This window comes from Bacteroides sp. Marseille-P3684 (assembly GCF_900291465.1).
In the GTDB taxonomy this organism is placed as follows: domain Bacteria; phylum Bacteroidota; class Bacteroidia; order Bacteroidales; family Bacteroidaceae; genus Phocaeicola_A.
The window spans coordinates 2200181-2257851 of the sequence record NZ_LT985808.1; the positions used below are offsets into that span (position 1 = coordinate 2200181).

Genomic DNA, 57671 nt, shown 5'->3' on the forward strand with positions numbered 1-57671 from the left:
ACAAGGCGTGCAGTTTGATGGCACGCTCAATGCCGGATATGACCTGGCCTATACCTATCAGGATTCCTTGGGGCACAAGTTCCAGCTCTCCAAGATAGAGGACTTGAACTACCGCACCGAGGGAACACCCAAGGAGAAGATCGACAACGGACACAGATACCTCTACGATGCCAACGGCAATTTAGTCTACATCAATACAAGCCGTGTCAAGAAAGACGGCAAGGAAGATGAGCAGGCTATCGAGAAGAAGTTCCGTTGGGATGAAGAGAACCGCCTCTTGGCAAGTGATGAAAATGGCTTTGTCGCCAGCTATTGGTATGATGCCGATGATGAACGTACCGTGAAATCAAGTGGCGAAGGTGAACAAATCTATGTGAACTCCGAGTTCTCCGGAGGCGTGACCAATACCGCCAAGTTCTCCCTCTATGTCAGCCCATACCTTGTGGCAAGCCAGGGTGGTAAGTACACCAAGCACATCTACATCGGAAGCCAACGTATCGTCAGCAAATTAGGCGACCTTGCCAGCTATGGTGCCGACCCAAGGCGCATCCCATACGCAGGAACGGAAGCTGATGGTGTCAGCGTAGACTACCAGACGAAGTATAACCGTCAGCAACAAGCCATTAAGGACAGCTATGCCGACTTCGGTGTGCCTTACAATGGTGAGGACAACAACGACTATGTGAACGGTGAAGGCTTCTGTTGCAATGATGGCACACCAACCGTGGCACGCGCCAAGGCTGCACGCTCCATCGAGGGTAACTTCAAACCCAACGATGACTATGAGAAGATGCAGTTCTACTACCATCCCGACCACTTGGGCAGCTCAAGCTATATCACCAATCTTGACGGTGAGGTGGTACAGCACATCGAGTATGTACCCTTCGGTGAAGTGTTCATAGAAGAACGCAACAATACGTGGAACACGCCCTATCTCTTCAATGCCAAGGAGTATGACGAGGAAACAGGTATGTACTACTATGGTGCAAGATACTATGAACCCAGGATTAGTCTGTGGATGAGCGTAGATCCGTTAGCAGAAAAATATCACGATTTATCGCCATACAATTATACCGCAAATAATCCAATCAGGTATATAGATCCAGATGGTAAATATATTCTGTTTATTAATGGTTTAAGACTTTGGCATGCAAGCATGGATCAGAAGAGCTTTTATGGTGGTTTTAAAATTCACCCTACAGATGTTTATCATTATTGGTCTACAGATAAGAATTCATTTGGTCGAAAAGTAGATTTGGTAGCCTTTTACAAAAAGGCTTATAAAGATGATAATGTGGGATTTACAAGTGGTTCTTCATATTGGAACTCAAGTGCACAAGATAGGGTGAATGAAGGTTATAAAAAGGCAGAGTTGTTCCATAAGATGGTTACGGAAGGAAAAATAAAACTTTCAAAAAATGAAACGATTAAAGTGATTTCTCATAGTCAAGGTGGAGCACATGCTGCTGGATTTGCAGAAAAGTTAATGTCCTATAAGGACAAAGAAGGAAACCCTCTATATCATATTGAAATCATGGAATATATAACCCCACATCAACCTATGGATTTCTCTCATCCTAAAGGACCTTGTGGAATTCAATATAGCCATCCAAATGACGCAGTAGCATCAGATTCACCTTGGTGGATGCCAAATGGCGGAACTGCCTATGGAAAGATAAATAATATAAACTACTTCTATGGAGGTGATATTATCGGGGGCGAAGGACAAATAGAAAATACAGGTGCAACTGGTAATATGGGTGGACATAAGGTTACTGATAATGATGAGTTTATACGGTAATGAGTAACAATATATCCTTCTTGTTCAGAATAATGAACAAGAAGGATATATCTAAAATGAACGCAATGAAACTATATATAAAGATTTTTGTTTATATTGTAATTATTAACTTTATTCTATTTATCCTCTTAATATTTTTTTCTATGAGCGATGAGGGTGGAAATTTAGTTGCTACTTTATGCTATAAAATTTTAAGATATATATGCAGTTTCCCTCTGATAATGTTCAATAGAGATTGGCCCTACTATTTAGATGATAAATCGCTTCCGAACGATTTTGCATTCTTAGTTATATTTAATATAATGTTACAGGAGATTTGTATTATTTTATTTCTTTATATGATAAATAAAATAAGAAATAGATGATCTCTATACATATGATTAGTCAGCGGGTGAGGTACAGCTACGGTATGGCATTGGAACGTCGTGATTTGAATAACTTCTACTATGAAACCGACATTGACAACCTTGGTCGTATCAAGGCGGTAAGAGGTCCGAACGAACTGGCAGCAGGCATACCTTATGTGATTTCTTTCGACTATCATCCTATTGCCGAATTTACCGACAAAGGTATCAGCGCACCGGCCTATGCCGTAACCAAGCACTATGACGTGCAGCATCCGAGTGACGATATGGAAACCGTGACCTTTGTAGACGGATTCGGCAGACCTGTTCAGGTGAAGAAAGACGGTGTCGTGACCACCGCATCCAAAGGCGGCTCATCAAGGAATGAGAATGTGATGATTGTCAGCGGACGTAATGTCTATGACGCTTTCGGTCGTGTGGCAAAAGCCTACTATTCGACCACAGAAGCCGTGGGCAGCAGGTCCGTATTCAACCGCACCTTTGATAATGTATCGCCCACCGTTACCGTCTATGACGTGCTCGACCGTGCGATGAAAGTTACCCTGCCCGATGGCAGCGAGACCCAAACCGAGTACAGCACAGATGGAAGTACGAACGCACTCGTATCGACCGTTACCGACGCGCTCGGCAACAAGCAAGCCACCTATACGGATGGCAGCGGTAAGACCGTCAAGACCGAACAGCTCAGCGGACCCGACGGCACCATCACAACGACCTTTGAGTATGACGGCATCGACCGCTTGGTAAAAGTGACCGACACCGAGGGCAACACCACGACCTCCGTCTATGATATGGGCGACCGCCGCATAGAGGTCAATCACCCTGCCAGCGGCATCACCTCGTTCACTTATGACGCACTTGGCAATGTGGTGAGCAAGCAGACTGCCAATTTGAAGAAGGATGGCAAGTCCATCACGTATGACTACGATTATACCCGTCTGACCGGTATCAACTATCCCGACCATCCGGAGAATAACGTGCGCTACTATTATGGCGGACGCAATGCCTCACAGAACCGTATCGGACGCCTGATGCTGCGTGAGGACGGAACCGGAGCCATCGAGTATTACTATGGCAAGATGGGTGAAATCACCAAGACGACCCGTACCCTCATTGTACCTAACCAAGCGATTGCTACCTATGTGACCGAGTGGAAGTACGACAGCCACAACCGTCTCTTGGAAATGACCTATCCCGATGGTGAGAAGATCAGCTACGGCTATAACCTCGGCGGACAGCTCGACCATGTACGCGGTTACAAGAGCTATGGTTATGACTATGTTACCAAGATTGGTTACGACAAATTCGAGCAGCGTACCTACTTGAAGTACTGCAATGGAGCGGAAACGTTCTATACCTACGACCCACAGCGTCGCAGATTGCAGAACCTCGCCGTAACCTCTTCTGCCGGCACGATTATGGATAACGCTTACAGCTATGATGCCGTGAGCAATGTCCTCTCCATCGCCAATACAGCACCGCTGCCACAGAGTGGCAAGGCAGGTGGTCAGATGAGCCATACCTATGGTTATGATGCCCTTTATCGCCTGACAAGCGCAAGCGGCACCTATCGTGGTGCAGACAATAAGAGCGCATCCTATACCCTTGCGATGAGCTATGACAATATGCACCGCATCAAGTCAAAGAGCCAGCACCTTACCCAACAAGGTGTACAGTTTGATGGCACGCTCAATGCCGGATATGACCTGGCCTATACCTATCAGGATTCCTTGGGGCACAAGTTCCAGCTCTCCAAGATAGAGGACTTGAACTACCGCACCGAGGGAACACCCAAGGAGAAGATCGACAACGGACACAGATACCTCTACGATGCCAACGGCAATTTAGTCTACATCAATACCAGCCGTGTAAAGAAAGACGGTAAGGAAGATGAGCAGGCTGTCGAGAAGAAGTATCGTTGGGATGAAGAGAACCGCCTTTTGGCAAGTGATGAAAACGGTTTTGTCGCCAACTATTGGTATGATGCCGATGGTGAGCGTACCGTGAAATCAAGTGGCGAAGGTGAACAAATCTATGTAAACTCCGAGTTCTCCGGAGGCGTGACCAATACCGCCAAGTTCTCCCTCTATGTCAGCCCATACCTTGTGGCAAGCCAGGGTGGTAAGTACACCAAGCACATCTACATCGGAAGCCAACGTATCGTCAGCAAATTAGGCGACCTTGCCAGCTATGGTGCCGACCCAAGACGCATCCCGTATGCAGGAACAGAGGCGGACGGTGTCAGTGTGGATTATCAGACGAAGTACAACCGCCAGCAACAAGCCATCAAGGACAACTATGCCGACTTCGGTGTACCTTACAATGGTGAGGACAACAACGACTATGTGAACGGTGAAGGCTTCTGTTGTAATGATAATTCACCGGAAGCAGCAAGAGCGAAGATGTTGAAGGCACGAGCTGTTTCCAACAACTTCCACGATACCGAAGAATATGAGCGGATGCAGTTCTACTACCATCCTGATCACTTGGGTAGTTCCAGCTATATTACGAATCTTGACGGTGAGGTGGTACAGCACATTGAGTATGTTCCATTTGGAGAAGTGTTCATCGAGGAGCGCAACAATACGTGGAACACGCCCTATCTCTTCAATGCCAAGGAGTATGACGAGGAAACAGGTATGTACTACTATGGTGCGAGATACTATGAGCCAAGGATTAGCTTGTGGATGAGTACGGATCCGATGCAAGAAAAAAAACCTACAAATTCAAGTTATATGTATGGTCAGAATAATCCTATTAAATATATTGATCCGACTGGTTTAGATGATATATTTGATGAAAAGGGAAACTTTATAAGGGATACTGGCAAAGGTTCAGCTGTTTTAATTCAAAATAATAATCAGGAGTTAGTAAAATTATCGTCATTTGACTACTCAGATAACAAAACTGGATATAGACAAATGTTAGTAAACGTGGCTTCTCATTATTTAGGGATGAGCGACAAACAATCATTTAATATTAACGTAGAAGAAAAGGATGCCAGCATCCCATCAGGAGCCACTTTCTATAATGTAGCAGGAACTAGGGATTATGGCATAATTTTGGAAAATGGTAAAATAAACAACATTTTAGATGACAAATATGTTTTTGAGAACATGACTTTTCATGAGAGTTTGCATAGATACAACTCTAATACGCACGGAGGAACAATCGGAGAAGTCGAAGCTATTATAGCACAAGCAAACCACAAGTCATGGGATAATGTGCCAGAAAGTTTTAGGCAATCACAGGCTTCTTATGCTTCATATAGCTTTACAAAGGCTATTCCAACTTTATCTCAAGGTCAAATTGATAATTATATAAATAAATTGAATGATGCTTTTGTTGGAACTGCTATCTTTAGCGTTATTAACAATAAAGTGGATTTTTCTTTAAGTTTATCAGGTTTTACAGTTTTTGGAAATAGCACCCCCGAAGAATGAAAAAGTTATTATGGATCTGTTTGTTAGTGAGCACAATACATAGTACTATGTCTTGTCGTTCTACCTATGACTTAGAAAAAAAACAGAATATGCAACCAAGTAATTCGCAAATCATAGAATTGCTTACAGATGATAGTGTTAAATGTTGGAAACAAATAAAATCTCTGCATAGCTTGAAATTTATAAAACAAGGTATGAGAATGAAATTTTATGATGAAAAAGGCAACGAGGTGTTTGGTTCTCAACAAGATATCATGTTCACTAAAGTGTTTAACATTGATAGCATGAGAATCAATGTTTATTGGAAATTACCTAATTCAGAATTGTATCCAGATATTAGTTATAAAATCCGGAGAATTTCAAAAGATACCTTAGTTATTGGAGAATATAAAGATTATATTTATATCAACAGTAATTTGTGTCAAGAAATGAAGTAAGAATATGATTCATCAACCCCGTTCCGCCATCGGCAGAACCAATATGCTCAAGGAAGTGACTAACTCACTCGGCGGTCGCTTCACGCTCGACTACGAACATACCGCTCCTACCTACGGACTACCCGGTGGTAAGTGGGTGATGTCTTCCGTGACCGTGGATGACGGAATCCACGATGACGGCCCGCTGATGATGACACGCTTTGCCTACTCAGACGGTATGAAAGACCGCCACGAACGCGAGTTCCTCGGCTTCGGTAAAGTCATCAGCAAGAGCATTGATACCGAAAAAGGCGACTCTGTCGTTTATCGTCAGGCAGTACAACCCTATGACGTGTCTTCTTACTATGCACAAGGCAACGAACTTGGCTCGTCAATGGAAGATGCTGAGGGCAACAAGTACACCGAAACACGCAATGAATACGATGGTTACGACTATGTTAACAAGATTGGTTACGACAAATTCGAGCAGCGCAGCTACTTGAAGTATTGCAATGGAGCGGAAACGTTCTATACCTACGACCCACAGCGTCGCAGATTGCAGAACCTCGCCGTAACCTCTTCTGCCGGCACGATTATGGATAACGCTTACAGCTATGATGCCGTGAGCAACGTCCTCTCTATCGCCAATGCAGCCCCGCTGCCACAGAGTGGCAAGGCAGGTGGCCGGATGAGCCATACCTACGGCTATGACGCCCTCTATCGCCTGACAAGCGCAAGCGGCACGTACCGTGGTGCGGACAGCAAGAGCGCATCCTACAGCCTTGCGATGAGCTATGACAATATGCACCGCATCAAGTCAAAGAGCCAGCACCTTACCCAACAAGGCGTACAGTTTGATGGCACGCTCAATGCCGGATATGACCTGGCCTATACCTATCAGGATTCCTTGGGGCACAAGTTCCAGCTCTCTAAGATAGAGGACTTGAACTATCGCACCGAGGGAACACCCAAAGAGAAAATCGACAACGGACACAGATACCTCTACGATGCCAACGGCAACCTTGTCTACATCAATACCAGCCGTGTCAAGAAAGACGGTAAGGAGGATGAGCAGCTTGCCTTATGTCTGTCCAATCACATATGTGGACGGAGTACTGATGCTGGATGGGGGAATTATAGACTCGATTCCTGTCGTACGTTCGTTCTGTCAGTCAGGGATATTGGAAGAATGTGGTAGTACTTACGCGTAACAAAGGGTATCGAAAAACAGCCAAAGACATGAGGATTCCTTCCTTTATCTATAAGAAATATCCTAAATTGCGTGAGATACTCAGTCACCGTAATGCCATTTACAATCGTCAGCTGGAAATGGTGGAGCGGATGGAGGAAGAAGGACGTATTTTGGTTATACGTCCGATGAAACCCATGGCTGCCGGGCGCATCGAGAAAGATGTGAAGAAACTGGCAGCTCTGTACGACGAAGGATATGCCTGTGCAAAAGCGGTGATGGAAAGTGAAGAAGCCGCATCATTTATGAAATCCGTATCCATTCTGTCGGATAAGGTTTTATAAGCATGCATTTTTATAGGGTAGTATTCATTTTGCAGTTGGCTTTCTCTTCCGCTTATAACACTGTTCATACGAACAAAGTCCACAGGAATATTCCAATTTGCGCACATCAGGACCCAGACCAATGATTCCGCTTACAGATTTGATGGGAACCATTAAACAGGAATTAGTTAGGTGGATGCCACAGGGATAGGGAGTAGGAAAGAAATGAAATAAACTCGGTTGTTCACTTACGTGCCATCCGCAATATCCGGGACTGAAACGGTTGGTATGCTTCCAGCCATAGTCATTGATAACTTCTTGTAACGCAAGTTCCATGCAATCAGCCGTCTTTTCTGCTATAATGCTGCCTATACAGTCTGCCATATAGCATTTTACCAAGTCCCCTTCATCTTTCAGAGAGTGTTGCAAGCTTTCGAATTCCGTGCCGGCTGTAGCCGTGAAGAAAGCATATTGTACGGCTCCTTGCAACTGGTTTGCAATGATTCGTCCAAGATGAAAAACTGTTTGCCCAACTTGCAGGCTGTTGTCCTCCCTGTTCAGTAAACCCTCGATAAGTATAAATTCGAAACGGGGTACAACCATCTTTGCTACCTGACGGAGCATGTCATGCATTTCTGCATACACGTTCTCGTCAGGGAGTGAAGTGCCATAGCCCATGGTTTCGTTCAGTTCGCTATCAGTGATATTGAGCTGCTCGAACGTAAGCTTAGATTCTAGATGTGTTATATTCATTTAGGGCAGAATAGAAGGCGTCTATGTTTGCAAAAGGAGTGTGAGGCGGAGTATCGCAGCCACTCGAAAGGACAAAATTGGGATAGGCTTGTGTGGCATCCAACAGAGCTTGTACACTTTGTTTCATCGTGTCTACGCTACCCATTTTAAAGATGCTGACAGGGTCGATGTTTCCCATTGCGAGAGCATCTGAAGGAACTTCCTTGAGAGCCTCTACCATATCGATTTTATTGCCGAAATGGTATCCCATAGCGCCCGTATAAACCATAGCCTTTGTACAGTTGCCCATATTCCCGCAATTATGGAGAATGACAGCAAAATGCTCGTCCTGAACTTTGGCAATGATGTCTTTTACAAATTCTGAGGAAAATTGTTGGCAGTCTTCATTGGAAAGCAGACCGGCCGCAGGTTCGGCCATGATAACGCCGTTTGCTCCTGCTTCTTTTAATGCAAGGCAGTAGTTCGTGAGGAATTCACTGCATTTGGCAAGTAACATGCGGGCTGCATCCGGATTAATATATATGAGCATCATAATCTCTGACATGTCATAAAGGCGTCCTGCCAGTGAATAAGGCCCAATACATCCAGCAAGAACCGGACGTTCTGTAAGGTGTTCGGCTGCCAATCGATTTGCTTTAAGATATTCAGGTATACGACCTTTTGTCAAGTCTGGAACTTGGAGAGCCTCAATTGCGCTTTCATCATTGAGCAGGCGTCCAATGACACTAGGGACTTCATTTTCAGGAAAAAGAATTTCAGCACCGAAGGCTTCTGCTTCTACTGTCAGATCCATAATCACGCATGAAGCTGCCGAAGGATATTTCTCATACAAGGCTTTTATCGCTTCATAATGTACCTGTCCGTCTGTGACTGCATCGCGTACGGTTTTTCCGATTAGCTCAATCCCGGGATGAGTCATGATAGGAATTGCTGTTACGTCCTTTCGTGCAATGAGTTGGTCTACCCATTGCTTCATATTGATTGTGTTCATCGTAGTAAATATTGTTTTTAGGCTAATAAAGGTCTCTGAATGTATAATTTTTAGGAAAAGGATGCAGGCCATGTCTTATAGAATGACTCTGACAAGGCATCACCTGCATCCCTTTATGACAGATTAGTAGGCAAAGATCGGGTAGTCTGCCATAATCTTATTGACACGTTCGCGAACAGAAGAAATTACCTTTTCATTGTCAACGTTGGAAAGAACGGTTTCAATCATATCGGCAATTTCGAGCATCAGATCCTCTTTTGCACCGCGCGTGGTAATCGCAGGAGTACCCAAGCGAATGCCTGAAGTCTGGAATGCTGAACGGGAATCAAACGGAACCATGTTCTTGTTTACTGTGATGTCTGCAGATACCAATGCCTTTTCTGCCACTTTTCCAGTCAAATCGGGGTATTTTGAACGCAGGTCAACCAGCATGGAGTGGTTGTCTGTTCCGCCGGAAATGATATCAAAGCCTCTATCCATCAGGGCTTGGGCCAATACCTTGGCATTTTTCTGTACTTGAATCTGGTATTCTTTGTATTCAGGTTGCAGACATTCGTGGAAAGCTACTGCCTTGGCTGCAATGACATGTTCCAACGGACCGCCTTGTATACCGGGGAATACGGCAGAATCGAGTAACTGCGACATTTTCTTGATTTCTCCCTTCGGCGTCTTTTTGCCCCATGGATTTTCGAAGTCTTTTCCCATCATGATGACTCCACCACGCGGGCCGCGCAGGGTCTTGTGGGTTGTAGAAGTAACAATGTGGGCATATTTTACAGGGTTATCGAGCAGACCGGCTGCTATCAGACCTGCAGGATGGGCCATATCGACCATGAAGATGGCACCGACCTTGTCGGCAATTTCACGCATGCGTTTATAGTCCCATTCACGTGAATAAGCCGAACCGCCACCTATAATCATTTTGGGGTGTTCGCGCAAAGCGATTTCTTCCATTTCATCATAATCTACCCGTCCTGTTTCCTTATTTACATTATATTCACAGGGAGTATAGATGATACCTGAAGTATTGACTAAAGAACCATGAGAGAGGTGGCCGCCGTGTGCCAGATTCAAGCCCATAAATTTATCACCAGGGTTCAGCACGGCTAAAAAGACAGCAGCATTCGCTTGTGCTCCTGAGTGGGGCTGTACGTTTGCCCATTCAGCTCCGAAGATCTTTTTCAAGCGGTCAATGGCCAGTTGTTCGCTCTGATCTACTACCTCGCAGCCTCCGTAGTAGCGCTTGCCGGGATAGCCTTCGGCATACTTGTTGGTCAAGCAAGAACCCATAGCTTTCATTACTTCTTCACTTACAAAGTTTTCTGAAGCTATCAATTCGATTCCCTTCAACTGACGTTGATGTTCTTTTTCGATGATGTCGAAAATCTGATCGTCTCTTTTCATGTTCTTTTCAGTATAAAGATTAATATGTGTTTTCTATGTGATTGCAAATCTAATGCTTTTTCTCTACGGACCATCCAAATTTACCAATCTTTTTCCCCAGCCCATAGTACGCCCCATGAAGGTAGACCAATGGACAACTTTCGGACAGTTCAAATTTGCCGGTTTCAGGATTCAGGAAACGCTCATCTGCACGTATGTTGACTACATCGGCAATGAACATGTCGTGTGAACCTAACGATACAATTTCTTTCACCCGGCATTCGATGCAAAGCGGGGACTCTTCTACAAGGGGTGCATTGACAATGGAAGCTTTTCCCGGAGTCAGTTTCATTTCGTCGAATTTATTGTAGTCTCGCCCGGAACGTACACCGCACCAATCGGTTGCAAAGGCCATATCTTCCGTAGTCAGGTTAATGACAAACTCCATGTTACGTTTCAAAATTTCGTAAGAATGTCGTTCCGGACGTACGGAGATATAGCACATCGGCGGATTGGTGCAAAGGGTTCCTGTCCATGCTACCGTAATAAGGTTATATTCTTCCTGCTGGCTCCCGCAACTGACAAGAACTGCAGGCAGGGGATAAATCATGGTTCCCGGTTTCCAGTCTAGTTTCATGAGTCAAATAGAGAAATTACAGAAGTTTGAGATTGTCCTTGCGTTGTTCCTTCTCGCAGTAATGGCATTTTAGGATTCCTTCTTCCTTGTTGATTACATGGAACCATGTTTGCATGGGTTCGTTGTTGGTGATACATTTGGGATTTGGACATTTGACAATACCTTTGAGTTCATCCGGCATATGTACCTCTTTTTTTTCAACGACCTCGTAATCGTGGATAATGTTTAATTTCACATTAGGAGCTACTACCGATAAGCGGCTGATTTCTTCATCGCTGAAAAATTTATTGGCAACTTTGATAATACCTTTCTTGCCCAGTTTCTTGCTGTCAAGGTTAAAGCCGATGGTTACATTGGAATCCATATGTTCAATACCGAGTAGGGATACTACTTGGAATAGTTTACCAGAAGGTATGTGGTCAATGACCGTTCCGTCTTTGAGGGCTGCTACTTGGAGCGCCTGTTTATTTTCGTTCATAATAATCGATGGTTATCCTTTGTTGTTTTTGACTTCGTCTAATGTGATTCCCAGCACATCGCAAATGATAGCTTCCCGTGCGAATAATCCGTTGCGTGCCTGTTGGATATAGTAAGCATGCGGGTCGGCATCTACATCATAAGCAATTTCGTTTACTCTGGGAAGCGGGTGAAGGATTTTCATATTGCTTTTGGCTTTCTTCAGCATGTTTGCTCTAAGGATGTACACGTCTTTAACACGTTCGTATTCCATTAGATCCGTGAATCGTTCGCGTTGCACACGTGTCATGTAGAGAATGTCTGCATCAGCAATTACATCTTCATTGAAATCTACATGTTCTACGTATTTGATGTTATGCTCACGACAATAGAGTTTGTATTCCTCGGGCATGGCAAGTTCCTTGGGTGCAATGAAGTGAAATGTAGGATTGAAGTGGCGCATTGCCATGAGCAAAGAGTGGACGGTACGTCCATATTTCAAATCTCCAACCAAATAGATTGATAGGTTGTCAAGTGTACCTTGAGTTTTATAGATGGAGTATAAATCAAGCATCGTCTGTGATGGATGCTGATTAGCACCGTCACCGGCATTCACGATAGGGATGGGAGCCACTTCGCTGGCATATCGGGCTGCCCCTTCAAGGTAGTGACGCATAACGATCAAATCTGCATAGTTGCTGACCATCAGAATGGTGTCTTTCAGAGTCTCTCCTTTTGATGAACTGGTGGTAGATGCATCCGTGAAGCCGATTACACGTCCACCCAAACGGTTGACTGCAGTCTCGAAACTTAGGCGTGTGCGGGTGGAAGGCTCGAAAAACAACGTCGCAACAACTTTCCCGTCAAGGATTTTGCGATTCGGGCATTTCTCAAACTCTTTAGCCATTTCGAGCAGGTAGAGAATTTTCTCTTTGGAATGTTCCGCAATGGTTACTAAACTTCTATTTTCCATATATTATAAAGGTATTATCATATCAAGTTGTAAAGTTAGAGAAAAAATGACAGAAAGATATCATTTCAACTCAAGAACTTTGAACCCCTTGATAAACTTTTTAAAATAGCGGGCATTATCAAGCATTTATTGTATTTTTGCGACTTCAATCAGAGTTTATAGAAGACATATTTTGAGACAAGATTTACACATTTAGTAAATATGAGAAAGAAACTTTTGATCATTTTATGGTCAGGACTTGTGGGAGTCACTTTATTGGTCGCATTGGTCTTTCTGGCAATTGCAAAAGGATGGATAGGCTATATGCCTCCGGTGGAAGAACTTGAAAATCCTATTAATAAGTTTGCTTCTGAGGTCATAACGGCCGATGGCAAAATGTTAGGGACATACTCTTACAGCAAGGATAATCGTGTTTTTGTGGGCTATGATGAACTGTCGCCTAATCTTATCCATGCGCTTATTGATACGGAAGATTTCCGTTTTGAGCAGCATTCAGGTATTGACGCGAGAGCTTTGTTTCGTGCTATTGTGAAACGTGGTATATTGATGCAAGCAAGTGCGGGAGGTGGTAGTACAATTACTCAGCAATTAGCGAAGCAGCTCTATTCAGACGTAGCAGAAAACACTTTGCAACGTTTGTTTCAGAAACCGATTGAGTGGGTGATTGCGGTCAACCTGGAACGTTTTTATACGAAAGAAGAGATTCTTACGCTCTATCTTAATTATTTTGATTTTCTGAATAATGCTGTCGGTATAAAGACGGCTTCCAATACTTATTTTTCTAAAGAACCGAAAGATTTGAAGGTAGAAGAGGCGGCCACATTGGTAGGCATGTGTAAGAACCCATCCTACTATAATCCGGTGCGCCATAATGAGCGTGCCCGTGGGCGGCGTAATGTTGTGATAGACCAAATGTGTAAAGCGGGGCATCTGACCGAGGCACAGGCTGATTCATTAAAAGCGCTTCCTTTGAAACTGCGTTATCGGAGGGTGGATCATAAAGAGGGGGCCGGGACTTATTTCCGGGAATATCTTCGTCGCATGATGATTGCCAAAAAACCGGTACGTAGTGAATACAGAGGCTGGCAAATGCAACAATATTATGAAGATTCGCTTGCTTGGGAGAATAATCCCTTGTACGGCTGGTGCAACAAAAACACTAAGAAAGATGGTACGAATTACAATCTTTATACGGATGGTCTAAAGATTTATACTACGATAGATTCACGAATGCAACGTTATGCGGAAGAAGCGGTACATGAACATGTGGCTCTTTTCCTGCAACCTCAATTCTTTAAGGAAAAGAAAGGGCGGAAAACGGCTCCTTATACGAATCAAATCAGTGCAGAAGAGGTAAATAAGATTCTTGATCGCGCGATGCGTCAAAGCGATCGTTATCGTATCATGACGAAAGCTGGGTATAGTGAAGATGAAATACGCCAGGCATTCAATCAGAAGCAGGAAATGACGGTATTTTCTTATCAGGGTGATATTGATACGATTATGACTCCAATGGATTCTATTCGATATTATAAGTATTTTCTGCGGGCAGGCTTTATGTCAATGGATCCACATACCGGTTATGTGAAAGCTTATGTAGGAGGTCCTGATTATACCCATTTCCAGTATGATATGGCCATGGTGGGACGACGTCAGATTGGTTCGACCATCAAGCCTTATCTCTATACTCTTGCCATGGAGAACGGATTCTCTCCTTGTGATGAAACTCGTAATGTGGAGCAGACTTTGGTGACAGAAACTGGAGAAACATGGACCCCTCGCAATTCATCTAATAAGCGTTATGGCGAAATGGTCACGTTGAAGTGGGGACTGGCCAATTCAAATAACTGGATATCGGCTTATTTAATGAGTAAGCTCAATCCGTATGCATTGGTACGGCTGATTCATAATTTTGGGGTGTTGAACCGTGATATTCAGCCGACTCCGTCGTTATGTCTGGGACCGTGTGAAATCTCGGTCGGTGAGATGGTGAGTGCTTATACCGCTTTTGCCAATAAGGGCATCCGTACGGCTCCTTTGTTTGTTACCCGTATTGAAGATAGTGATGGCAATGTGTTGGCGGAATTTTCTCCAGTCATGCAAGAAGTGATTAGTGAGACTAGTGCTTACAAGATGCTGATCATGCTCCGCGCCGTCATCAATGAAGGTACGGGAGGCAGGGTGCGTTTCCGTTATGGAATACAAGCCGATATGGGCGGAAAAACAGGTACGACCAATAATAATTCCGATGGATGGTTCATGGGTTTTACTCCATCGTTGGTGTCGGGTGTATGGGTCGGCGGTGAAGATCGTGATATTCATTTTGATACGATGCTTTATGGTCAGGGTGCTTCTATGGCATTGCCTGTATGGGCTATCTATATGAATAAGGTATATGCTGATAAAAGTTTGGGATATTCTCAAGATGAACGCTTTGAAATTCCGGAAGGCTTTGACCCGTGTGCTGGTATGAATGAAAGCACGGATAGCGATTCGGTGGTGACTGACGGAGGTATTGATGATTTGTTTGAAGAGTGAAACTTGATAAGATAAGGATAATGCAGGCGGGCAATGAAGAAGTCGTGGATGACTTTTTCGTTGCCCGTCTCTTTTTGTTTTGGAGCTCATATGGAATGGTTGAGTATTTTAGTGCAATTCCGTGACCTCCATTCGTCTTTTTGTACTAACTTTGCGAATGTTATACGATAAAGCAATATCTATGTTTCATAAAAAGATGCATCGGTGGTATGTTCCTAAAGGACAGGAACTCACTGAAATGGATAAGAAAATCCTTTATTATCAAAATAAGGGCAGTCTGGTGCCGACCCGTAAACTTATCAAGACCCCGGAACAGATTGAAGGAATTCGCCGGAGTGGAGTAGTGAATACCGGAGTACTTGATCTCGTGGAACGAGAGATTCATGCAGGCATGAGTACAGCCGAGGTGGACAAGCTGGTTTATGATTATACACTCGATCATCATGCTGTGCCTGCCACATTGGGATATGAAGGTTTCCCGAAAAGTTGTTGTGTGTCGATTAATGAAGTTGTATGTCATGGTATTCCGAATGAAGAGGAGATCCTGGAAGAAGGTGACATCGTCAATGTGGATTGTACTACTATTCTTGATGGCTATTATGCAGACGCATCCCGCATGTTTATTATAGGTAAAACGACGCCGGAAAAAGAAAAATTAGTTCGTGTGGCAAAAGAGTGCCTGGAGATAGGCATGCAGGTGGCTAAGCCTTATTGCTTTGTTGGTGATATAGGCAATGCCATTGATAAACACGCTCGTAAGAATGGTTTTTCTATTGTGCGTGATTTGTGTGGTCATGGTGTAGGATTGGAGTTTCATGAAGAGCCGGATGTAGAGCATTATGGTCGGAAAGGAACAGGAATGCTTTTGGTCCCAGGCATGGTGTTCACAATCGAGCCAATGGTGAACATGGGGACTTGGGAGGTCTTCATCGATGAAGAAGATGGATGGACTGTGGTGACAGAGGACGAATTGCCTTCAGCACAGTGGGAACATACTTTCGTGATGACTGAAGAAGGTTTGGAAATTTTGACATACTAGATATTCGTAAGTCAATCAAAAACATTACTTTTGCAAGCAATAATGAATTTATGGATACAATAATATTAGGTATAGAATCATCATGTGATGACACTTCGGCGGCGGTTATTCGTAACGGTGTCTTGCTGTCGAATGTTATTGCAAGTCAAGCTGTACATGAGGCTTATGGGGGCGTTGTGCCAGAATTGGCATCACGGGCTCATCAGCAAAATGTTGTTCCTGTTGTGCATGAAGCGTTGAAACGGGCTGGCGTAACAAAAGAGCAGCTGAGTGCTATAGCCTTTACCCGTGGTCCCGGTTTGATGGGGTCGTTATTGGTCGGCGTGTCGTTTGCTAAGGGTTTTGCCCGTTCATTGGGAATTCCGATGATTGATGTGAACCATTTGCAAGGCCACGTGCTGGCTCACTTTATTAAAGAGTCGGAAGAAGATACTGACAAACCGCGTTTTCCCTTCCTTTGTCTGTTAGTTTCTGGAGGTAATTCCCAAATTATCTTGGTGAAGTCTTACAAAGATATGGAAGTTCTGGGGCAGACTATTGATGATGCTGCTGGAGAGGCTATCGATAAATGCTCGAAAGTTATGGGGCTGGGTTATCCCGGTGGGCCTATTATTGATCGTTTGGCACGACAGGGAAATCCAAAAGCTTTTACTTTTAGCAAGCCGCATATTCCGGGCTATGACTACAGCTTTAGCGGTTTGAAGACCTCCTTCCTTTATTCTTTACGGGAATGGTTGAAAGATGATCCTGATTTCATTGAACATCATAAAGAAGATTTGGCAGCTTCGCTGGAAGCCACTATTGTGGATATACTGATGACGAAACTTCGTAAAGTAGCAAAGGATTTGAATATCCGTGAAGTGGCCGTCGCAGGGGGAGTCTCTGCGAATAATGGTTTGCGGAATGCGTTCCGTGAACATGCTGAACGCTATGGATGGAAGATTTATATACCTAAATTCAGTTATACGACTGATAATGCTGCCATGATAGCCATGACAGGTTATTTTAAGTTCTTAGATAAAGATTTTTGTTCCATTGATAAGCCGGCTTATTCACGGGTCGGTTTGTAAAAACTACAAGATATGTCACTAGAAACAAAGTTTATAAGTAGAGAAATTAATGAGCTGATGTGGAAAAACGGTTCCACTCTCTCTACAGCCGAGAGCTGTACCGCAGGAAATGTTGCAGCCGCTATCACTTCTGTTCCCGGTAGTTCGCAGTTTTATAAAGGTGGTGTAGTAGGTTACTCCAATGAAGTCAAGGAAAACATGTTGCATGTCAGCCATGAAACACTTGAAACGTATGGGGCTGTCAGTGAAGAAACCATTACAGAGATGATTAAAGGTGCCATGAATACATTGAAGACTGATTTTGCCGTAGCAACCTCAGGCATTGCAGGTCCAGGTGGAGGTTCGGCTGAAAAGCCCGTAGGACTGATTTGGGTGGCAGCCGGAAATAAAGATAAGGTGCTGACACAGAAATTGGAAGGTGATTATGGACGTGAAATCAATATTGCTCGTGCCACACAGGCTGCTTTAGCTCTGCTTCTGACCTTGATTCGTGAAAGTGAGAGCAGTGAATCTTGAAAAAGTGCACATTTTTAGGCAAATTGCTTGTTTATAAGGAATAAATCCTTTAATTTTGCACGCTGTTTGAGATAAACAAGAAAAAGAAACTATAAAACTAAGATAGCAATGTCGAAAATTTGTCAAATTACCGGAAAGAAAGCCATGATTGGCAACAATGTTTCACACTCAAAGAGAAGAACTAAGAGAGTTTTTGATGTGAACTTGTTTACGAAGAAATTCTACTATGTAGAACAAGACTGCTGGATCAGCCTGAATATTTGCGCAGCAGGTCTTCGCGTGATTAATAAGAAAGGCTTGGATGCTGCGCTCAACGATGCTGTAGCTAAAGGCTATTGTGATTGGAAAACTATTAAAGTAATCGGCTAAAATAAGGGAGAATAAGACTTATGGCAAAGAAGGCAAAAGGTAACAGAGTGCAAGTAATCCTTGAATGCACTGAGCACAAAGCTAGTGGTATGCCGGGTACTTCCCGCTATATCACAACGAAGAATAGAAAGAATTCGCCTGAAAGATTGGAGCTGAAGAAATATAACCCCATCTTGAAACGAGTAACTGTACATAAAGAAATCAAATAATAATAGAACCCCATGGCAAAGAAAACTGTAGCAACCCTGCAAACGGGTAAGGAAGGACGTTCTTATACCAAGGTCATTAAGATGGTTAAGTCTCCTAAAACAGGTGCTTACGTATTTGATGAACAAATGGTTCCGAACGACAAAGTGCAAGACTTCTTCAAGAAGTAAGAAGTACATAAAGGACATATTCCATTTTGTAAATATCAGGAAGTCGGAAGTAGCTGAATAAGTTTCTTCCGACTTTTTTTCGCTTAAAACAAACAAGTAACTGCCGTAAATCTGCTTCTTGATTTGGATTAAGCAGGAATAGGGATGTGATATGGAGCTGATTAATTCCTGATGACTTATAGAGCCGGTTGACTAGTTGGAGTCGGTCGGCTTTTCTTTATGTCCGGAATCGGATAGGAATTTGGGATAGAGCAGCCGGCTTAACTGAAAAGTATGAGAGTTATTGAGAACAAGCAGGAGGAAAAGCGATGGATGTCATTTGTGCAATCCACGAATCGTGTAGGGACATTTAAAAAGGCTTAGCAACGATTATCAACGATACTTGAACAACAAAAAAGGCGCCCGTAAAGAGCGCCAGAATAATCGATTGTAATCAATTTAACTAATTTACAATCAAGTATTTATTTCCCGATGCAGCATGCATACATCATTGAATGTCAGCGATAAGGCTCTTTAATCGGTACAAACGCTCTTCTGACAATTGGAAGAAGTCAAAAAGAAAGTGCAATTCGTTCGCACTCAATCGTTTGGCATCATGGCGTTGTGCCGTCTTTTTACAGCTGTTTGCGAAATGTCCTCAGTCATGCACAAGGCGTTGATTGACAAAGGGTTTCTCCGCAGATGTTACAGAACGCTTGTATGCGTGCAAAGATATGATTTTTCTTTGTAAATTCGTGATTATTACTCGAATATATTTGTTACCTTTGCATTGAGCAAAAATACTTAGTCCACTGAGTAAAATGTAATGGTATGTATAAACGAGCGGAATATCAGGTAATTACAGACAGGATGAAAGAGCCACGTAGGTTCATCCAAGTGGTGATGGGTGCCCGTCAGATAGGTAAATCTACCGTGGTCAAGCAAGTGTTGCAAGACTTGGATATGCCTTACCAGTTCTTTTCTGCCGACAATGTTCCGGCTACGAATAGTGCTTGGATATCCGATTGCTGGGCGGCTGTGCGCAGTTTGAAGGAAAGCCGAGGATGGGAGAGTGTCATCCTTGTGATTGATGAGATACAGAAAATAGCCAACTGGAGCGAGGTGGTAAAAAAGGAATGGGACGATGATACGTTTCACGACCGAAATATCAAAGTTCTGCTTTTGGGAAGTAGCCGTGTGTTGTTGGAGAAAGGCTTGTCCGAATCCTTGGCTGGGCGGTTTGAAGAAATACGCATGAGCCATTGGAGTTATCGTGAGATGCAGGAGTGCTTCGGTTTCTCGCTTGACCAATACTTGTTTTATGGAGGCTATCCCGGTGCGGCAACCTTGATTGGCGATGAAGACCGTTTCAGTCAATACATTCAGTCTTCCATTATCGAAGCCACCATTAACAAAGACATTCTGATGGACACGCCAATAAGCAAACCAGCCTTGCTCCGCCAAACCTTTGAGTTGGGTGCAGCCTATTCAGGCGAATTGCTTTCACTGAACAAAATGTTAGGTTCGCTTCAAGATGCCGGAAACACAGTTACCTTGGCAGGATATATCAACCTGTTGGATGAAAGCGGATTGCTGTGCGGTCTCCAGAAGTTCAGTGTGGATATGGCTCGAAGGCGTGCCAGTATCCCCAAGTTGCAGGTATATAACAATGCGTTGAAGATGGTGTATAGTCCGTTGACCTTTGAGCAGGCGATATTCAATCGCAAGGCATGGGGACGCATCTTTGAATCGGGTATCGGTGCCTATCTGGTAAGCCAATCCTTTGTGCATCGCTTTGAAGTATTCTATTGGCGTGAGCGGGATGATGAAGTGGATTTTGTTCTGCGTAAGAAAGGTTCGGTAGTTGCCATTGAGGTGAAAAGTAATGCAGAAAAGCGGACTGATGGATTGGATAAGTTCCGCAAGCTGTTCAATCCGCAATCAGCGTTTATTGTCGGAGACGGAGGAATTAGTGCAGAGGATTTTCTTTCGACGGATTTGAGGAAGTTGTTTTGAAGTTGGAATAATAAAAAGGAATAGCTATGGATACGTTAAGTCTCACAAAAGTAAAATCATTGTTCATCCTAACTTTAATACAAAGAGACGATGGACAAAAGAAACAAACTTTGGAGACGCCAACAAATGGCACGTATGTTTAAGGCTCGTATGATTCTTTATGCCGCTTACGGACATCCTATTATCCATGATGATGGAAGTGTGGTTGAGCATCCACATTGGTTTGAACTGGCAAAAGACAAATGGGCAAAGGTTTATCAATCTACGGGAACTCCATGCAGCTGCTGGATTTGCAGAGGGGAAAGATACAATCGTAGAGAGTATAAGAAGGAAACTTTGCGCATTATTCGAGAATCTACTGAAGACTAAAGTTCGGGTCACTTCTTTCCGCCTTATGGGGTAGGAAGTGACCTTATTTTATAAGTTTCTCCACCAGCGGTACATAATACTCCCGCACTTCTTCCACCGTAGGCGTATGAGCACCGGGAAAGTGATAAGCATGGGTGTAGTGTTGCAGGAACAATGGTTCAAAGTGTGCCAAACGGTCATTCTCTCCGAAGAGTCCCCAGATGTGGTCGGTCATTTCCGGTCGCCAATCATCCCATTGATGCGCTTGTATGTCGGCAAATTCATCTATCAGCGGTTTGTCTATCATGAAATGTTGCCGTCCGTCCACTCGTGGTGATTTGTACTCATGTACTCCGATACGTTCAGAAAGAAAATGGGCCATCTCAAAATGGGGATTACCCAATAGGGCAGGTATTCCCAAATGCGATGCTACTATCTGTGCCAAGAAAGAGCCATTGCTATTACCCACCAATACGCTGGGGCGTTCACGCTCGCAAAGGGCCGTAATGAATGCCAGCGCTTTGCGAGGATGAAGTGGAAGGTCAGGCGTGAGAACTTCCGCTTTGTCTGCGAATGCCTGCTTCAATGCTTGGGCAGGTATGCAACTGCCCGAAGCGAAGAAACCATGTAGGAAAAGGATTTTTGTAGTCATCATCATTGCTCGTTTATAAAACATCGTCAATTACTATATTGTTCAATTTCACTATAATTCCACTTTTATGAATGAATAATTATCATCCATGTCAGAAGCCATGTCATTCAAACATTTCAGATTAGTATTATCACTTGACGCCATATATTCTTCTACGGGGACCTGTTTATGAAAACCATCTGAACACAATAAGAATACATCGTTCTTTTGGGCAGATACTATTTTAATAGGAATTTCATCTTTAAGCTCATCACCCATGACAGCGCGAGTTACTATTGCTCCATATTTCTCATAAATCGAGGGTGGTATATTCACTTTAGCTGCTAGCTGCTGCACGATGGAATGATCAGTTGTACAGGTCATCATCTCGCCATCGCTGTATTTATATACTCGACTATCACCCAGCCAAGCAATATATGCCTGATCGTTGAGTATCAAAAGGATAGCAATAACAGCTCCCATCTTTTTTCCACCCAATTCCATCCGTTTAACCATAAGGGCATCGTTGGCAAAAGCAATTGACTCCCTTATTAAATCTTTCGGAGAGTAATTCGTCCTATTTTTCTCTATAAAACTCACAATTTTTGTAGCTACGATCTGAGCGGCTATCTCACTATGTGAGTAGCCACCCATACCATCAGCTAAAACAAATATTGCAGAGTCAGCAGACAGTGACCGATGGATTACATAATCCTGATTCACTGTTCTGCTACCTTTATTTGAATATTCTGTTATGTTCATTCTTTTACAGCTTGTATCGTATCACCACCATGTTTTGTTACACGTGGGCGAATACTGATTTTTATAGGACGCTGGGTTATCGCCTTATCGGTAGCTTTGTTTGCCCACAGGTATGCTTCACCAGAGCCTAATGCAGCCATTTCTGTGGCTGTTAAGGTCTGCAGTGGAGTTATCGCTTTCTGAACATGCTTAACCCAGGCCGGTGAACTAAATCGGTGCATCACAACCATAGAACTTAATTCTATAATTTCCGTAGGCAAGCTCATCGGATCTTGGCTTGCAATCATGATGGAAACACCTTTATGACGCATCTCTCGGATTGCGGTCGTAATAGAATCCACCAATTCCTTGTTGTTCATATATTTATGAGCTTCATCAAAGACGATAAACTTATTGAAAGCCTTGCCGTCCACAGTCATTACACTTGAGAAGATATTAAGCATGACAACAAACAGGCCAAGAGCTTCCTCTTTTTCAATAAACTCATCGCGTAAATCGACTATAATCAATCTTCCCGGACGAAGATATTGCTGTAGCTTACATCCGTCAGAAATATACTCCTCTGCAAAATCCAATTTTGTATTGGCTAATGCCCTCTGAGAAGTAGAAAGATGATCGCTGTTTGCAACACCCTGGCGAATATTTGCCAACGACATATTGTAGCGACATGCTTTCATTATCTGTTTGAGCTCTTTGATATAAGCAGAATCATTACCTAAAGCAGCCAAAAGGAACAACCAATCTCGTACAGCCAACTCAGAAGAATCAAAACCAATAGCATGTACTTCCAAGTCCGGATATTGAGCCTTGCGTAATTCCACTTGTGCTTCAGGAGCTAAGAGGATAACATCTTTAACAGAGTGAGCTTCTGCACCGTATTCAGTTTTTAACTTAGCCAGCTGATCTGCTTCATCATTAGGATATACCATCGACGTAAACTCGGGAGCATAATCCATGCTTTCACTGTAGTGGAAAATAACCCCAGCCATAGGAGCAGGCAGTTTGTTTACCTTGGAATACTGCTTCAGAACCATCTCTGTGACAGAACCGATGGTATAACTCTTACCAGCACCTTGTACGCCAAACAAACTAATTGTATTACACTCGTTCAAGTCCATACCAATCACGCGCCCATTTGAAACCATTTTCCCTAATACTCCGAATTGAGGAGAATCATTGTTTTTCCCAACAATGACATCTACCAAAGGCTCCTGATAATTCGGATCGATTTCAGGCTGGTGACCCCGTTCTTTTATAGGGTCTGCCGGTAATGAATCATCACTTCCAGTATCATTTTCTTTATTATCCGCATTGGTATCAGGAACTTCGGGTTCAGTATGTATGGAATCAGCTACAGGGACTTGCTCTTTCGATTTAGGACTGGTTTCTACTGCTGCTGTTTGTGAATTGTCAGACTCTTCTTCTGGATGATCAAGGATTACAGAAAGATTTTCTGCTTTAGCCTTAGCTGAATTTTCAGTCTTCGACATAACTGGATCAGCTTCTGGTTTCTTCAGAACAATTACTTCATAATCCGTATCAATATGCGGTGATATCTCAACTGGCTGAACAGGTTTTGGTTGACCTTCCATGTCCGTTGTAGCAAGGCTGAATGTCGGCTCGAAGAAATTGATAAAGTCATTATCTTGAGCTTCCAGAATTTGAGTATTCAAGTCACTATTGTCATCGAGAATCTGTTCAATGACAGGATTTCCCATTGTGTAGATTAACGTGTCACCATAGAAATCCTTCTTTTGACGTTCAGTTTGCATGAAATCAAAAATCACGCCAAGTCGTTTGAAACGAACGGAATAACCATCAGAGAGTTTGCTTAAAAATACTTTGTATTCATGAGCCTTATCCGGATTAAGTTGTCCATATCGTAATGAACGATTGATATAAAATTCCAGAAGCGACTTTAATTCCAACACTTTTAGTTCACGGTCAAGTCTGTCATGACCATCGACTGCAATTTCAAAATGGGAGCGAAGTGCTAAGATGGTATTTTCAATCTGGTTGACAATTTTCATGTGTAGCTCATCAGCTTGATAATAAGCATTTCTGCATTTTATCTCAACCACATTAAATAAGATCTCCTTACGCTTAACATCTATCTTGACAACAAGATTATCTGCACGTTCTTGGCTTTCGCTATCCAAGTCAACGAATAAATCTTTATGCAGATCAATCGGAATCATGATTGATTCTGTCGTGATGCCCTTCTTTTCCAGGAAACGTTTGGTTAAGGTCGTACCTATTACTTCAAATCCTTTCCGGGATGTTGTATTGACTTGCATAATCAACGAGCTGCTCACAGAACGGACATCCTCTAGAATTTGCTTGAAGTTCTTCTTGTCTTCAATATCAATTCCATACTGTTTGAAAAGCGGAACCATCAAGGATGCAATTTCGCTGGTCGGTTTCGTGGTCAGATAAGAAGACACACCTGTCGCTTCGTCATTCGGGACATAATCCAACAGATACGGAACATCGGAATCTCCAAGACAGGGAAGGTCATAGAATTCAGGACCCATATTTTTATCAAATGTAATCACCCAATCGCTGCTGTCATGAATAAACGACAGCAACATCATATCACTCTCCTTCAAACGGAGTGTAGTTGCCGGTACAGATTCTTCGATGGTAGAAGAAAGCATTTTACCAATCACTTCTTGCAAACGGGCAAACAGGCTAACTTCCAAATTAGCCGATTCTGAAACCGGGTTCGGCAAACTCTTATTGGAATAATAGCGATTCCAAACGAATGTTTTACCAATCGGCTTCGCTTCTACAATATCCCTGCAAATTGTACCATTCAAGAAGAAAGAACGACTTAGTTCACTTGGACGAGAGGGCTCTGTATTTACAATAAACGGATTCACCAGAAAAGACAGATGAGCTTGATAGTCATCATGTTTGTTGATAAAGTCACTCGTCTTATTTAAAGAAAAGCGAAGTTTTGGGAACAAGCGGTTTGCAGAAGCTTGTGAAAACACTTCCGCATCGTTGGCAACTACAGATTCTGGATCGAGCAAATCCTTGAAAGCTTCACCCGACTGCAACATATTCTCATCGGTAAACAACCTGATTTCATAGGTCAGTTCATGCCCAATTCCTATCTTCTCCAAGCATACCAATGCCTCTGCGAATGTAGCTGCATCGCCTGCATTGAATAAATTGATAATCAGTTTATCTGTATAAGGATGAGATACACTGTAGTTAAAAAGATGACGTACTACCAACTCAAGGTTTACATCGCTATCAATACGTTTCTCTCTTGCCACATTCAGCAGCATGGAAACATAGGATTTCAACTGACGATTACCCGAAGAAAAAGCCTCTTCCGATTGGGTCGGTTGCGCATAAGCACCCCAACCAAACGTCAGTTCACCGATATATTGATAGGCTTCCTTTAGCGGGTCATCACTCAATACAATAGGTGCTACATTCATCGGTATTTGACCCTGGAAAAGTTTGTCCAATTTTCGATACCAAGCTTTTTTATACTTTGGATTCTCAATGGTACGCTCTTCCCAGTCTTGATACAGCTCATAGAGATTTACAATCCAAGCCAGTCGCAACGGATGCAAAGGACTGATCATTTTAATCTTAGTCTTACTGCCATCAGGCATTTCTACCGATAACAGTACTGTATCAATATTTTGCAGTTTGACGACAGTATCCGTGCTAAGATCTTTCTCCAGTTCTTCCCTGAGCCAAGCATCATACTCAGACAGATAAGCTTTAATCAAGCCCAAATTGCTGGTGAAATCCAACGTGCTGGTCAAACCGGTTTCGTCTTCTGCTGACTCTCTGATGATAGCAAAGAGGTCTTCTCTTAATGCTCCCAATTCATTCGGAATATGAATGTCAGAAACAGGAACGAACAGCGGTTCACGATCGGCTGTATCATTCGGATTCATCAAGTAAGCATCTGTCGGATTACCGCCGAGTAAAGCTTCGATGTAACCAAAATCATTTGCATTTTTCAAGAAGGTAGATTCCAGTTGAATCAACTTCTTCGACATTTGAATTTGGTAAGCATAAGCAGATCCAAAATCAAAATGATAGGTATTGTTCAGATTACCATCTACCCACCGATTACGATCTATGCCATCGGTAGGAATGTCCAACTCTTCATTTTTAGCTAAATGAGCCGAACGATAGAGTATGATGGCTTGTGTGTAGCTGTTGACTTTGGCACGTTTGTCTATCTGACCTTCGGGAGCTTCTCCATCGTTCACAATGGTAAATACAGCAGATTCGTTACAGTAAGCAACATGGTGTTCCAAGCGATACTGTTCCATTTGAAGGTTGGGATTTTCTTTCTTGGCTTCTTCCCACGCTGCTTGTACCTGGTCTTCCTTGAATATTTTCTTTTGCTCAAGTACAATGCCATTCTCGTCTAAAGCTCGGACACGAAGCATATAATCACCTTCGTCAAACATTCCGTCTGCAATGTTCACTGACATCTTGCGTGTAGCACGCTTGTTGGTTCCTACTTTAGCTTTTTTAATTATACCCACTTCTGAAAAGTCATCGATGTCAACCAAGGCTATTTCGAAAGAAACAATAGCGGGGTTATCTTTAGGCGCAGGATCAGTTGTAATGGTAAAGGAAACTTTTGATTTCTTCTCCGGTAAGATGTTCAGGACAAAATTCCCTTCTTCATCCTTGACCAATTCTTTCTTTGAATCCTTACCTGTATTCAAGTCCACCATTACCTTCACAGGTCCGGAAGAACCTATTTCAAGCCAAGGCACCTTCGCGTAATTAAATTCCGGATGTTTACAAAGAATACACTCAAACAGCGAGTTGGCATCATTCAAAGAATCATCAGAAGTCAAGAAGGTCATGAGCGCACGCTGAATGGTTCCTCTTTCAATCGGAAGAGAGGCTATACGGTCAGCTGCAGTCAAAGAAAAATCAGCAAGAATGGCCGATGCTTTCTCTTTATTCAGCATAAAGCGTCTGCGGACAGCATTCTCTTCTTTGAAAAGTTCACTGTCCGGCCACATACCAAATACAAACAACCCATTTCCCCAAGCCTCACTTGAATACTGATTCAGTTCAAGGTACAGGATATAGGAAATAAGATCACTCTTGTAGGCATGCACTTCATCTCTTAACAGCTCAAAAATTTGGGACCAGTTAGATGTCTTTTCTTCAGGCATTTCATCCATCAATTTATAGATAAAGGAATCCTGAAGGTCTGATGCCGACAAGTTTTGGAATGTAGCGTCACCATAGGAGTCTTCAGCTGATGTTCTACTGTTGGTCGGGACCAAAATCAATACTGCTTTGGATGGGTCATTTCTCAATTCAATGAGTTTCGTTGCATGGATATATTCATCCCCTTTTTCTTCTTCCGAGAGGATGAATACAGAAAGGCTTTCATTGATAGGGCGCAATAAAGGAAGCAACACACGAAGTTCCTTCAGAGCAAGACCGGTTATCTTCATACAATGCCCTGGGCGAACCTGCTTCAGCTTTGGTGCATATATTTCAACGACGTGTTGAATAAAACGTTCGTAATATAGTGTTCTAATTTCTTCCATTGTTTACAATTTATAGCGTGGACGAATCTTCTGTAGAATACAAGCATCACTCATATCCGTGTAGAAACCAATCTGACGAAGTTTGTCTTTGAAAGCTTCTACATTCGTGCGAAATGCTTCATTCATTTCTACATCAGCGTTTGCAAAACGCTCTTCACTGACACCATTGATAATTAATCCATAACGATTTCTTATTTCCTGGATCAATTCATCGATGGATAAGGAACGGGTCTCATAACTTCCATCAGACTTCTCTTTCAGTACCAACAGCTGAACCAGTGTTTCCAATAGTTTGGAGCCAAGTGCACCCCGTCTGGGATGGCGACGAGAACGACTGTCTGCCAGCAGTTTGGATGGCGAATTTTTCATCGTAACCGCATCCAGAAATTCATGTAAATAACGGTATTGATAATTACCCAGATTTGATTTTTCTAAGATATGGACCAACATGTCAAAGTAATCTTCTTCGGGGAAAAGTTCAAGCATTTCCCTGAAATCTTCTTTATCAAATTCCTTTTCATCTGAAGTAGGAAGATCCTTGCGTATTCCATTCAGAACCGACTCATAGAAACCGTCAGACTTATTATTTTCTTCTTTCAATATTCGCAAAGCTTCGTCTATTGAACAGGCTTTTCTATCTTGAATGATATCGACCATGTAAGTAGCCCGAATGTACTTGCCTATGCTGTTTTGAAGTATCTCAACATCCTTACAAGCATAGGTCGAAACAATGCTGTTCAAGTCATCTGTCACATCCAAAAGCAGCGACCAATCATCGGTTACCTGTCGTGAACCGGCATCTACCATTTTGGGCAACAAATAAATCACTTTCATGGCATACAACGCCAAATGAAAACCACATAAAATTCTCAGGTAATCAATGAATACTGCTCTGGGCAGTTTATCTTTATAAAGTAAGAGTCTGCAAATATCATCATTGAACAACGCTGCCTGTTTACGAAGGAAGGGCTGTGGTATGGATCCAGCAACTTTATTCAAGGTCTTACGTTCCTTCAGAGGTTTAGTAATATACAGAATACCTGTAGTGTCCACATCCAAATCCTCACTCTTGACGAGTTCACCTGTTTGCTTGTCCCAGCCTTTACTGAGGTATTTAACCAATCCGCGCATGACTTCCGGATTACTGCGCAGCATAAGATAAAGCTGGTCAGAAGCGCGGTAATCACGGCAGTACTTACTGTTTTGTACACGGAAGCTCAATAGATGCAATGGCTTGAGTGTAGAAACATGCTCCTTTACCACATTTCCACGGTTGACCAATTCAAGCAGTGAACTGCGAAGCCAGTCCTCTATGCCATCCGGATTATCTGTTACACCACGGATGTCACCTTGGTCTTCTAAGATAGCCAGATGCTCTTTCAGGATGTCGATGGTATATTCTTTACGGAAAGACATAGAAACAGGAGCGCCATCAGCATACATCTTGATAAACAAATTGGTCAATACACGATCTAGTTTTACCGACTTAACATCGACATAGAATATATCTTTATTAAGAAATGCCTGCACCCCTGTTCCTTTCTTTAGCTTTAATATCATATCATTACACGTTAAGAGGTTCAATGATTATATGCTTTTGGCTGTCTAAACGTATTGCAGTAAACTTGCGATTGTTTTTTGTCACAAGTATTTCTGAATAGGTTTTTGCCTCCAGCAAATTCTTAAATATCTGCAACTCAATAAAACGTCCACGCAAATCGTTTACAGAAGGACTGAATCCGGCATGAATGTATTTGAGCATTTCATACAGGTCAAGACTTACCGTCAGTTGGATAAATTTATCCTCCTTATGACGGAAAATCAAGCTGTCGCTTTCATATTCAATGTACTTCGTCAAGTGTTCGGTCTTATTCACATAGAACTCGAATTCATCCAAAGAGAAGCGACGGTAACTCTTTGAAATAGGATCTGCCACGTTTGAACTGGCCAATAAAAGATATCCCTTAGTCAGCAACTCGTTTGAACATCCTTCACTTGCAGAAATCGCACTTGCAAGATCTTGCATGGTTTGGGCCAATTCCTTAGGGTCTTCCTGGCGCAATTGCTTTTCAAAAGCATTGGCATACCGATAAGGAAGTCTTCTTTTGAAATCAATGGCACCTTCGAAATACTGATGACGGACAAATGATTTGTGACGGCTTGTAACAGCCATACGCACTTCATCCGACCTTACCTCATAAGAAGGGATAATCTGATTACAGTCATTGAAGTCTTTTAATAATGAACGCTTGCGGTCACTAAATATGATGTAGTCATTGGGGTGTTTGATACGGTAGTACAGATCACGGTCAAAGGCAGGAAGTGCAACACCAGCTACGTCTGTCTCACGAAGCAACTTGACCAGTCGGTCATTGGAATCCAATGTTGGCAAATTGAAATATTCCACCTTGCTGGCGTCAGGATAGACAACCGGAGCTGTGAGATTGAAGTAATAATATTGCCAGTAATATTCCGGAATGTTATTGGCATTCACCAGTTCTATCAGTGCCTTGACTTCATCACAAGAATAATCACGAGTCAGCATCCAGGCTATTATAGAACGCAAATCGCGCATTGTGATATGCAGTTCCCGCTTATATACAATCGTACGAACCAGCCATTCCAGACGATTGATGACTTCATCGCCTGCACTGGTGTCCTGGAATGTATCTACATTATACTTGATAAAACAGCGGTCGGCAACTGGACAATTTTGGCATTTACTCCATAACTCAGGACGGGTCAGCTTTTTCATTTGCTGAGCCAACAAACTTGGAGTTTTCGATTCTACATCTCGTGCTGTGACAGACCGAAGATTCAAGTTGATGACCATCAGACCCGGGAGCAATTCTGTATGTCCTTCTTTGTAGAAATACTCCTCAATATTATCTTGTAATATCCGCAGTTCAGGATGCATGGATAAAAAATCCACCAGACGCCCTTCATTGATCGCAATCACACGGCCTTCCGTAGCTTGCGTATAATCATTCAATCCATAGAAGGGTGAAAGAAATTCAGTCAGCACTTCATCGTTCGCCTTATTGCTTTCATCCTGCGAGCCATCATAATTCGATTCAAACCGAATGCCCGAGAGGTAGAATTGCGAACCGTTATTGGTGTCAAACTGCTGTTTGTCCTGTCCCTTATCTTCAATTCGGTGAATAAATGCTGTTTTACCATCTCCTGCATTACCGGTGATGATAATAAGCTTGTATTTCAGAGCTTCGATATCTGCTATCAATTCTCTGTCTAATCGTGTCTCAGAATAGGTAAGTTCATCAAATGCATGTTGAGCGACACCAGCTCTTGTTCCCCCATTTCCATGGTGGCTTTGGCTATACAGTGAGTTGATGTAATCCACTGAATTACCCATTTCTTGGCCTTGATGAATAATAGTAACCATAGTTGAATCCTTCTGCATACCATCCAGACCGATAGCATTCAGGGCATCCAGCATTTCTTTTGCTGTTTTAAACCGCTTATTCTTGTCTGTACGGATAGACTTCATAATGAAGTCTGCCATCGAATCAGACAACTTATCATTATAGTTACGGATATCCGTAGGTTGTTTATGGATATTAGGGCGCAAGTTACCTCCAGGCCACGGATACGCATGCGCCAGTAATTCATACAGTGTGATACCCAATGCAAACGTATCAGCGGAACAATCCCAATCAATCTTGTTCCCAGAGAGGATTAAGTCTGGAGCCATGTAGGGGAAGGTGCCTCCAAATGATTTATCCTCAGTAGTAGCCGAGATATTAAAGTCTATCAGCTTATACTGCTGACGCTTGTGCCACATGATATTGCTAGGTTTAATATCACGGTGATACACAGGTGGAACTTTGCTCTGCATGTAGGTTAGTGCATTCAGGATTTGTGAAGCCATTTTGAATATTTCATCTGCAGGAAGTCGCAAATCGCCCTTGGTGTACTCTTGTAGATTTTCGCCCTCAAGCAATTCCATCAGTGTAAAGAACAAGCCTCCGGGAACAGTCCTGTCGTTATACTTGAATTCTACGATGTTTGGATGATGTAACTCTTTAAGCGCATTGAACTCATTAATGGCATTATCTATAGAAGCATCCTTCTCAAAAATCTTGATGGCCAAGTATTGTTTCTGCATGTCGTGCCACACCTTGAAAACTCTTCCAAAACCACCTTTCCCAAGGGTTTCATGAAGCGTCATACTGGGAGAAACCTTCATACCGGGTTTCATATCCTTGAGGTATAAAGTCTTCTCCTTCTTCGTAGTTACAACTGTAAGGGGTGTGGCTATCGTTTTATGTACTTCTTCATCAACAACCCGGTTAAGGAAGTTAAGCACTTCGTCGGCTGTTTGCCAACGTTTATTGACATCAGCAACAATCGTCTTCTGCACAAACTCATCCATCCATGCAGGTAGTTCCTTCAACACATGACTGGGCAGATGGTCTGCCGGAAGTTCACCGCCTAAGGCAGCCATAAAAGTAACCACACTGTCAAAAGGCAATTTGCCAACCATGAGTTGATAAAAAATTACCCCCAAAGAATAGATATCGCTGGTAGAAGAAACATCACCGTCCAACAGTTCAGGTGCTGTGTAGGGTGAAGACTGATTGCCCGTGGCATTAACAGAGAAGCTCAGATCGATGTGCTCCACAAACCACGACATTCTAAAGTTTGCTAGTGCAGCTCTACCCCCTTCATAAACATAGATGTTCTCAGGGCATACATCGCGGTGATATACCTGCACCTTATGTGCCACTTTCAGTGCATTAGCTACATCCATGATGATGCTCAGCTTATCCGTCTGTTTGAATGTCTTCTGATTGAGCTTGGCCCGCAGTGAACTTTCGTCCTGGTAACGACTGATTTCATAGTAGTAGGTCTGCTCTTCATTCATCTGGCACTTCGTGTTGACAATGTAGGGGGAATCTCCAATCTTCTCTTGTGCCATGTAAGCGTTTTGCACCGAATAAGCCAACTGCTGCAGTTCCTTCGGACTTTTATCTGCCACATCCAACGGATATTCACGCACCCGGTAACGGGCTGTGGCAATAAACTGGGGAATACAAAGGTATTCGGTAAATTCTTCCGTTTCCTGAAGCTTTTCCTCTATGCGATAATTGAATATCGTGGTACGTTCAGCGCGTTTCCGCTCTACAGATTCCCCGGTAAGGAAATCTGTCAGCTTATTCATTAAAGACTGAATACTATTTACAGAACGAGACACCAATTCATGATTGGTGATAAATTCAATCAAATCATCCCCTAATGTAAAGGTCTGCTTATAGGTATCACAGGTAGGATCCAAGCCGAACTTTGATTGCTGAGGATGGCTAAGTGTTACCAGCGTAATGATTTGGCCGAAATTCCAATCCGGATGTTGGTTCTTGATTTTGGATGCAAGAATACGACTCTTTAATCCTGCAGTCTTATGCGGATTAGCTACTTCCTGACCATTGCGGAACCAGGCATAGTCGTCTCCTTCCAGATTACCTGCCCAATCCTTATTCTCGATATGATAAAGGGCATGAGGAGTCATCACGATACAATCATATTCCCAATACTTCACAATGCGGTTCAGTCCCGTAATCGCAATATTACAATTGGGGATAATGTAAAAATTGTCAGGCAACTTCACCGACAGAAAATCCAGCAAGCGCTGTTCTCCGGCATTTACCGGTCCATCGTCATGAGGAGGTCTTTTTATGATTGCCATAATATTTCGTTTTTAATTGTTGTCAACTATATGTATCACCGGAATCCAGAATCAAGATTTACGTTTACCGACTCCCGATGGTCAAACTATCTTTTATTATTAAATTTGAATGTAGCTGAAAAACGACCATGCTAGCTTAATGCTTCTTGATTATAACCGAAATATAACCGAATTATAGCCGAAATGGCCTTGTATTTGCCTGTATTCATGAATTTTATAAAAATACTTGAATGTTATAGCCGAATTTATAACCGCAGCTTCGATAATCCGATTTCTGTTATATTCCAGGTTCTACCATCAACTTGAAGCAGAAGTGAGGCACTCATCTTTCCAAGCAATCTTCCCAAGTATCTTTTCTTTGATGTCATACTCATGGAAGCAGGTAAATTTTTATACAGAGCCTCATAAACATCGCTTAATTTAAAACCTTCCTTTCCTGCATCTTTAGCCAATTGAAGTATGGTTTGTTCGAGCAATTTCTCTTCCAAGCCTTTTTCTTTAGTATAATGTCCAATTTGATGCGTCAACTTGGCTACTGTAAGTGAGATGATGTAATTGGGCCAACGTCCTTCTATCAGTCCTTTTTCCTTCAGATGCTTGATGGCATCCTTCGTTACAGGTCGATGTTTCTGAATTGCATCCAACCAAAAACATTCCTTCAATGTCAAATCCGTATTCGATTTCAGCAGCGAGCTATACTTTTCGTCAATCATCTTTCCATAGATAGTGACACCAACCGTACGGTTCTCATTGTCTATGTCATAATCAGGCATGGGGAAAAAGCGATTGCGTTGCTCAGCAAATATCTTCTTGATGCCTCGTCCTACAGTATCAATCATATTGAAATTCACCATCCCTGAGCAAAGACACTCGTTCCGATAATGGCGTTGTGGTCCTTTGTGCTCCAGGGCTTTCTCTATAGTGCCGGGGATGAAACTGCCTCCATTGCCATAATACAACTTGTCTTCACCTTCTACAAACGAGATGCGTTCTTGAAGTGTATAGTCCTGATGGGCTATGCAATTGTGCAGAGCTTCGCGTATGGTATAATCGTCGTATTGCTTCATGGTATCGGGAAAAAGGGTTCCACCCGGCAACTCACGCATGGTTTTGTTACGAATCTTAGCAAGCACCTTATCTACCGTGAGGATAAAAGGAATAGTGAAATGCTCATAATCAATTACCGTAGCGTCCTTGTCTTCCCATGTCCAGGTAATCTGTGCTACTGCCGGATGAATCTTTTGCAGCGATAGCGGTTTGCCAAGTAGCAAGATGGCGGCTCGGGTAAGCTGTCCCTCACGCATCACTCCGCTATGCGAAAGAAACTCTTCTACCGTCCATCCATCAACTTCTTCTGCAGCAATCTTCGACTTATGCACCTTCTTAAACATGATGCGAGCTGTAGCGATAGCCAACTCGTCAAGGTCATCAATGGTAGCATTCGGAACCAGTTGGGCAGTCCAATCAGGTATCGGAGGCTGCTGACGTATTTCATCCTGCTTGGCTTGATTTAGCGGTTTCAAGCTTTCACCATCGCGCCCATAAGCAATCCCTTTCCACTTCATCACGATATTTCGAGGAGTGGCAGGCACTTTAAATAGCAGCACGCGCTTATCCTCTACCGTTACCGGAATGATTTCACGAAAAATCACCCCGTCGGTTGTATGCTGCGACATATCTTGTTTCAGTCTATTGAGTGCCATCTCTCCATCTTTGAAGGATGTCCCAATAACCTGATGTTTCTTATCCCATACACCAAACACAATCCAACCAAATTCACGTTCTCGTAAGTTGGCTTCGTTGCTGAGCGCAGAGAAGTATTTTCCCAACTCATCTATATCAAAGTTGGTTTCTGCCTTTTTGAATTCCACCACTTCATTTTCAGCGTGTTCCCAAAGGCGGTAAAAAATTTCTATATTCTCGTCCATAAACTAATTCTCCTTTCTTGCACTCCAAGAGTCTATTTCTTGCTCAACCATAGAGATAGCTTTTTTTTCTTTTTCAATAGCCATTCCTACTTTTTTGCTGTATTCTATCACCCAATTATGTATATCATCTATGATAGAATCTTCGATGATTGGAATTGGAATTAATTTTAAATGAGGGGGTTCTATATGTTGTATTACAGATCCAAATATATGCTTTTGAATAAGAGCTTTACCAATAGAGGACGAAAGGAATGCATAGATATACCCACCTTTGAGCATGTCATTCGGCTGTAGCCGAATGACATGCTCAGAAGCAAGCTTCTGAGCATGTCCGGCATGCGCCCAAGCCACATTTCCTATTGTGCCAGATCTTGGTATCAAAATAGTATTTTCTTTTATCGTTAGACTATTAATGTTTGCTGTTTTAGATTTTGATAATTGCTTTTTACTATCTGGATTAGATAAAAATATGTCAGCTCCTCCTAAAAAAACAATACCGTTTTGAACATAATATCTTTTGAATATATCAGGTCTTGAAATGTCTTCACACACTTCACCCAAGGGTTTCCAAGTAAAATGTTTATAGATATATTCTTCAATGTCGTGACCTTCTGATATATAATAATTTGCTTCAAACCTTTTATTATGAGAGGATAGAATTGTGCGTGAAGAAACACACTTAACATTTTTCTTTGCAGGATATGGGATGATTTTTTCAATTTGTTGTATTGCTTGTTGTAGCACATCAGCTGCCTCCTCACGCAATCTTGCTGATTCCTGTATCAGATCGTCTACTTCCTGCTGGAAGGATTCAGGGAAGACTGGGACTAATATCGATTTAGTCTGTACATCATTAATATGCTTAACTACACCTCCAAACTGAGACTGAGTAATTTGGTTGTAGCCATATTTTCCTGAAAGAAATGCATATAAAGTACCCTTATTAACCTTGTTATCATTAGGGATTACACGAATTAAATCATGAGTAGCTATATGATTTTCAAATGTCTTGTTTGTGTATATTACATTACCAAGAGTCCCCGAACAAGTAATTAGAATCCAATCGCTTTTAAGAATTAAATATTTTAATTTTTTTACTTGCTTGTGAGATAAGTATCTACCAGTTTCTATATTTGCAAGAACTGTGTCAGATGCTGCCAAATAAGGCATCCCATGTTTAATATCCTTAACAAAAACCCGTGAGAATATATTACCCAAGAAAACCTTACTTGCATTCTCTCCTACAGTCGAAAGATCATAAGGCGAAAGTGTAAGTTGCTCACGAGCTTGTACACCATCGCTTAAATGAACATCAGGATCGATTCTATATCCCAAATTGGAACGAAGCAATGTTTTAGAATTTATAATACCCGTTTTCATACCCGATGTTCCTCCAAGAATTTAGCATAAGCAGCAGCCACTTCTGGCAGATCATCAGCCAAACGCTTTACACGTTCGCGGCGACTGCGCACAATTTCACGCCCATTTTCCGTATAAGTCAGCCATTTTTTTTCGTGAGCAAAGAGAATCTCTGCACCATCCTCATCTTTCTTATAGACAGGCACGCCACGGCGGTCTTTCCCCACTTGCTCTACAATGGCCATAAACACATCGTAATCCTCTTTGTCGATGGGAATAAGCAATTCTTCAGCTGTTTTCTTTTGAAGGAACAGCAAAGAAGCCTGCACACCCACTTGCGGCAAGAATGCCTCTACAGGGAGGTCTACAGAAGCCAAAAGTTTGAAGTGTTCCAAAATCCATTTACGCACACCTTCTGTATTGGGGTTTCCCAAAATGCCATCGGGCAATACGATAGCCATTTTGCCACCGGGCTTCAAGAAGTTGTGGCATGCCTCGATGAAGAGCACTTCTGGAGCATTGCTGTCCAACTCATAGCGGCGGGCTATCTCTGCATCTACCTGTACCTTTGCCCCAAAGGGAGGATTCGTGAAAATCATATCGAATTTGCCCTGTGCATTGCCAGGCCCCGTTTCAAAATGGAAATCCTTATCCTTGCTCTGCTTTATGCTTTCGTTGACCGCTTCGGCTACCAAAGGACGGTCGGGCTTATCTCCATGTGGATAATCCAAGGAATTGATGTTGAAAATATTGCAATGTCCATCGCCCGCCATCACCATATTCATCCGTGCTGCTTTCTTCAAGTCGGGGTCAAAATCGAATCCAAAAATCATGCGTTCCGCATAGTGGCGTGTCAATTCCTCCACTTCGGGCGTATTGATGCGGGCAGCCAGGCGCACTTCATCCAATTCCGGGTACAGATTGCGCGCAATTTTATGACGCACGTGGTCGAGCACCATCACCAGAAAGCCGCCCGAGCCACAAGCTGGGTCGAGCACACGGGTGTTTTGATCAGGGTCCAGCATTTCGACCATGCACTTGATGATGTTTCGTGGAGTAAAGAACTGTCCGGCTTCCTGCTTCAGCGTATTGCTAACAATTGTTTCATAAGCCGTTCCTTTCACATCGACAGTCGCATCCAAGAAAGAATATTTGGCCAGTTCTGCAGCCACAAAAGCGAGTCCGCGGTCAGACAGCATAATTTGCTCCGAACCGTCAAACACGTCACGGAACACCTGGCTCTCCTTGAGTTCCTCAAAAAGTCCCCTAATGCGAGCGGCCACCGCTTTTCGCCCTTCTTCGGTAAACTGCTCCGTTACCCCCACCCAAAAGCGGCGGCGATAGCTGATGCCTTCTTTGGCATCCATATTGCGTCGTTTTTCATCGTATAGTTTGCAGAAAATCAAGTTCAGCAACTCCCAAAACGCAGTCTTCTTCATGCCTTCATTGCCATAGATATAATCGTGGCAACGCTTGAAAGTCTTAATCAACGATTCGTTGGCCGGTTTACGGGGCATGGCACGGTCACCCTGCGCCTCAAGATCTGCTAGCGTCTGCCCATTGGCAGGGAAATCAGAAATATCCTGCACCTCAGACTGTCCGAAAGCATCTTCTGTATAGTAGCGGTATACCAAATCCTCCCCATTGGTCCAACAGCCAAACTCACAGTCGGTAAATGTCAATATGTTATCAAGCATGGCTTCCGCACCCTTCTTGGTATCCGTGGGTTTCACCTTCGCATCTTTTGCCACGACAACAAAGCGGATGAGGTTTTCTATCACATGCTCCTTTCCTTCTTCAAAGATGGCCAAGTCCACACTCTGAGCCCGGATCTTGTCCGAATCCGGCTCTTGATAGGTCACCCTAAAGTCGCGTTCCATGTCTTCGGGGGCGAATCCGTATTCTTCTGCCATCATGTCAATCATTGATTGCAGGGTCAGTTCTTTATCCGTCGTTTTCACCACTTTATTGGTAAGCGTACAGACCAGCTGGTTATCTTCTAATACCAATTCGTCGTTTTCTTGTATGCTGTTAATGAGGGTTGTCTTATCTTCCATAACTACTAAAATTACCATTTAAGTTTTACTTTACAATATCCAAGTTAGTCCATGTTTTAATTTACTCATGGAGATTGGTCCTTATTTCACTGTTGGCAAGACGAAGAGCACGCTGCGCAACCAGTAAAGGCTCATCCTTTGTTACATTGATAATCTTATCAGCTGTCCATAAAGAACGTAGTTCTTCCTCTTTAACATGGAGTATGTCCGCTATAGGGGCAATATACTCATCTCGAAAAGGACGAATGCCTCTTTCAATCCTGCTATACATTGGCTCATCAACACCAATCGCGTAAGCAATTTGACGCTGCTGTACATTCAGTTCATTACGGAGCTGCTTTATTCGTGCGAGTAACATATTAGAATTTATCATGTGAACAAAACAAATTGTTATTGCGTTGCAAAGATAGCATTTACTTGTCAATTTTAGACAAGTAATCACCTTAATCTTTATTCTATTTATCATAAATATGCTGTACAACACTTATATGACATGCTCAGCACTTAAAACTTATTGTAAACATGGATTTCTATTCATGTTGTTTCACAGAACCTAAAATATAAAAAGAGAAAAGAGGAAGAAAACTCTCCCTCTTCGCTCGAATTCATTCAAATGCCATTCAATCAGACATGGATGGCTTCCAACGGTGCCGCATAACAATCGTTACCGAACCGATGATTGGTCGTAAGTCTCAACCCTAACAGGCGGTAATCGCCTTGCATGTCATTCTCGATGCCAAGATAATGGAAACCGTAGAGTGGGGCATACTCCTTGAAGAAACGGACCAAGTCAAACAGGTTCTCTTGACGGTTCTTCTCAAAGATGTAGTTCACCAAGATGATGCAGCGGTCAGGAAAACCGTTGACTCCTTTGCTGTATTCCCACAGGCGGAAATACAACTTCACGTTCTTTTCGCGGATGTCAATGCAGTAACCGTTACAGGTCGGATTCACATACACGCTGTTACGATACCCGAACTTCTCACAGATGTAGAGTTCAATGTCTTTCACAAAATCTTTTGTAATCATAAAATTAAAATTTGATGTTGATAAAATGGGTTTGTTATAGTCGGAAGCCTCGCTTGCGCTTGGCTTTCTTTTTCCGTTTTAATTCCGCTTCAAAGGCCGCTTCATCTGCTGCACTGGAAGTAGGGGATGAAGTGAGCAGCCCTAATCCCGAAGCAGTTGATTCATCCCATTCTACTGCCCGTTCTTGTACAGGAGGTGGCGGAGCATGATTAGCTCTGATGGCCTCTCTGTAAGAATAGGACGGGGCATAAGCATTCCTTTCCAGTTGGCGGTCGATATTGAGATAGCTGAACTCCCTGCTGATTTTGGAGCCGGAAAAGGTAAAGCCTCTATATGCGAATTTCACGCCTTGTACTTCACGGGTAGTTCGGCTGACCTTGAATTTCATATCAATGCCACGGGTTGCAAGCGCGTCTTTCAACTCATTCCAACTCTGTGCATACGGCACTTCTGCTTTCAATGCTTTGTAGATTTCATGCTTTGCCCGGTCGTATGGGCGTAAGCGTTCTTCCTTGACGCAGTCTTTCCCGTTGGCGAAGTGAAGCCTGTACTTTGCGGTCAGCATCTTGCAGACCTTCTCGTTGCGGTAGCGGTCGTTCTTGTCGCTAATAGTCTTTCCATCGTTGTCCACACGGTTGAAAACAATGTGGCAGTGCGGATGCTCCCGGTCAATGTGGCGTGCGATGATGTATTGTGTGTTTCGGATGCCCATCCGTTCCATGTACTCATGGGCGATTTTCAGCATTAATGCATCATCGTCTTGTAAACGCAAGCTATCCTGTGGCGAAAAGCTGAGCGAAGTGTGTCCGACAATATTCTTTACCTTGTCATTCAATAGGGATTGCAACTCGAACTGCTCCGCCATTTGTTCGGGCGAGCCGTCCACTCCTACAGCTTCTAATAGTCGTGCTTTTTCTTCTTTGAGGACGTAGCACACACATCCGTCAAAGGAAGTTCCCTTTGTCTGTTTACCTATCATCTTTCAATCGTTTAATGAGTTGTGAAATATGTTTTGCTGTCTCTTGGCATTGGTCGGCTACCACAAAGAAACCGTATGTGTTCGCCTGTTTTGCCAACTGATTCAGATTGGTGCTTTCACCTATCAACTGTCGGATGATGTGCAGGTGGTCGCGTGTGATTCGTTCACGCACAGAACCCTGTTCAATGAGTGCACGGATGACCTCGCTTTTAGTCCGCTTGCTGCGTCTGCTCAATGCTCCCAGCCATGCTAATTGCTCATCGCTGAGACGTAATGTAATCGTATTCTTCTTGTTCATATACATTCAATTTTAGTTGTTAGTTTTGTGACCATCGGGAGCCGTTCCACCAGACTTTGAGGTGGAGCAAGTTGTCGGGAAATGTAATACACCGACATAAACTTGCTCCCCTTAAAAAGTCCCGGTTCCCTTGTCCTTCGGCCACTGTCTGATAAAGGAGTTTCGGTATGACCAAAACCTGTTTTTTCATTGGAAGGATTGCGTATTTACCAGTTCCAATCCGAGCTTCTCCATCAGCAATTTCAGGTTCGGATTCTTTCGAATCATGCTCTGAAGGATGGCTTCGTCCGGTTTGATTTTTAATAGATAATCGGCTATGTCGTACCCTTCTTTCCGCTCTTCGGGCGGTGCATTGGCTTCCAGATAGTCGAATAGTTGTACATCTATTCCGATGCTTTTCATCGCTCCGATTTTGCCTTGCCAGTATTCAGTGGCTCCCAAATCGGGAAAGAGGACAACGCTTCTTCCTGCCAGTACAGATAGAGCAGTCTCATTGAAACAACCGTTCTTTCCTCCCGAAGCCAGCCATAGATATTGGGGCAGATAGTAGGATGCGATAAGTGCTGTTTTCTCGCTCTCAACCAGTGCAACCGGGCGTGCCTTGTCTGTAGTCAGTAGGTGTTCGCCAAAGAAGCATTGCCTGAGATTATAGTTTTCTTTGTGTAAAACGGAATGTACCCATGTGGCATGGTTGTATGGTTCTTTTATCCGTTTGCCAGTCTCAGCATTGTAAAGCATTATCTTACCCGTTCGTACCCGGTTCTTATGGTCGATTTGCCAAAAGACGGTAGCTCCATCCCAATGCTTGGAAGAGCCGATTTGATACTTTTCCATTAAGGTCATGGCTGACGATTCTCCCAATTGTGAAGCTAAAAATTGGTACAGTCTATTCGTGCTGTAACATTTCAAAGACTGCCGGACTATATTTTTATCAATGTAAGAAGTCGGAACAATTATAGCCGTTTGTGCATTGGTGCATGGATGCGAGGCGGTTTCTTCCATGAGGCTTTTCTTTTTCATAGGATTTTGGTCGAAAAACTCACGGGGCGTAAAGTGGTAGCCGCACTTCTGTTCATGGTCACATCTGCCGACATGATTGGGAAAACTGATACGCTTTTCCGTATCAATGTATCGGGAAAAGCACCTTTTACGATGGCAGGCCGGACACGTATGTCGGGTAGCCATGCCTTTGTAGGGTTCTAATATGAATCTATGTGTTGTCATTGTTTTCTACTTTTAAGTGTGTCGTTATTGTCACTATTGTCGTTTTGGGAATTGAAAGTGTCAAAAGCGACAATAACGTCACGGGTTAATCTTTGAGTATTCTCCATGTTTCTCTTTGCGGAACAGGATACCGATGTTGTCGTTCAGAAACCGTTGTAGTGTACGTTCCTTCATCCCATTCTGCTCTGCAATCTGTGTCGCCTGTGCCGTGGTGAACGTAGAGGGCAGCAAGCTGACAATGGTTTGCTGTTGGCTATTCAATGTCACCTCGCTGATGATGTGTTGCACACTCAGAGCGGATGCTTTGAAATATGTCGTCAGCCGGATGGCACGTTCTACGGTCAGCAAGTCAATGTGTTCTTTACCGCATTCTCCACAAGTCCACAGTGCCAGTTGGATTATCAGACAGAAGCGGATGATATAGATTTCCAACTTGCAATAAATGCTCACAATAGTGTCATTCCCTTTCGTGTCGCACAGCTCTGAGAATTGGTGCTGCCAATCATAAAGCCGTTGACGGGCTTCTTCCGTGAAATGCAGGACATACGGTTCGATTTCACCATGCTCATTGTAATTGCATTCCATGTGGATGAGTTTCTCAATGATGTCGTTCCATTCTTTTTCAATATCGGCTGGCAGTTCTTTGTCATTCCAACGTGCTTTCTGTTGCAGATTGGGCATGACAAACAAGATACGGTCGATGAAACCGTTGCTTGAACGTTCTCCTTTGGCCAACTCATGGAGAATCTTTTTTTGAATTGTACCAATGACTGAGATATACGGTCGTTTGATGAATATCGAACTTTTCGCACTCTTCCGGTCGGAAATAGTTGTCTTGGCACTGAAAACCGAAAGCCAGAACTGTTCTTCCGAACCATTATTGTAGCGGTTAAAGTTCTTGAACCAAGCGGAAAGTTCATCAGCCCACAGACACAATCCGCGTTTGTTCTGTGCATGAATGAAACTTAATCCTTCGGGTGTGACATCAGACACAAGGAAGCGTTTTCGGATGGGTTCCATTGGAAACTGTTCTCCTCCGTTTTCCACACGTTCTTTCCGACTTAAAGCCATCTGCCGCTCGTATTCCGCATAAGCCTTTTCGTATTCCTGATTTTGGCAGTAGTCGAAATCAAGAAAAGGCTTCATGGCAAAGCTGAGCGGATGGCTCTTATTGGCTCCCGGTCTTCCAATCAATGCCATATATAGGATAGGACTTTCCTGCCATCCCTGCTTGATTTGCACGAGATGTGTATTGCCAATGCCGACAGCAATGGCGGTCAAAATAGAGGCGGCGATATAGTCCGTCGGATAGCTATGGCATTCGTGTACCTCGCTAATGATGCGCTGAATCTTTTTCGGGAAGATGCTTACTGGAAATTCCGTACCTTCCAACCTTGTACTCATATCAATTGCCTTATCAATGAGAGCTAACGGGTTGATTGATTTATTTCCCATACAATGAAAGTTTAGAAGTTTATACGAGATTTGGGCTTATGGCGTACTCCGTTTTGCATGGCAGCAAGCATCTCTTTATAGCTTTGGGCAGATGTTTCCTTTCTGCCGTTTTCAATCCATGTCAATAGCTCATCTTCGTAGAAATAGAGCTTCTTTCCTTTCTTGTAAGCAGGCAGAATGCCTTTCTGCACCAGCCTGTACACCGTGGCTTTCGCTTTACGGATGATACGGCAAGCATCCTCGATTTCAACCAAGGTGCGTTTGTCCGATGGGGGAGGCTGAAGTTCCGACACCATCTTTTTCAGTTCGATGACCTGTTCGGTCAGATAACCTACCGCTTCGGGCAGCTTATCAAAAGTGAGAGTTTCATTCTTCATATATTGTATATTTAGTTGGTTTATCTTATCAGGCAGTCTGTTTCAGGGAAGTATCAATCTTGATGGTACATTTCCCGTCTAACCGCAACTTGCTCTTTAGTGTGAATATTTCATTTTCTTTCAAGGCTTCCGCAAACACCCGCTTGATGAAGGTGGCAATCTGGATTCCCGTTTTGGAAAACTGATAGCCGATGTTCCATCCGAAGTGCATCAAGTCTATGGTTCGGATAGCGGAATCCACCTTAATCGATTGGGGAATCTTTGGCACATCTTTGTCTGCTTGGAACAGGCAGATGTATTTGCAAAGCAGATCCAAATCATCCTCTTTCATATAGGGAGCGAACGATTCACGGGTATAGGTCAGAACTGTGGCAAGTTTCTCTTGCTCGATACGTTCTTTGTCTTTCATTACCGATTGCCGGATCTGCTCATAGTCCGGGCTTGGTGGCGGGTTTGCATCTGTTTCTTCGACAGCGACTTCTTTTTCTATAGATTCTTCATCGCTCTTTGATATGCTTATGGCTCTTTCTCTATAGCATGAGAATTTCAAGAAGAACTTTTCAAAGTATGGAGATAGCATTTTCCTGAACAATGTTTGCAAGTTGATGTATATGGCGGTCAGCACCAGAATACAAACCATAAAAGCCACATAGCCATTAAAAGCGTCAAGTCCATGATGGAGCACCATTTGCCTTGCAATCGCACCAATGATTACATTTGCGCTGAATACCAATAATGTCAACGTCTGTTTTTCCAATCCTTCTGTCTTCATATCTATCAATTTTAATTGTTTGCCTGCAAAAGTATATTGGTATAGACGAGTTCCAATCACTTCGCTCTGTCGTGGCAGCATTTGGCGTCGTTAACTAGGACATAAGCTGCCACGAAGATGATTGCTCGGCTAATCCATACGCAAAAGTCTGAATTTGCAAAAAGAAGAATTGCATAGTAGGTACCGAGTAGGCAATGATTTTTTTGAAGAGGGCATAAAAAAGCCCGAAATGGCTTGACCAAATCGGGCTTTATAGGGTTCTCGTATCAACAAGAGCATTCTTCCTTTCCGGGTAAGTGGATGAGGATCGGTGTTTGAGTACGGTAGGGAGTGGATGCTTTCCGTATCAACCATCTACGGAAGAAGGTGGAATGACCCGTGTCAAAATGGAAAGACAGGGCAATGACCATCTCCAAGTTATATACATCTGCGTGATTCCCGTTCTCTAAACAAATATATCGGTGTACTTGAGATGCTACAAGAACTTCCTTTTTCAAAATCCGTTTGATGGTATGATTGATGGATACTGGTGTGACATAGAATAGGTCTGCTATCTCCCAAGAAGTCATCCATATCTCATCATTAGGGATTATGATGGAATAGCCGTTGTTAGATATGATTCCTCGTTTCATAAGTCTTGTCTTTATTTGAGTGATATTTTATTGGCTGTTTCCCGCTTCTTTGTATTTATCAAATCGGCATAGATTTGAGTTGTGGACACATTTTTGTGAGTGAGCATTTTGGAAACGGTGTAAATGTCTGTACCTAAAGAAATTTGAATTACGGCATAGGAGTGCCGAAAGCAATGAAAGCTGATGTGCTTCTGGATTCCGGCTTGCTTGATCCATTTCTTTAGGGGATGTTGTGTCATGCTTCGTTGCAATCCTTTGAATACTTTTCCCGTACCGGGTGTGCCGCACAGTTCGTATGCTTCATTACTGATAGGGAGTGTCGCTTCCGTCTGTGTCTTTTGTGTGCGGATGCGGAGACAATATCCTTGGTCGGGAGCAATTTCAAAATCTTCCCATTGCAATTTCAGGATGTCACTGATGCGTAAGCCTGTTAGACAGGCGAAAAGAGAAGCTGCTTTGAGCACAGGTATGTCGCAGGGAGTTGCGGCAAGTTGTTTTGACTTCTTTCAATGTGAGGTATTCCTTTTTTACATCCTCCGGTTCAATCTTATCCAAGAAATCGTTGATGTTCTCGCGTAGCCACTTATCACGGTAAGCGATTTTCAATAATCCTCGGAATGTCGAATAATAACCGGAAGCTGAATTAAGTGAAATCGGACGGTCGGTGTGTTTGAGTTGCTTGGCATTTAGCAAATATTCCTGACTTTGACAGCTTGATATTTGAACAATTGTAACATTTTTAAAATCAGCCGTTCCAGAAAATCTTCATGGTGACGCGGGTGACGCAAACCTAAAATGAGTACCTTTATGGCATGTTTGTACGCAAGAAAAAGAACCGTAGCGGCACTGTGAGCGTGGTTATCGCAGACAAGAGCAGTGGCAAGTTCAAGGAGCTTAAGACAATTGGAGTATCGTCTGCCCCCGACGAGATTGTTCGCCTTGAGGTCAAAGCGCGTCAATGGATAGACGAATATTCCGGTCAGATGACACTTGACTTTGACGAGAGTGCTCAGGCGCTCCAAGAAGCGAGAAATACCATTGCGCGCATCGAGAGGACGCTCCAGAACACGCCACAAGTTATCCTCGGCCACATATACGACAGAATTGGCTTTGGAGTAATCGGGGACAGCATTTTGCGTCATCTCGTCATCGCAAGGGTCTGTCATCCGCAGAGCAAGGTTGCCACAGCGTCGTATCTGAAGTCCTACTTCGACGAAGACGTTCGGTTACATAACATCTACCGCTATATGGACAAGCTGTATAATACGCAGCGCGAGAAGGTCCAGCGGATAAGCGTAGAGCACACGATGAGGATTCTCGGCGGACGGATTGGGGTCGTTTTCTACGATGTGACCACACTTTACTTCGAGTCCGCACCACAGCCGGACGATGTTCTTCGTCAGGCAGGCTTCTCAAAGGACGGCAAGATGGCAGAATCGCAGATAGTCCTCGGACTGCTGGTGAGCGAGGACGGCTACCCGATGTCCTACTCTATCTTCAACGGCAGCCAGTACGAGGGGCGCACAATGATTCCCGTAATCGATGACTTTGTCCAGCGCTTCAAGCTGACAGACTTCATCGTTGTGGCCGACTCGGGCCTTATGAACACAAAGAATGTGGAGCTGCTGGAATCCGCCGGCTACCGGTATATTATCGGGGCGAGAATCCGAAACGAGTCTCCAAAGATTAAAGACTGGATTCTTGCAATTGACAGGACGGACGGGAACATTATTGAATGTTGCAAGAATGATTGCCAGAGGCTGGTTGTGAGCTATTCAGATGCACGGGCAAAGAAAAACGCATGGAACCGCAACAAAGGCGTCGATAGACTCCGCAAGGCCTATGCGAAAGGTACTCTGACCAAGGACAACGTCAATAAGCGAGGCTACAACAAATTTCTCGATATCAGCAAGGACATAACCGTAAGTATCAATGAGGAAAAGATAGCAGAAGACAGTCTTTGGGATGGACTGAAGGGGTATATAACGAATACGACCCTGTCCGGGAAAGAGGTCATATCACAATACCATGGCCTTTGGATGGTTGAGAGGGCTTTCCGTATTGGCAAAGGGACGCTCGAGATGCGTCCAATGTTCCATTTTACGGAGAAACGTATCGAGGCCCATAATTGCATCTGCTTTGTAGCCTACAAGGTGTATAAGGAACTTGAACGGGTCATCAGAGAAGTCGGCATGAAGATGAGCGTTGACAAGGTTCTTGAAATCGCCAAGACAATAACGACGCTCAGAATAAGGCTGCCCAACGGCTCGGTATATACTGAGACTTTATTCACAACACCACAGCAGGAGACCATCAAACCATTGTTGGAGGCATTAGATCAAGACAAAAATAAAGCAGGGTGACGCATTGTCAAAGTCAGGAAGTGAAATCGGACGGTCGGTGTGTTTGAGTTGCTTGGCATTTAGCAAATATTCTCGGTTCATCCGACATTTCGCGTGATGCGGCAATCATGCAGTGCATATAGCCTCAATTCAAAGTATTGTTCATCCCTAAATCCATATGCCGTTCTCTTCATGACCTTTATCTTGTTGTTGATGCCTTCTACCTTTCCGGTTGATATATGGCAGTCATACCATGCGAGTATGCCTGTCCTGTGTGCCGTTACCGTAGTTGCCATCTTCACCAATTGCGGCACTTTGCTCTCCCGGGCTTGCTTTACCCAATCCGTCATGCCCCTTTCGGCATCGTCCTTATTGACCTGCATCCAGATTTCCCTGAGCTGTTCTTTCAGGTAGTATGCCTGCGACAGGGGCTTGTTCATATCCAGCGCGTTGTCAAGCCGTGTCTTATACTCCTTGTCGAAGATATCCGCCCCATTACTCAGTAACAGGTATCGCGTACCTTTCAACACCTTGCGTTTGTTGATGTCTTTTTCCATGTGGTATTGCACCCTACGTATTTCATCCAGTTTCTCGTTCATAAGCTTTACCACATGGAAATGGTCAAACACGTGCACCGCATTCGGGCAATTCTCATATACAGAGGAGATGAAGGCGGCGGAGAGATCTGTTGCAATATACTTGATGCCAACGCCTTTTCTTCTGATCCGTTTCCAAAAGCCATCCAGGGCGTCTGCTCCTTTGCCGTTACCGACATAGAGAATACGGTCACTCTTTAGGTCAACCACGATTGTCTTGTACACATGTCCTTTCCTGACCGCAAATTCATCTATGCCAATGCTGTCCACTCCTTCAAGGGAGGGAGGCGCGTAATGGTATTCAAGATGACGCGTATGGATATCCTTGACGGTATCCCAGGATACGCCCAGGAGATTGGCTGCGTCTTTCAAGGTCATGCTCCTTAACAGGTCGACTACATATTTTGCGAAACGATGGGTGTAACCGCAACTACCCGTGGCAAAGGGTATGCTCTCCTGACGGTCATAATCACAATCCTGATTCTTGCACTTATAGCGTTGGACTTTCATGCGGATTATCACCTTTTTGCCGCCTATCGGGAGTCCTATAAAGTCACGAACTCGAAAACCGTTCTTGACCAATTGGCGATGCCCGCACTTAGGACATTCTTTCTTCCGCTCTTTTGCTTCAATATGTAAGATAATTGTATTACCTTTGTATTCCTCACGAGTGCATTTGTGGTTATATAACCCCCAAGCATGATATAGAAAACTGCTGTTCATTACTGTACATTTGTTTGTGCTTATTCAAATATACAATTTGTTCAGCGGTTTTTCTTCTTTAATAAACTATCACGCGAAATGTCGGATGAACCATATTCTCTGAAACGCTTGCATAAATCCACATTTACTTCACCGAAAGAACATTTACCCTTGACGAAGTTGTAAAAGTGCTGGTACACGAAAGTCCATTTCTCATCTTTGGTGCGGCACATCTTCTTGAAATAGGCAAGGAAGTCAGCCTTCTGCTTGGTCTTATCCAAGAAGCCGAACTCTTCGTTGATGAGGGATTGGACACGGATGCATCGGATGGCCTCCGCTTTGTTCAGCATCTCATTGTTGAATGCTCTTTCCATTTCATTTTTAGGATGAGCATAAATGTAGATGCCGAGATATTCCCTGCGGCTCATCTGCATTGTTTCGGGGTTGCGCACTGCCGGATAATAATCCAGATACAAAGAAAAACGGTCATTGCGAATCGCTCTTTGGCGAACGGTCACTTTTGTACAGGTGTGATTCATAACTGATGATATTTAGAGTTTTACATTTGTTTTGGACACAAAGAAATCGGGTGATAGAATGGCGAACAACATCACCGGAGGATAACCAGAAAATAGTCATTCAATCTTTGGAGGGGCAAGAAGTTTGTCCAATTCAGCCCGGTTGATGAAGGTGTATTTCCCTTTCTTGACCTTAGCAATGTGGTGCCATTTCACATAATGGTAAAGCTGGTCGCGCGTGAGGTGGAACTTCTCCATCGCTTCCGCTACGGTATAATACAGGGTTTCTTCCGGTTGGGATATTCCTTTGGCTATATCCACGTGCTTCTTCGAATAGTACACCATGATACCCTCCTTCTTTTTCGGGATGGCGTTCTTTGAGGCGAAATTGTAGATGGCGGACATGGTCATGCCGAATTTGTCCTGCATATCCTGTGTGCTATACCATTCGGTGATGTCAGGGTTCGGAGCTTTCTTTGCAAAGTAAGCGTCTATATGTTTCTTGCTCCAATAGGTCTTGCCGCGGTTGAAGGTTCGTGGAATGTTATGCTTCTTGGCGATAACGAATATCCACGATTCATTGACATGGTATTTCTCTTTGACTTCGGCGGTGGTGTAGAAGTCGGTGATGGGAGACTTCTCTTTTGTCGGAGTATGGAACTCTATTGGAGTATGGAACAACTTATCAATATCCTCTTTCTTCAAAAGGTATTTGAAACCTAATCGAATGGCGTTTAATTCACCTCTTTTGATGTAACCGTAAACTGTTGGCCGGGTTACTCCAAGGTAAATAGCTGTTTCGGTGATAGTGAGGAAAGGCTTGTCTTTAATTCTTTCAATAGGCTTCTCCTCAATCTTCTTCTCCACGATTTGATTGTTGGTCTTAATTGCTTCATCACGCTTCCTCTTTTTATAGAGTGCGTTGGCACATTGTTTGGAACAACATGCGGTAGTCGTTTTCTGTGCGATAAACTCCTTACCGCACCATGCACAAATTCTTTTGATTTTCAAGTTACTGCTCATTTTATTTCGTCTTTATTTCTCCATTATTCTTGTAAATTCCCGTAAAACCGCGTAAAATGGCGTAAAGTTTCTCCATTACCTATCTACACGTTTTTCAAAGTCAAACAAGCGAGTAACAAATGTGGTACAAAAATGAGCCGAAAAAGGCTTATCAACGTCCTCTAACGCTGACAAGAGAAAAACAAAAGGCGCTCAAAATGAACGCCTTATTGGTCAATGATGATAGATGCTAATCGTTGGTAATCGCTACCTATTTACCGATGCAGGAAATAAACATCGCTGATTATCAGATAGTTAGGTGTTAAACGGTAGAAAAGTGAGAAAACTGCTCAAAATAATTTTCAAAAATCGCATTTTTAATGTAATTAACATTTGTTAAGATGGTAAAAGCCCCAGGTTGACTCAAAATCGGCAAAAACATAGAGTTTAAGCTGCTTTTAAAAGGATGTGCCCCCTTTCTTAAACTATAGGATAAGTTCTTTTGTTCTTTCATTCGGTTGAATGTTTCGTTAAATGTTGATATTTTATGCTCAATATATTGTGGCGAAAAAAGTAAGCGTTTTACACCCTTTGACTTGTCCACCTGGATGAATCGAGCAGATATTTCAGAGAACTGAGTGAACATATCATGGAGAATTTCATGGGTTGTTATGCTTCGATATATTTACCTGGCTCGAATGATTCATGCTCCCCATGAAATACATACCCCAACTGATTGGACACACATTTGGTATTGCCTATCTCGACATCCACGTTGTAGTGGGAGTGGCCATATATCCAGTAATCGATGCCGCTATCCTTGATGTAGTCTTCCAGTTCAACCGTGAAAGCTCCGTTAGCTTGGCTTTCGGCAAACTTGGGGCATTGCATCTGGAAGGATGGGACATGATGGGTTACGACAATTTTTCTTCTGGCCTTGCTGCTTGATACGCCGTTCTTCAGGAAAGCCAGGCACTTTTCATGTTCGCGGTTGAAATCAGCAAAGGTGAGAATATCGCCATTGAAGATGATACGCCGGAAGTCGCTTACCACTTGTTCCGTATAATATGCCTCCTTCAGGGGAATCCTGGCCCACAATGTGGTTATGATGAAGTCAATGTCACCTATATGTACTACGGCATTATAATAGCTGTGAACATTAGGACGTATTTCAAGGCAATAGCCATCGTTCAGCTTTGCGATGTCGTAGAACTTGTAGAACTCATGGTTGCCCATACAGGCTATTACCTGCTGGTAGTTCTCCGATGCCCAGTCCCAGAAGGGATGTTTGGTATAGTTGTCATCCCCCAAGTAGCCGATGTCGCCAGCCAGAACGAGAATGTCCCCTGTCACTTGCAGGGGATTCTCCTTCAGGTATCGCCAGTTGTCGGCAAACTCCAGATGGAGGTCAGATGCATACTGTATCTTCATGACTGTTCTATGGCAAATAATCCATCTAATTGTTCAAGCAGAGCCTCGATGAACGAAGGATCCTGGTCAAGAGCCTTTGCAAGAGGCTCTGAGAGGGCATCCCAATCATTTCTGATTGAGGCGACAAATTCTTTTATGCAAGTGACGATTGGCTCTGGAGCCGTAATCTGACTGTCTTCCATGATGACCACGTTCTTCAGCACGTCAGAACGATGCTTCTTTATGTCCTTGCTGTTGACATGCTTGCCATTAGCCTTGTCCTGCAAAAGATTGAGGTAGGCACGTGACTTCAGGGCGATGAGGGCTGCTGAGTCAGCATGGCGAAGCCCGTTGGTCAGTTTGCTGTGGTCGATGGTGAAGTGATAGAAATCATCATCCATGATGATTGCACTCAGGCTTGACGTTTCCTCGTCCACAGGCAACGGCTCAATGGTCAGACCCTTCGGTTCGCCGAGAATGTCTGGATGCCGTGACAGCAGTTCAATCATTTCGGGATAGTCAGGCTTGCCATTGACAAAGCGGTATAGCTCGTACTTAGGAACTTCCCCTTCAGACTGCTTGCGCTTTTCTGGGCGATAACCGCCTTCACGCACGAACTGCCAGAAGTGTTCGGCAAAGTCTGCGGTCATCTTTTCGACAATGACAATCATATCAATGTCGTGGGTTGCACGAGGACGTACTGCCGTCCCGGTCATAGCGATGTCACAAGCCGTGCCACCGATGATAACGTAGTTCTCTGAGTAAGCTTCAAATGCTTCGCGGAATTTCTCTAATCCTTCCATTCTATATCATTAATTAAACGTTCAACTTCGCCTTCCACTCGTGGGTCTGCATCCTCACGGAGTGAAACGGCCAATGATAGCCTGTCCACCCATTCGGCTTCAGTACCAATCTTGGTGACAGGCGGGTATTTCCATGCCTCAATGATGATGTTGCCGTCGAACTCATTAGGACGTACCAAGGTTCCAGAACTCCTGAATTCACGGAGCTGTTTGACAGTCATCATGATGATCCTTTCCGGGTCAGGGTTGAGCCATGTATAATGTGCCAGGGCATTGATGCCACATGCAGGGTAGTGTTCATCTGAAAGCAGGTCATCACAGAAGATGCGTTCTTCAACAGGATTGGTGAGGACGGATTGAGCCTGTTCCCACAGATCCTTCCCCGTCTTATCGAAGTGTATGACTTTCCGCTTGGAACCATCGGCTACCTTCTTGCACAGTCCCAGGTCTTCAAGGCAAGTAATGCCAAGCGTAATGCTTGCATATGAATAAGGCATTTTGTCTTCTATGTCTCGTGCTGCAAGTCCTTCGATACTTTCTATCTGTAAATGGTAGAGCAGCAGGTATTGGGCTACTGGTGTCAGAGCCTTTGCCTGTTTTGTCTTGCGAATACGCTCATTAGCCAGAAGCATAGGCAGATGAACATATTTGTCGGATGCGATGAAATAAACATCCTTGTCGATAAGCCTTTGCCGTTCATAGGCCGGACATGTTGGCAGTAAGAATACCGTGGGACGTTGTAACAGCGAAGTAAGATTGCTGGCTGTGACAGACAGACTGCGTGGTGAAGCAACCTTACCTTTGGGTTCTGCGAAAAGTAGGGACATTCCATGGAACTCGCCATCGTAGAACTTGTATGCAAGAGAGTCCCCGATGGTGACACCTTTCATCTGCGCTTTGCTTCGTTCTTGCAGCTGTAAGGGTCTTCCTAATATGACAATATCTTTCGTTTTAACCATTCTGCTTCATTTTAATATACCATTAAAACGATGCAAAAGTATTAAAATAATCTGATATGACCAAAGGTTTTTCCATTTATTTTGCTTTGTGCATCAAAAATCGGATGTTTTATGTTTTGAATGACTCTATAATCGCAACTTTTTCCTGTTTAGACCTCCGCCTCGTCCTCTACAACCTTGCCGAAATCACCGGCAAAGGACAAAGAACCCCACACAAAACCTAAACAACATCTTTTCTTTCAAAATTGCGTAAAAGGATGTATCGATGAGTAGCGGCGTTGAATAACAGTAAGTTACGATGATACAAGTCAATAATAGCATGTAGCGATGATGTAGCAATATGTAGCAAAGTGTAGCTATAGCTATTAAATGTAAATGGTGAATCCATGGTGATTTGATGGTGGAATGTATGGTGAAACGAATCACCATGCTTCCACCATAGGCGTTAATGTTAAAATTAAGGCCGATTTGTTAAATTTGACTTGGCAGAAATCGTTTTGTTTTTTGCCAAGGGTAAAACTCGAAACTTGTTTGAGGTGGGTTGTCCTGGCAAATGTAAGCAGCCCTTCGAGTCATTTGCGATGCTCGAAGGGCTTTGGTTTATGCAGACTTCTTTCCAATCAGTCTGTTAAACTCGCTGGCATAGAATACCCCAAGAAGGTATTGCTCCAGCTGCTCTAGGGGCAGATAGTCGGTGCATCTTGTCCCGAACTCTCCTGGCTTCTCTACCACATATACGGCATACCTTGCCCCACAACGGGCATCGGCTGCACGGAGGATGGCTTTAGGGTTTATCTGAGTGACCCATTGCTCAATCATTGTTTTTCTCTGCTTGTTGGTCATATCGCCTAATATTTAGTTAGATACCATTCATTGATATTCCAGACCTCAATATCATAGTTGGTTTCATAGCCTTGCGTCTGGTTGGCAAACTCCAGTTCCTTGCGGAGCCTGCGCTTTGCCTCGGCTTCTAACACACGCTTTGAGGTCTTTTCAATCTCGTCCTCGTCAAAGAACTCATCCAGCTCTATGCGGTGGTTCTTCACGATGGCATTCACGGCAGCCCATTTGCTGGTGAACACACCTGCACATTCCCGATGGTTTGTGCTGTGCCATGCGTCAGTCTCGTAAACAACAAATATCTGTCTCATATTGCTTGTGTATTATTGGGAATAGGCAGCTCCCTTGCCACCTATTCCCGAAGTCGTTTAATCTCCAATCTCCGAAGTGATGAAGTCCATGTGTCCGGCAAAGATGTCATCTGCCTCAATCTCATGCTCATTTCCCCGGTCGTTCTTCTCGTCACCTATGATGGTGAGACCTCCATCCTTGTTCGCTCTGACGGAAAGGATTACCACGTCACAAGGCTCGTCATAGTCATAGGCTGCTACGATGGGACATTCACCCTCGAAGTGCCATTCATAGCCATCATCCACCTTCTCGCCATGAAGTTTAAGTGCTGCTGCAAGTTCTTCCTGCTCACGGTGCTTCACCTCCTGCACACTGTCATAGATGGAAAAGTCCTTCAGACGTCCGCTACGTGTGACGTGAACTTCTTCGCCGTTCTCCTTGTCGGTGTCATACTCATGGAACTGCACTGGCACAAAGTCGATGGGTGCTGCCATCCAAGAAATGTTGTTCAACGAATAGCCGTGCTTGGAAAGGAACAATTCTATTTCGTCCTCCAGCATGTGGTCGGCTACGTTCAAAACCTCGATGCGCACGTTGGCGCTGTCCATTACGATAATCTTCATAATCTGATATGTTTAAGGGTTATACATTAGTATTTATCATAGAGCCGTGAGAGGAATGCTTGCAGTTCTGCGTCCTCAATCTCTGCAAGGGTGCAAGGCTTGAAATCCTTGTCCTGCTCAGTCCTCAAAGTGCCAAGTCCGTACTCGCTTGCATCATAGGTGATACTTGCCATTTCGGTTGCAGACTGGTAGCCGTATTCCGTCTCTTGCAGTCCAGTAACGATGCCATAGAGCGTGAAGTCATTGCCTTCCTGCTGTCCTTCCATGATGTACCAGCGGATATTGCCAAGGTAAAACACTGCGATGCAAAGAGCATCCTTCTTATTCGCGTCCTGAGAATACAGGGGATAACTGCTCAGAGCCTCTGTCAGCTCTGGAGTAATCAGTCGGTTGTTGAATTGCGTTGTTGCCATATTGCTTGAAATTTTTATTTCCCTTTTATCAAAGCCTTTCGGCTGTGTAGCGGGAAGATTTTTCTGCTTTCAGAAGTGCGGATAGGGCAAATAAGGCAAGACTGTCGTGAAGAATACTCTTTAAGCAATATTTGCCTAAAGGAAGATTGTTCACGGAACACGCCTTGCAGTTTGCAAAATCCAAGGTAACTTCGCAGAAAAATGATTCCCTAGCTATACAAAGCCGATATGATAAATCGAAAGAAAATGGTAATGGAACTGAACGGCTGAATTGCAGGATGCAAATTTAGTCATACATGAATGACGGTGGGTAGCGGCAACGGTACGGCTGCCAGATGAACGTCAAAGCGAGTGAACAAAGACCATTTCGGAAAGGCCATCAAACTGAGCTGGCGAAGAATGTAGTCAGCCTTGTGGATGCCAGGGAGAAAGGTCTCTGTCCTCTCGCCGTTCATCCGTTCCGCTATCGTGCCATCGGCTCAATAGCAGAACCAGTCCTGCCGTTCCGCTTTCGGGTGGGCGTAGTTCTTTGATACCCTGAGGGCAGAAGCGAAGAATGAGGTCAATGGCATAGTAGGGCAAACAAAAGGCGAATGGACGGGATTCAGATGAAGAGCATGTACTCCAACGGAGATCATCCTCGACTGATGAAGCCTGTCGTTTCGTGTTTGCCCATCCCGAAGAAGGTGTCCTTGGTCAGTGCAGCTGTGCTTCACCGACGTAGGACACTTTCTGAGGGATATGCGCCATGAGAGGAGAATGAATAAGTCCTGCCCAACCAGGCAGGACTCGCTGGCTTCAGCACAGTACAATGGTAGCCCAATCTATGGGTTTCCCTTCCTGCTTCATTTTTTCAATCAGAGCCTTAATTTGATCCTTTTTCTTGTCTGTCACACTATCCATAATCATAAAGAATTGTGGGCAGGTGGTTCTTGCTCTGGCAAGCGACCAGAGGTCGAGCGAGTCTGCCCGTTGCCTTTAGAATTTCTTGTTGACGTATTTCTCAAATTCAATGTCATTGAGTTTGAAGAACTCCTCTGCCGGTACATAGCAGTAGAACTTGTCTTCATCGGGGCTGCCTTCCTCTATATGTGCTTCAAAAACCTCTTCGGTCGTCACCTTGACTTCGGCATTCAGCTCCTTGATGAAGACGTTTCGATACAAGATGTTGCTTCCGTCAATCATCATGCCCAGCAGCGTCGGACCTTCTTCGAGGCACTTCATTTCCTCGAATACCAGTTCCACCAGTTTGCCTTGCTTCTCCCTCTGCAGGGAAGTGTAGATGATGTCACCCTCCATTTCCTTGCTGGAGATATGAACCATCAGACGATGCTCCGCTTTGTCATAGTAGATGCTCTCCACGTCAATAGCCATATCACCGAAATAGAGCGTTCCTATCTCCACCATGTCATAGTGGTTGATGAC

Annotated in this window: 46 protein-coding genes and 5 pseudogenes (1 of these 51 cut by a window edge); 15 read left to right on the forward strand and 36 right to left on the reverse strand. The window is 43.6% G+C overall.

Annotation, left to right across the window (positions count from 1 at the left end):
- The 5 genes and pseudogenes from C8275_RS08560 to C8275_RS14840 form a co-directional block, all read left to right on the forward strand.
- A partial coding sequence (locus tag C8275_RS08560) for an RHS repeat-associated core domain-containing protein (protein ID WP_199881908.1) occupies window positions 1-1801 on the forward strand: 1801 nt, incomplete at its 5' end.
- Window positions 1802-2198: 397 nt separating this feature from the next.
- Window positions 2199-5609 (forward strand): annotated as a pseudogene (locus tag C8275_RS08570) (RHS repeat-associated core domain-containing protein); the annotation flags it as partial.
- An 89-nt stretch (window positions 5610-5698) separates the two neighbouring features.
- Window positions 5699-6046, forward strand: coding sequence for a hypothetical protein (locus tag C8275_RS08575; RefSeq protein ID WP_234395730.1), 348 nt, complete (start codon window positions 5699-5701; stop codon window positions 6044-6046).
- Window positions 6047-6065: 19 nt separating this feature from the next.
- Window positions 6066-7100, forward strand: a pseudogene (locus tag C8275_RS08580) (toxin TcdB middle/N-terminal domain-containing protein); the annotation flags it as partial.
- Window positions 7084-7558 (forward strand): annotated as a pseudogene (locus tag C8275_RS14840) (DUF6363 domain-containing protein); the annotation flags it as partial. The pseudogenes C8275_RS08580 and C8275_RS14840, both read left to right, overlap by 17 nt.
- Window positions 7559-7582: 24 nt before the next feature.
- Here C8275_RS14840 and C8275_RS08590 read toward each other — a convergent pair.
- The 6 genes from C8275_RS08590 to pyrB all read right to left on the reverse strand — a co-directional run bounded on the left by C8275_RS08590 (window position 7583) and on the right by pyrB (window position 12730).
- Window positions 7583-8290: a vitamin B12 dependent-methionine synthase activation domain-containing protein gene (locus C8275_RS08590; RefSeq protein WP_106484824.1), complete on the reverse strand. Its 708-nt coding sequence runs from the start codon at window positions 8288-8290 to the stop codon at window positions 7583-7585.
- On the reverse strand, window positions 8265-9281 hold the full coding sequence (locus C8275_RS08595; RefSeq protein WP_106484825.1) for a uroporphyrinogen decarboxylase family protein: 1017 nt from the start codon (window positions 9279-9281) through the stop codon (window positions 8265-8267). The genes C8275_RS08590 and C8275_RS08595 overlap by 26 nt, the downstream gene beginning before the upstream one ends.
- 123 nt (window positions 9282-9404) lie before the next feature.
- Window positions 9405-10685, reverse strand: a complete 1281-nt coding sequence (glyA, locus tag C8275_RS08600; RefSeq protein WP_106484826.1) for a serine hydroxymethyltransferase — start codon at window positions 10683-10685, stop codon at window positions 9405-9407.
- A gap of 49 nt (window positions 10686-10734) precedes the next feature.
- Window positions 10735-11301 carry a flavin reductase family protein gene (locus C8275_RS08605; RefSeq protein WP_106484827.1) on the reverse strand — a complete coding sequence of 189 codons (567 nt, stop codon included), beginning with the start codon at window positions 11299-11301 and terminating at the stop codon, window positions 10735-10737.
- A 16-nt stretch (window positions 11302-11317) separates the two neighbouring features.
- On the reverse strand, window positions 11318-11779 hold the full coding sequence (gene pyrI / locus C8275_RS08610) for an aspartate carbamoyltransferase regulatory subunit (RefSeq protein ID WP_106484828.1): 462 nt from the start codon (window positions 11777-11779) through the stop codon (window positions 11318-11320).
- A 12-nt stretch (window positions 11780-11791) separates the two neighbouring features.
- Window positions 11792-12730, reverse strand: coding sequence for an aspartate carbamoyltransferase (gene pyrB / locus C8275_RS08615; RefSeq protein WP_022383508.1), 939 nt, complete (start codon window positions 12728-12730; stop codon window positions 11792-11794).
- A 201-nt stretch (window positions 12731-12931) separates the two neighbouring features.
- On the opposite strand from pyrB, the gene C8275_RS08620 reads away from it, so the two are divergent.
- From C8275_RS08620 to C8275_RS08660, 9 genes are all read left to right on the forward strand, one after another.
- Window positions 12932-15268 carry a transglycosylase domain-containing protein gene (locus tag C8275_RS08620; protein WP_106484829.1) on the forward strand — a complete coding sequence of 779 codons (2337 nt, stop codon included), beginning with the start codon at window positions 12932-12934 and terminating at the stop codon, window positions 15266-15268.
- Between the two features lie 181 nt (window positions 15269-15449).
- A complete protein-coding gene (gene map, locus C8275_RS08625) occupies window positions 15450-16307 on the forward strand; it encodes a type I methionyl aminopeptidase (protein ID WP_022383510.1) in 858 nt (285 codons plus the stop codon).
- A 50-nt stretch (window positions 16308-16357) separates the two neighbouring features.
- A complete protein-coding gene (gene tsaD, locus C8275_RS08630; RefSeq protein ID WP_106484830.1) occupies window positions 16358-17377 on the forward strand; it encodes a tRNA (adenosine(37)-N6)-threonylcarbamoyltransferase complex transferase subunit TsaD in 1020 nt (339 codons plus the stop codon).
- 12 nt (window positions 17378-17389) lie between these two features.
- Complete coding sequence (locus C8275_RS08635) at window positions 17390-17893, forward strand: CinA family protein (RefSeq protein WP_022383512.1); 504 nt, start codon at window positions 17390-17392, stop codon at window positions 17891-17893.
- A gap of 108 nt (window positions 17894-18001) precedes the next feature.
- Complete coding sequence (rpmB, locus tag C8275_RS08640) at window positions 18002-18262, forward strand: 50S ribosomal protein L28 (protein WP_022383513.1); 261 nt, start codon at window positions 18002-18004, stop codon at window positions 18260-18262.
- A gap of 20 nt (window positions 18263-18282) precedes the next feature.
- Window positions 18283-18471, forward strand: a complete 189-nt coding sequence (gene rpmG / locus C8275_RS08645; protein ID WP_022383514.1) for a 50S ribosomal protein L33 — start codon at window positions 18283-18285, stop codon at window positions 18469-18471.
- A 12-nt stretch (window positions 18472-18483) separates the two neighbouring features.
- A complete protein-coding gene (locus tag C8275_RS08650) occupies window positions 18484-18639 on the forward strand; it encodes a DUF4295 domain-containing protein (protein WP_008142311.1) in 156 nt (51 codons plus the stop codon).
- A gap of 810 nt (window positions 18640-19449) precedes the next feature.
- Entirely contained in the window at window positions 19450-20634 is a 1185-nt protein-coding gene (locus C8275_RS08655) for an ATP-binding protein (RefSeq protein WP_106484831.1), read from the forward strand.
- 90 nt (window positions 20635-20724) lie between these two features.
- Window positions 20725-21003 carry a hypothetical protein gene (locus C8275_RS08660; RefSeq protein ID WP_106484832.1) on the forward strand — a complete coding sequence of 93 codons (279 nt, stop codon included), beginning with the start codon at window positions 20725-20727 and terminating at the stop codon, window positions 21001-21003.
- A 43-nt stretch (window positions 21004-21046) separates the two neighbouring features.
- On the opposite strand, the gene C8275_RS08665 is transcribed toward C8275_RS08660, so the two are convergent.
- From C8275_RS08665 to C8275_RS08750, 18 genes and pseudogenes are all read right to left on the reverse strand, one after another.
- Window positions 21047-21640 carry a YqiA/YcfP family alpha/beta fold hydrolase gene (locus C8275_RS08665; protein WP_234395731.1) on the reverse strand — a complete coding sequence of 198 codons (594 nt, stop codon included), beginning with the start codon at window positions 21638-21640 and terminating at the stop codon, window positions 21047-21049.
- A 45-nt stretch (window positions 21641-21685) separates the two neighbouring features.
- Window positions 21686-22375 carry a PP2C family serine/threonine-protein phosphatase gene (locus tag C8275_RS08670; RefSeq protein WP_106484833.1) on the reverse strand — a complete coding sequence of 230 codons (690 nt, stop codon included), beginning with the start codon at window positions 22373-22375 and terminating at the stop codon, window positions 21686-21688.
- Window positions 22372-27933 carry an ATP-binding protein gene (locus C8275_RS08675; RefSeq protein WP_106484834.1) on the reverse strand — a complete coding sequence of 1854 codons (5562 nt, stop codon included), beginning with the start codon at window positions 27931-27933 and terminating at the stop codon, window positions 22372-22374. The genes C8275_RS08670 and C8275_RS08675 overlap by 4 nt, the downstream gene beginning before the upstream one ends.
- A 3-nt stretch (window positions 27934-27936) precedes the next feature.
- The gene (locus tag C8275_RS08680) at window positions 27937-29493 is read right to left on the reverse strand and encodes a hypothetical protein (protein ID WP_106484835.1); all 1557 of its coding nucleotides are present in this window, start codon (window positions 29491-29493) and stop codon (window positions 27937-27939) included.
- Between the two features lie 4 nt (window positions 29494-29497).
- Window positions 29498-33637 (reverse strand): serine/threonine protein kinase, encoded by a 4140-nt coding sequence (locus tag C8275_RS08685; RefSeq protein ID WP_106484836.1) that lies wholly within the window; start codon window positions 33635-33637, stop codon window positions 29498-29500.
- A 245-nt stretch (window positions 33638-33882) separates the two neighbouring features.
- Window positions 33883-35565, reverse strand: coding sequence for an RNA-binding domain-containing protein (locus tag C8275_RS08690; RefSeq protein ID WP_106484837.1), 1683 nt, complete (start codon window positions 35563-35565; stop codon window positions 33883-33885).
- 3 nt (window positions 35566-35568) lie between these two features.
- Entirely contained in the window at window positions 35569-36945 is a 1377-nt protein-coding gene (locus C8275_RS08695) for a restriction endonuclease subunit S (RefSeq protein ID WP_106484838.1), read from the reverse strand.
- Window positions 36942-38981: a class I SAM-dependent DNA methyltransferase gene (locus tag C8275_RS08700; RefSeq protein ID WP_234395732.1), complete on the reverse strand. Its 2040-nt coding sequence runs from the start codon at window positions 38979-38981 to the stop codon at window positions 36942-36944. Before C8275_RS08700 ends, C8275_RS08695 begins: the two co-directional genes overlap by 4 nt.
- 61 nt (window positions 38982-39042) lie before the next feature.
- Entirely contained in the window at window positions 39043-39354 is a 312-nt protein-coding gene (locus C8275_RS08705) for a helix-turn-helix transcriptional regulator (protein ID WP_157948219.1), read from the reverse strand.
- A gap of 251 nt (window positions 39355-39605) precedes the next feature.
- The gene (locus tag C8275_RS08710) at window positions 39606-40010 is read right to left on the reverse strand and encodes a hypothetical protein (protein WP_234395733.1); all 405 of its coding nucleotides are present in this window, start codon (window positions 40008-40010) and stop codon (window positions 39606-39608) included.
- Between the two features lie 34 nt (window positions 40011-40044).
- The gene (locus C8275_RS08715; protein ID WP_106484841.1) at window positions 40045-40989 is read right to left on the reverse strand and encodes a relaxase/mobilization nuclease domain-containing protein; all 945 of its coding nucleotides are present in this window, start codon (window positions 40987-40989) and stop codon (window positions 40045-40047) included.
- Window positions 40979-41287, reverse strand: coding sequence for a plasmid mobilization relaxosome protein MobC (gene mobC / locus C8275_RS08720; protein WP_106625778.1), 309 nt, complete (start codon window positions 41285-41287; stop codon window positions 40979-40981). Before mobC ends, C8275_RS08715 begins: the two co-directional genes overlap by 11 nt.
- 186 nt (window positions 41288-41473) lie before the next feature.
- Complete coding sequence (locus C8275_RS08725) at window positions 41474-42511, reverse strand: DUF6371 domain-containing protein (protein ID WP_106484842.1); 1038 nt, start codon at window positions 42509-42511, stop codon at window positions 41474-41476.
- Window positions 42512-42589: 78 nt separating this feature from the next.
- A complete protein-coding gene (locus C8275_RS08730; protein WP_106484843.1) occupies window positions 42590-43966 on the reverse strand; it encodes a DUF3987 domain-containing protein in 1377 nt (458 codons plus the stop codon).
- A gap of 11 nt (window positions 43967-43977) precedes the next feature.
- Entirely contained in the window at window positions 43978-44343 is a 366-nt protein-coding gene (locus C8275_RS08735) for a helix-turn-helix domain-containing protein (protein ID WP_106484844.1), read from the reverse strand.
- A gap of 28 nt (window positions 44344-44371) precedes the next feature.
- Complete coding sequence (locus tag C8275_RS08740) at window positions 44372-45115, reverse strand: mobilization protein (protein WP_157948221.1); 744 nt, start codon at window positions 45113-45115, stop codon at window positions 44372-44374.
- A 266-nt stretch (window positions 45116-45381) separates the two neighbouring features.
- Window positions 45382-45747, reverse strand: coding sequence for a lipofamily protein (locus tag C8275_RS14845; RefSeq protein WP_106484846.1), 366 nt, complete (start codon window positions 45745-45747; stop codon window positions 45382-45384).
- Between the two features lie 11 nt (window positions 45748-45758).
- Window positions 45759-46449: pseudogene (locus C8275_RS08750) on the reverse strand (tyrosine-type recombinase/integrase); the annotation flags it as partial.
- A 110-nt stretch (window positions 46450-46559) separates the two neighbouring features.
- On the opposite strand from C8275_RS08750, the gene C8275_RS08755 reads away from it, so the two are divergent.
- The gene (locus C8275_RS08755; RefSeq protein ID WP_106484847.1) at window positions 46560-48110 is read left to right on the forward strand and encodes an IS1634 family transposase; all 1551 of its coding nucleotides are present in this window, start codon (window positions 46560-46562) and stop codon (window positions 48108-48110) included.
- A 77-nt stretch (window positions 48111-48187) separates the two neighbouring features.
- Here the strand turns inward: C8275_RS08755 and C8275_RS08760 are convergent, their stop codons facing one another.
- The 12 genes and pseudogenes from C8275_RS08760 to C8275_RS08815 all read right to left on the reverse strand — a co-directional run.
- Window positions 48188-49408: an ISL3 family transposase gene (locus tag C8275_RS08760; RefSeq protein ID WP_106484848.1), complete on the reverse strand. Its 1221-nt coding sequence runs from the start codon at window positions 49406-49408 to the stop codon at window positions 48188-48190.
- Between the two features lie 92 nt (window positions 49409-49500).
- Window positions 49501-49926 (reverse strand): annotated as a pseudogene (locus tag C8275_RS08765) (phage integrase SAM-like domain-containing protein); the annotation flags it as partial.
- A gap of 96 nt (window positions 49927-50022) precedes the next feature.
- Window positions 50023-50928 carry a helix-turn-helix domain-containing protein gene (locus tag C8275_RS08770; RefSeq protein ID WP_106484849.1) on the reverse strand — a complete coding sequence of 302 codons (906 nt, stop codon included), beginning with the start codon at window positions 50926-50928 and terminating at the stop codon, window positions 50023-50025.
- 301 nt (window positions 50929-51229) lie between these two features.
- A complete protein-coding gene (locus C8275_RS08775) occupies window positions 51230-51421 on the reverse strand; it encodes a hypothetical protein (RefSeq protein ID WP_106484850.1) in 192 nt (63 codons plus the stop codon).
- Window positions 51422-51576: 155 nt separating this feature from the next.
- Window positions 51577-52338: a metallophosphoesterase gene (locus C8275_RS08780; protein WP_106484851.1), complete on the reverse strand. Its 762-nt coding sequence runs from the start codon at window positions 52336-52338 to the stop codon at window positions 51577-51579.
- Window positions 52335-53120 (reverse strand): hypothetical protein, encoded by a 786-nt coding sequence (locus C8275_RS08785; RefSeq protein ID WP_106484852.1) that lies wholly within the window; start codon window positions 53118-53120, stop codon window positions 52335-52337. Before C8275_RS08785 ends, C8275_RS08780 begins: the two co-directional genes overlap by 4 nt.
- Window positions 53108-54079 (reverse strand): hypothetical protein, encoded by a 972-nt coding sequence (locus C8275_RS08790; protein ID WP_106484853.1) that lies wholly within the window; start codon window positions 54077-54079, stop codon window positions 53108-53110. Before C8275_RS08790 ends, C8275_RS08785 begins: the two co-directional genes overlap by 13 nt.
- Window positions 54080-54679: 600 nt before the next feature.
- Window positions 54680-54898 (reverse strand): hypothetical protein, encoded by a 219-nt coding sequence (locus C8275_RS08795; protein ID WP_103916196.1) that lies wholly within the window; start codon window positions 54896-54898, stop codon window positions 54680-54682.
- A 29-nt stretch (window positions 54899-54927) separates the two neighbouring features.
- Window positions 54928-55230, reverse strand: coding sequence for a hypothetical protein (locus C8275_RS08800; RefSeq protein WP_157948223.1), 303 nt, complete (start codon window positions 55228-55230; stop codon window positions 54928-54930).
- Between the two features lie 57 nt (window positions 55231-55287).
- The gene (locus C8275_RS08805) at window positions 55288-55833 is read right to left on the reverse strand and encodes a hypothetical protein (RefSeq protein WP_106484855.1); all 546 of its coding nucleotides are present in this window, start codon (window positions 55831-55833) and stop codon (window positions 55288-55290) included.
- A 26-nt stretch (window positions 55834-55859) separates the two neighbouring features.
- The gene (locus tag C8275_RS08810) at window positions 55860-56246 is read right to left on the reverse strand and encodes a hypothetical protein (RefSeq protein WP_106484856.1); all 387 of its coding nucleotides are present in this window, start codon (window positions 56244-56246) and stop codon (window positions 55860-55862) included.
- A 978-nt stretch (window positions 56247-57224) separates the two neighbouring features.
- Window positions 57225-57671: the 3' portion of a hypothetical protein gene (locus C8275_RS08815; RefSeq protein ID WP_094422160.1), read on the reverse strand. It continues 117 nt past the right edge of the window; the window shows 447 of its 564 coding nt (coding positions 118-564); its start codon lies off the right edge, out of view; its stop codon occupies window positions 57225-57227.

Bases quoted from the DNA above. Each gene is read 5' to 3' on its own strand.
- C8275_RS08710 (WP_234395733.1), bottom strand. From the start codon at position 40,010: ATGATTACAAAAGATTTTGTGAAAGACATTGAACTCTACATCTGTGAG.
- C8275_RS14845 (WP_106484846.1), bottom strand. From the start codon at position 45,747: ATGAAACGAGGAATCATATCTAACAACGGCTATTCCATCATAATCCCT.
- C8275_RS08790 (WP_106484853.1), bottom strand. From the start codon at position 54,079: ATGGTTAAAACGAAAGATATTGTCATATTAGGAAGACCCTTACAGCTG.
- mobC (WP_106625778.1), bottom strand. From the start codon at position 41,287: ATGAACAAGAAGAATACGATTACATTACGTCTCAGCGATGAGCAATTA.
- C8275_RS08690 (WP_106484837.1), bottom strand. From the start codon at position 35,565: ATGGACGAGAATATAGAAATTTTTTACCGCCTTTGGGAACACGCTGAA.
- map (WP_022383510.1), top strand. From the start codon at position 15,450: ATGTTTCATAAAAAGATGCATCGGTGGTATGTTCCTAAAGGACAGGAA.
- rpmG (WP_022383514.1), top strand. From the start codon at position 18,283: ATGGCAAAGAAGGCAAAAGGTAACAGAGTGCAAGTAATCCTTGAATGC.
- C8275_RS08785 (WP_106484852.1), bottom strand. From the start codon at position 53,120: ATGGAAGGATTAGAGAAATTCCGCGAAGCATTTGAAGCTTACTCAGAG.
- C8275_RS08620 (WP_106484829.1), top strand. From the start codon at position 12,932: ATGAGAAAGAAACTTTTGATCATTTTATGGTCAGGACTTGTGGGAGTC.
- C8275_RS08575 (WP_234395730.1), top strand. From the start codon at position 5,699: ATGCAACCAAGTAATTCGCAAATCATAGAATTGCTTACAGATGATAGT.
- C8275_RS08655 (WP_106484831.1), top strand. From the start codon at position 19,450: ATGTATAAACGAGCGGAATATCAGGTAATTACAGACAGGATGAAAGAG.
- C8275_RS08650 (WP_008142311.1), top strand. From the start codon at position 18,484: ATGGCAAAGAAAACTGTAGCAACCCTGCAAACGGGTAAGGAAGGACGT.
- C8275_RS08775 (WP_106484850.1), bottom strand. From the start codon at position 51,421: ATGAAAGAACAAAAGAACTTATCCTATAGTTTAAGAAAGGGGGCACAT.
- C8275_RS08590 (WP_106484824.1), bottom strand. From the start codon at position 8,290: ATGAATATAACACATCTAGAATCTAAGCTTACGTTCGAGCAGCTCAAT.
- C8275_RS08660 (WP_106484832.1), top strand. From the start codon at position 20,725: ATGGACAAAAGAAACAAACTTTGGAGACGCCAACAAATGGCACGTATG.
- C8275_RS08670 (WP_106484833.1), bottom strand. From the start codon at position 22,375: ATGAACATAACAGAATATTCAAATAAAGGTAGCAGAACAGTGAATCAG.
- C8275_RS08795 (WP_103916196.1), bottom strand. From the start codon at position 54,898: ATGATTGAGCAATGGGTCACTCAGATAAACCCTAAAGCCATCCTCCGT.
- C8275_RS08635 (WP_022383512.1), top strand. From the start codon at position 17,390: ATGTCACTAGAAACAAAGTTTATAAGTAGAGAAATTAATGAGCTGATG.
- C8275_RS08725 (WP_106484842.1), bottom strand. From the start codon at position 42,511: ATGACAACACATAGATTCATATTAGAACCCTACAAAGGCATGGCTACC.
- C8275_RS08685 (WP_106484836.1), bottom strand. From the start codon at position 33,637: ATGGCAATCATAAAAAGACCTCCTCATGACGATGGACCGGTAAATGCC.
- C8275_RS08595 (WP_106484825.1), bottom strand. From the start codon at position 9,281: ATGAACACAATCAATATGAAGCAATGGGTAGACCAACTCATTGCACGA.
- pyrI (WP_106484828.1), bottom strand. From the start codon at position 11,779: ATGAACGAAAATAAACAGGCGCTCCAAGTAGCAGCCCTCAAAGACGGA.
- glyA (WP_106484826.1), bottom strand. From the start codon at position 10,685: ATGAAAAGAGACGATCAGATTTTCGACATCATCGAAAAAGAACATCAA.
- C8275_RS08735 (WP_106484844.1), bottom strand. From the start codon at position 44,343: ATGAAGAATGAAACTCTCACTTTTGATAAGCTGCCCGAAGCGGTAGGT.
- C8275_RS08770 (WP_106484849.1), bottom strand. From the start codon at position 50,928: ATGAGCAGTAACTTGAAAATCAAAAGAATTTGTGCATGGTGCGGTAAG.
- C8275_RS08780 (WP_106484851.1), bottom strand. From the start codon at position 52,338: ATGAAGATACAGTATGCATCTGACCTCCATCTGGAGTTTGCCGACAAC.
- C8275_RS08810 (WP_106484856.1), bottom strand. From the start codon at position 56,246: ATGGCAACAACGCAATTCAACAACCGACTGATTACTCCAGAGCTGACA.
- C8275_RS08700 (WP_234395732.1), bottom strand. From the start codon at position 38,981: ATGGAAGATAAGACAACCCTCATTAACAGCATACAAGAAAACGACGAA.
- C8275_RS08675 (WP_106484834.1), bottom strand. From the start codon at position 27,933: ATGGAAGAAATTAGAACACTATATTACGAACGTTTTATTCAACACGTC.
- tsaD (WP_106484830.1), top strand. From the start codon at position 16,358: ATGGATACAATAATATTAGGTATAGAATCATCATGTGATGACACTTCG.
- rpmB (WP_022383513.1), top strand. From the start codon at position 18,002: ATGTCGAAAATTTGTCAAATTACCGGAAAGAAAGCCATGATTGGCAAC.
- C8275_RS08740 (WP_157948221.1), bottom strand. From the start codon at position 45,115: ATGAAGACAGAAGGATTGGAAAAACAGACGTTGACATTATTGGTATTC.
- C8275_RS08755 (WP_106484847.1), top strand. From the start codon at position 46,560: ATGTTTGTACGCAAGAAAAAGAACCGTAGCGGCACTGTGAGCGTGGTT.
- C8275_RS08665 (WP_234395731.1), bottom strand. From the start codon at position 21,640: ATGATGATGACTACAAAAATCCTTTTCCTACATGGTTTCTTCGCTTCG.
- C8275_RS08715 (WP_106484841.1), bottom strand. From the start codon at position 40,989: ATGATAGGTAAACAGACAAAGGGAACTTCCTTTGACGGATGTGTGTGC.
- C8275_RS08760 (WP_106484848.1), bottom strand. From the start codon at position 49,408: ATGAACAGCAGTTTTCTATATCATGCTTGGGGGTTATATAACCACAAA.
- C8275_RS08805 (WP_106484855.1), bottom strand. From the start codon at position 55,833: ATGAAGATTATCGTAATGGACAGCGCCAACGTGCGCATCGAGGTTTTG.
- C8275_RS08695 (WP_106484838.1), bottom strand. From the start codon at position 36,945: ATGAAAACGGGTATTATAAATTCTAAAACATTGCTTCGTTCCAATTTG.
- C8275_RS08705 (WP_157948219.1), bottom strand. From the start codon at position 39,354: ATGATAAATTCTAATATGTTACTCGCACGAATAAAGCAGCTCCGTAAT.
- C8275_RS08680 (WP_106484835.1), bottom strand. From the start codon at position 29,493: ATGATATTAAAGCTAAAGAAAGGAACAGGGGTGCAGGCATTTCTTAAT.
- C8275_RS08605 (WP_106484827.1), bottom strand. From the start codon at position 11,301: ATGAAACTAGACTGGAAACCGGGAACCATGATTTATCCCCTGCCTGCA.
- C8275_RS08800 (WP_157948223.1), bottom strand. From the start codon at position 55,230: ATGAGACAGATATTTGTTGTTTACGAGACTGACGCATGGCACAGCACA.
- C8275_RS08730 (WP_106484843.1), bottom strand. From the start codon at position 43,966: ATGGGAAATAAATCAATCAACCCGTTAGCTCTCATTGATAAGGCAATT.
- pyrB (WP_022383508.1), bottom strand. From the start codon at position 12,730: ATGGAAAATAGAAGTTTAGTAACCATTGCGGAACATTCCAAAGAGAAA.